Annotated in this window: 48 protein-coding genes and 1 riboswitch (2 of these 49 running past the window's edge); of the genes, 40 read left to right on the top strand and 8 right to left on the bottom strand. The window is 37.4% G+C overall.

The genetic code is table 11. The features are described from left to right. A protein-coding gene (locus K4422_RS05815; RefSeq protein WP_230709717.1) for an AAA family ATPase crosses the window boundary here: on the top strand, positions 1–629 show its final stretch. 2,425 nt of this gene lie to the left of the window's left edge; the window shows 629 of its 3,054 coding nt (coding positions 2,426–3,054); its start codon lies off the left edge, out of view; it ends in the stop codon at positions 627–629. A 48-nt stretch (positions 630–677) separates the two neighbouring features. Here K4422_RS05815 and glmL read toward each other — a convergent pair whose 3' ends face one another. Further along, complete coding sequence (gene glmL / locus K4422_RS05810) at positions 678–2,066, bottom strand: methylaspartate mutase accessory protein GlmL (RefSeq protein ID WP_230709716.1); 1,389 nt, start codon at positions 2,064–2,066, stop codon at positions 678–680. Between the two features lie 626 nt (positions 2,067–2,692). Between glmL and ftcD the strand changes: the two genes are divergently transcribed. From ftcD to K4422_RS05740, 14 genes are all read left to right on the top strand, one after another. After that, complete coding sequence (gene ftcD, locus K4422_RS05805; RefSeq protein ID WP_206903010.1) at positions 2,693–3,592, top strand: glutamate formimidoyltransferase; 900 nt, start codon at positions 2,693–2,695, stop codon at positions 3,590–3,592. A gap of 10 nt (positions 3,593–3,602) precedes the next feature. Further along, positions 3,603–4,229 carry a cyclodeaminase/cyclohydrolase family protein gene (locus tag K4422_RS05800; protein WP_230709714.1) on the top strand — a complete coding sequence of 209 codons (627 nt, stop codon included), beginning with the start codon at positions 3,603–3,605 and terminating at the stop codon, positions 4,227–4,229. Positions 4,230–4,266: 37 nt separating this feature from the next. Further along, positions 4,267–5,934, top strand: coding sequence for a formate--tetrahydrofolate ligase (locus K4422_RS05795; RefSeq protein WP_206903012.1), 1,668 nt, complete (start codon positions 4,267–4,269; stop codon positions 5,932–5,934). A gap of 121 nt (positions 5,935–6,055) precedes the next feature. Beyond that, a complete protein-coding gene (locus K4422_RS05790) occupies positions 6,056–7,423 on the top strand; it encodes an APC family permease (protein ID WP_230709712.1) in 1,368 nt (455 codons plus the stop codon). Between the two features lie 57 nt (positions 7,424–7,480). Then, entirely contained in the window at positions 7,481–9,064 is a 1,584-nt protein-coding gene (gene hutH, locus K4422_RS05785; protein WP_230709710.1) for a histidine ammonia-lyase, read from the top strand. Between the two features lie 80 nt (positions 9,065–9,144). Then, positions 9,145–10,020, top strand: coding sequence for a YitT family protein (locus K4422_RS05780; RefSeq protein WP_206903014.1), 876 nt, complete (start codon positions 9,145–9,147; stop codon positions 10,018–10,020). Positions 10,021–10,041: 21 nt separating this feature from the next. Beyond that, the gene (locus K4422_RS05775; RefSeq protein WP_230709708.1) at positions 10,042–10,638 is read left to right on the top strand and encodes a HutD family protein; all 597 of its coding nucleotides are present in this window, start codon (positions 10,042–10,044) and stop codon (positions 10,636–10,638) included. Then, positions 10,629–10,725, top strand: a riboswitch (THF riboswitch). Its footprint overlaps the gene before it by 10 nt. A gap of 47 nt (positions 10,726–10,772) precedes the next feature. Next, positions 10,773–11,294, top strand: coding sequence for a folate family ECF transporter S component (locus tag K4422_RS05770; protein WP_206903069.1), 522 nt, complete (start codon positions 10,773–10,775; stop codon positions 11,292–11,294). A 43-nt stretch (positions 11,295–11,337) separates the two neighbouring features. Next, positions 11,338–12,660, top strand: a complete 1,323-nt coding sequence (locus K4422_RS05765) for a bifunctional folylpolyglutamate synthase/dihydrofolate synthase (RefSeq protein WP_206903016.1) — start codon at positions 11,338–11,340, stop codon at positions 12,658–12,660. Between the two features lie 280 nt (positions 12,661–12,940). After that, entirely contained in the window at positions 12,941–13,723 is a 783-nt protein-coding gene (locus K4422_RS05760; protein ID WP_206903070.1) for a sulfite exporter TauE/SafE family protein, read from the top strand. A gap of 387 nt (positions 13,724–14,110) precedes the next feature. Further along, positions 14,111–15,550, top strand: a complete 1,440-nt coding sequence (locus K4422_RS05755) for a helix-turn-helix domain-containing protein (protein ID WP_230709706.1) — start codon at positions 14,111–14,113, stop codon at positions 15,548–15,550. Between the two features lie 34 nt (positions 15,551–15,584). Beyond that, on the top strand, positions 15,585–16,091 hold the full coding sequence (locus tag K4422_RS05750; protein ID WP_230709704.1) for a hypothetical protein: 507 nt from the start codon (positions 15,585–15,587) through the stop codon (positions 16,089–16,091). A gap of 16 nt (positions 16,092–16,107) precedes the next feature. Further along, positions 16,108–21,267, top strand: coding sequence for a Spy0128 family protein (locus tag K4422_RS05745; protein ID WP_230709702.1), 5,160 nt, complete (start codon positions 16,108–16,110; stop codon positions 21,265–21,267). 295 nt (positions 21,268–21,562) lie between these two features. Next, positions 21,563–21,943: a GNAT family N-acetyltransferase gene (locus K4422_RS05740; RefSeq protein WP_230709701.1), complete on the top strand. Its 381-nt coding sequence runs from the start codon at positions 21,563–21,565 to the stop codon at positions 21,941–21,943. Between the two features lie 203 nt (positions 21,944–22,146). On the opposite strand, the gene K4422_RS05735 is transcribed toward K4422_RS05740, so the two are convergent. Next, positions 22,147–23,187, bottom strand: a complete 1,041-nt coding sequence (locus K4422_RS05735) for a DHH family phosphoesterase (RefSeq protein WP_230709700.1) — start codon at positions 23,185–23,187, stop codon at positions 22,147–22,149. Between the two features lie 259 nt (positions 23,188–23,446). Between K4422_RS05735 and K4422_RS05730 the strand changes: the two genes are divergently transcribed. The 8 genes from K4422_RS05730 (at position 23,447) to K4422_RS05695 (ending at position 32,192) form a co-directional block, all read left to right on the top strand. Continuing rightward, a complete protein-coding gene (locus tag K4422_RS05730; RefSeq protein ID WP_230709925.1) occupies positions 23,447–24,979 on the top strand; it encodes an ABC transporter permease/substrate-binding protein in 1,533 nt (510 codons plus the stop codon). Beyond that, positions 24,976–25,914 (top strand): ABC transporter ATP-binding protein, encoded by a 939-nt coding sequence (locus K4422_RS05725; protein WP_206903023.1) that lies wholly within the window; start codon positions 24,976–24,978, stop codon positions 25,912–25,914. The genes K4422_RS05730 and K4422_RS05725 overlap by 4 nt, the downstream gene beginning before the upstream one ends. 90 nt (positions 25,915–26,004) lie before the next feature. Continuing rightward, on the top strand, positions 26,005–27,393 hold the full coding sequence (locus K4422_RS05720; RefSeq protein WP_230709699.1) for a dihydrolipoyl dehydrogenase family protein: 1,389 nt from the start codon (positions 26,005–26,007) through the stop codon (positions 27,391–27,393). A gap of 487 nt (positions 27,394–27,880) precedes the next feature. Next, positions 27,881–28,756: a DegV family protein gene (locus K4422_RS05715; RefSeq protein ID WP_206903025.1), complete on the top strand. Its 876-nt coding sequence runs from the start codon at positions 27,881–27,883 to the stop codon at positions 28,754–28,756. Between the two features lie 71 nt (positions 28,757–28,827). After that, positions 28,828–29,472, top strand: a complete 645-nt coding sequence (locus tag K4422_RS05710; protein ID WP_206903026.1) for a DUF998 domain-containing protein — start codon at positions 28,828–28,830, stop codon at positions 29,470–29,472. Positions 29,473–29,550: 78 nt separating this feature from the next. Then, the gene (gene ade / locus K4422_RS05705; RefSeq protein WP_230709698.1) at positions 29,551–31,290 is read left to right on the top strand and encodes an adenine deaminase; all 1,740 of its coding nucleotides are present in this window, start codon (positions 29,551–29,553) and stop codon (positions 31,288–31,290) included. A 187-nt stretch (positions 31,291–31,477) separates the two neighbouring features. Then, positions 31,478–31,687, top strand: a complete 210-nt coding sequence (locus tag K4422_RS05700) for a helix-turn-helix transcriptional regulator (protein WP_206903028.1) — start codon at positions 31,478–31,480, stop codon at positions 31,685–31,687. Further along, a complete protein-coding gene (locus K4422_RS05695) occupies positions 31,668–32,192 on the top strand; it encodes a DUF3278 domain-containing protein (RefSeq protein WP_230709697.1) in 525 nt (174 codons plus the stop codon). The genes K4422_RS05700 and K4422_RS05695 overlap by 20 nt, the downstream gene beginning before the upstream one ends. 697 nt (positions 32,193–32,889) lie before the next feature. Here K4422_RS05695 and K4422_RS05690 read toward each other — a convergent pair. Further along, positions 32,890–33,186: a bacteriocin immunity protein gene (locus K4422_RS05690; protein ID WP_206903030.1), complete on the bottom strand. Its 297-nt coding sequence runs from the start codon at positions 33,184–33,186 to the stop codon at positions 32,890–32,892. 332 nt (positions 33,187–33,518) lie between these two features. Between K4422_RS05690 and K4422_RS05685 the strand changes: the two genes are divergently transcribed. Beyond that, a complete protein-coding gene (locus K4422_RS05685) occupies positions 33,519–35,051 on the top strand; it encodes a zinc ABC transporter substrate-binding protein AdcA (protein WP_230709695.1) in 1,533 nt (510 codons plus the stop codon). 74 nt (positions 35,052–35,125) lie between these two features. Here K4422_RS05685 and K4422_RS05680 read toward each other — a convergent pair whose 3' ends face one another. After that, positions 35,126–36,748, bottom strand: a complete 1,623-nt coding sequence (locus K4422_RS05680) for an ABC-F family ATP-binding cassette domain-containing protein (protein ID WP_206903032.1) — start codon at positions 36,746–36,748, stop codon at positions 35,126–35,128. Positions 36,749–37,160: 412 nt separating this feature from the next. Here K4422_RS05680 and K4422_RS05675 point away from each other — a divergent pair, with 412 nt between their 5' ends. The 8 genes from K4422_RS05675 (at position 37,161) to K4422_RS05640 (ending at position 45,342) form a co-directional block, all read left to right on the top strand. After that, the gene (locus K4422_RS05675) at positions 37,161–39,656 is read left to right on the top strand and encodes a sigma 54-interacting transcriptional regulator (RefSeq protein ID WP_230709693.1); all 2,496 of its coding nucleotides are present in this window, start codon (positions 37,161–37,163) and stop codon (positions 39,654–39,656) included. 152 nt (positions 39,657–39,808) lie between these two features. Next, positions 39,809–40,585, top strand: coding sequence for a PTS mannose/fructose/sorbose/N-acetylgalactosamine transporter subunit IIC (locus K4422_RS05670; RefSeq protein WP_230709687.1), 777 nt, complete (start codon positions 39,809–39,811; stop codon positions 40,583–40,585). Then, positions 40,578–41,372, top strand: coding sequence for a PTS system mannose/fructose/sorbose family transporter subunit IID (locus K4422_RS05665; RefSeq protein WP_230709923.1), 795 nt, complete (start codon positions 40,578–40,580; stop codon positions 41,370–41,372). Before K4422_RS05670 ends, K4422_RS05665 begins: the two co-directional genes overlap by 8 nt. Before the next feature lie 18 nt (positions 41,373–41,390). Continuing rightward, positions 41,391–41,867: a PTS system mannose/fructose/N-acetylgalactosamine-transporter subunit IIB gene (locus K4422_RS05660; RefSeq protein WP_230709686.1), complete on the top strand. Its 477-nt coding sequence runs from the start codon at positions 41,391–41,393 to the stop codon at positions 41,865–41,867. 11 nt (positions 41,868–41,878) lie between these two features. Then, positions 41,879–42,295 (top strand): PTS sugar transporter subunit IIA, encoded by a 417-nt coding sequence (locus K4422_RS05655; protein ID WP_230709685.1) that lies wholly within the window; start codon positions 41,879–41,881, stop codon positions 42,293–42,295. 113 nt (positions 42,296–42,408) lie between these two features. Next, positions 42,409–43,740: a glycoside hydrolase family 32 protein gene (locus K4422_RS05650; protein ID WP_230709684.1), complete on the top strand. Its 1,332-nt coding sequence runs from the start codon at positions 42,409–42,411 to the stop codon at positions 43,738–43,740. Positions 43,741–43,914: 174 nt separating this feature from the next. Further along, positions 43,915–44,433 carry an HdeD family acid-resistance protein gene (locus K4422_RS05645; RefSeq protein ID WP_230709683.1) on the top strand — a complete coding sequence of 173 codons (519 nt, stop codon included), beginning with the start codon at positions 43,915–43,917 and terminating at the stop codon, positions 44,431–44,433. 87 nt (positions 44,434–44,520) lie between these two features. Beyond that, positions 44,521–45,342: a ZIP family metal transporter gene (locus tag K4422_RS05640; RefSeq protein ID WP_206903034.1), complete on the top strand. Its 822-nt coding sequence runs from the start codon at positions 44,521–44,523 to the stop codon at positions 45,340–45,342. 258 nt (positions 45,343–45,600) lie between these two features. On the opposite strand, the gene K4422_RS05635 is transcribed toward K4422_RS05640, so the two are convergent. Further along, positions 45,601–45,807: a hypothetical protein gene (locus K4422_RS05635; RefSeq protein ID WP_206903035.1), complete on the bottom strand. Its 207-nt coding sequence runs from the start codon at positions 45,805–45,807 to the stop codon at positions 45,601–45,603. A gap of 291 nt (positions 45,808–46,098) precedes the next feature. Between K4422_RS05635 and K4422_RS05630 the strand changes: the two genes are divergently transcribed. Continuing rightward, positions 46,099–46,530, top strand: a complete 432-nt coding sequence (locus tag K4422_RS05630; protein WP_206903036.1) for a GNAT family N-acetyltransferase — start codon at positions 46,099–46,101, stop codon at positions 46,528–46,530. A gap of 89 nt (positions 46,531–46,619) precedes the next feature. On the opposite strand, the gene K4422_RS05625 is transcribed toward K4422_RS05630, so the two are convergent. Beyond that, positions 46,620–47,366, bottom strand: coding sequence for a YibE/F family protein (locus K4422_RS05625; RefSeq protein WP_230709682.1), 747 nt, complete (start codon positions 47,364–47,366; stop codon positions 46,620–46,622). Beyond that, entirely contained in the window at positions 47,363–48,388 is a 1,026-nt protein-coding gene (locus K4422_RS05620) for a YibE/F family protein (protein WP_230709679.1), read from the bottom strand. The genes K4422_RS05625 and K4422_RS05620 overlap by 4 nt, the downstream gene beginning before the upstream one ends. Positions 48,389–48,691: 303 nt before the next feature. On the opposite strand from K4422_RS05620, the gene K4422_RS05615 reads away from it, so the two are divergent. The 5 genes from K4422_RS05615 (at position 48,692) to K4422_RS05595 (ending at position 53,690) form a co-directional block, all read left to right on the top strand. Further along, positions 48,692–49,171, top strand: a complete 480-nt coding sequence (locus K4422_RS05615; protein ID WP_230709678.1) for a PTS sugar transporter subunit IIA — start codon at positions 48,692–48,694, stop codon at positions 49,169–49,171. 84 nt (positions 49,172–49,255) lie between these two features. Further along, complete coding sequence (locus tag K4422_RS05610) at positions 49,256–50,089, top strand: PRD domain-containing protein (protein WP_206903040.1); 834 nt, start codon at positions 49,256–49,258, stop codon at positions 50,087–50,089. A gap of 217 nt (positions 50,090–50,306) precedes the next feature. Further along, entirely contained in the window at positions 50,307–51,911 is a 1,605-nt protein-coding gene (gene malX / locus K4422_RS05605; RefSeq protein WP_206903041.1) for a maltose/glucose-specific PTS transporter subunit IIBC, read from the top strand. Then, the gene (locus K4422_RS05600; protein WP_230709675.1) at positions 51,908–53,101 is read left to right on the top strand and encodes a MalY/PatB family protein; all 1,194 of its coding nucleotides are present in this window, start codon (positions 51,908–51,910) and stop codon (positions 53,099–53,101) included. The genes malX and K4422_RS05600 overlap by 4 nt, the downstream gene beginning before the upstream one ends. A gap of 181 nt (positions 53,102–53,282) precedes the next feature. Then, positions 53,283–53,690 carry a DUF4809 family protein gene (locus K4422_RS05595; protein WP_230709674.1) on the top strand — a complete coding sequence of 136 codons (408 nt, stop codon included), beginning with the start codon at positions 53,283–53,285 and terminating at the stop codon, positions 53,688–53,690. 270 nt (positions 53,691–53,960) lie between these two features. Here K4422_RS05595 and K4422_RS05590 read toward each other — a convergent pair whose 3' ends face one another. Further along, positions 53,961–54,110 carry a hypothetical protein gene (locus tag K4422_RS05590; protein WP_173102006.1) on the bottom strand — a complete coding sequence of 50 codons (150 nt, stop codon included), beginning with the start codon at positions 54,108–54,110 and terminating at the stop codon, positions 53,961–53,963. Between the two features lie 400 nt (positions 54,111–54,510). Between K4422_RS05590 and K4422_RS05585 the strand changes: the two genes are divergently transcribed. Next, complete coding sequence (locus K4422_RS05585; protein ID WP_230709671.1) at positions 54,511–55,710, top strand: MFS transporter; 1,200 nt, start codon at positions 54,511–54,513, stop codon at positions 55,708–55,710. 338 nt (positions 55,711–56,048) lie between these two features. After that, a protein-coding gene (locus K4422_RS05580) for an HAD-IC family P-type ATPase (RefSeq protein WP_230709667.1) crosses the window boundary here: on the top strand, positions 56,049–57,671 show its 5' portion. 921 nt of this gene lie beyond the right edge of the window; the window shows 1,623 of its 2,544 coding nt (coding positions 1–1,623); it begins with the start codon at positions 56,049–56,051; the stop codon falls past the right edge of the window.

The following is a 57,671-nucleotide window of genomic DNA, read 5'->3' as shown; positions in this document are numbered from 1 at the left end:
AATCGCTGTTTCAAGAGTCCATTACGATTTTTAATATAGCCAATCGCTTTGATGAAAAATACAACAGCAATATTGCTGCAGCCTACGATTATTTAGCAGAGATTCAGCGCTTACGGTCAAATTACCAGCAATCAATTAAACTACAACAAAAAGCCATCAATCTTTGCAAAGATAATAATCTTATGACAAGCTTAGCTATTTTTTATGTGGATATGGGAATCACCCTTTATGCAAAAAAAGACTACGACCAAGCGGAAATCTATTTTTTAAAAGCAAATGAATTATTTGAAGTTACCGCATCTCTTTGGAAACGTGTCCAGCTAAATGCTTATTTGTCACTGATTTATTTATTTAAGCAAGATTATGAAAAGGTAGCTTTTTATATAAAAAAAACCATTAGCTATCAAAATCAATTAGCCAATCCTCGCGATAGTGGGCTTGTTTATTTTAGCAAAGCACTGATTAAAGAAAAATGTTTGGCAAATCAGATTGAAAATTCGCAATTAGGTGATTTAGTAACCGAGGATCTATCCTATTATGTGGCTAAAGCTGTAGAAAATCTCAGTCAATATCGTGATCGGTATGAGTTACAAGTATTAAACGAAACTTTTCATTTGAAGATGAACTAAGTAAAAAGCCACGCAATATTGCGCGGCTTTTTACTTTATCAGGCAGGATCAAAGGCGGCGTAAACTTTTTTTTAAGATAGTCAGCGCCGCTTCCGGATATTTTTGACTTAAAAGCCCCATTGCCGATAAAAGATAATCTTGGTCAACATACCTTTTTGGATTGATCGGTAGCAATGCATCATCTACTGGCAAAAGCTCATTTTTTACGATTTCTTCAGGGTGTTGACTGTGAACGACAACACCACCAGTGGCAATAATGGTGTTGAAATGTTGAAGATTTTTTCCTTTTTGATAATACAGCGTCCGCGTTGGTGTTTGAACTGCTCTTTTCACACCCGCGTGCCGCTTTAAGGCAAATGTCATACTAGCCTCAGCAAGAAATTGATCAAAATCAATTTCTATTTTTGTTTTTGGAACAAAGGTTGGATGAGTACAGCGATAGTGGCAAGCCGATCTTAAAGCAGATATATTTTCAGGCAGTAAATCTTCTTTTATTTCAGAGCTGCTTAAAAGCTGTTCCAACAAACTTTCAGCTGAAGAGCGCATACCAAGATCACCTTCGACAGTTCTTTTTAAATATGGTTCAGCTAAGCCTTCAAAAAATACATCGTCAGATTGAAAGAGACCAGAACCGACTGAATGGACATCTGTTGTTGCACCACCAATATCTACGATTATTAAATCTCCTAGTCCTGAACAGGTTTTTGTTCCTTCCTTCAATAGTTTTGCAGCAGTTAAAACGGCTGTCGGTGTTGGAATAACAGGTTTATTACTATAAGGAGCAACCTGGTTCAGCCCTTTTGAATGAATAATTTTTTTCAAAAAAACCTTTTGTACAATTTTACGTACAGGGTCAGGATTTAACATATTTATTTGGGGCATAACGTTTTCAGTATAGAAGACATTTGCCCTGTTTTTGAAAGTAGCACTAAGTTGAGCAGTGGCAGCTTCATTTCCGGCTACGATAATTGCAATATCTGAAGGTAATTGTGCAAGTAAGCACGCATTATAACAGATGATTTCCAGATTACCCCCGTTGCATCCCCCAGTTAGCAAGATAACATCGGGCTTTAGCTGATAAATTTCAGTGATTTGATCTAAAGTCAGACGGTAACAATATGTTTTTAAAATCCGGCTACCTGCACCTAATGCGGCTCTTTTGGCTGCTTCGGTAGTTAGGCTTTCTGTTAAACCAATCGCCACCATTTTGAATCCTCCCCAAGCAGATGAACAAAAGTATTCTTCTACAGGTAGTTGATTTTTTTCCCCTATTTTATTAAGTAACTTTTCCTTCCCTTTTTTATAGCACAGATAAAGCCCTTCTTGGCTACTAGTAGGCAGTTTTAGTGTCGCTACAATTACTGCCTCAATCGGATTAACTAGGGTTAGTTTTGTGTAAGTACTCCCAAAGTCAATTAATAAAGCAAGTTTTTGCAAATTTAGCACCTCTTTTTTTGATAAATTCTGTTATAAATAGAAAAAATTTCAGGAGAATAATTAGTTTTTTTTAATCTTTATTTATAAAAAACGAAACACTTCGACTATTAAACGTCAAAAATGATTTCTCATTTAAATATTCAATTTTTATTTCCCATCATTTTTTTAAAGAGGATTTAACCCATTGGCATAATGTCCTCTTGGTTTATAAAGAACGATTTTTTAAAACGCAGAAATCATTAGCTATAATCCAAAATATTATCTTGTTTTCTATCTGTTTTGGTACAGGTTTTCTAACAAGGTAATTTTATTTTAAAAAATATAGTCAAAAAAAGGTCAAATGAAAAAAATGACAAATAAAATCAATAGATTGATTATCGATTTTTACTTAAAAAAACAGTTGTAGGTTTTATGAAAAAATTATAAAAAGCTGATTTTAAGGGCATTTGCAACCGTTTTGAAAGAGTGATAAGCTGATTTTGGCTGATGGAAGCGGTAACAAAGGAGCGCATGTTAAGAATATCTGCTAAGAAAAATAACATGTGTAAAAAAATGCATGAAAGAGTAAAGTAACAAAATAAAAACTGAACGAAACCAAGTTCAAATTTAAGAAGGAGTGTTTTACGATGGCAAAATTAATCGAGTGTATTCCAAATTTTAGTGAAGGGAGAAACCAAACTATAATTGAGGGCTTAGTTAAGATCGCTAAAAATGTAAAAGGGGTTACGTTATTGGATTATTCTTCTGACTCTTCTCATAACCGAAGCGTCTTTACTTTAGTTGGCGATGAAGACGGGATTCAAGAAGTTGCTTTTCAATTGGTAAAATATGCCAGTGAAAATATTGATATGACAAAACACCATGGCGAACATCCACGGATGGGAGCAACTGATGTTGTACCTTTTGTCCCAATTAAAGATGTCACCATGGCTGAATGTATTGCTATTTCAAAAAATGTTGCCAAACGAATTAATGATGAATTGCAAATTCCTATTTTCTTGTATGAAGATTCTGCGACAACTCCAGAACGAAAAAATTTGGCTAAGGTTCGTAAAGGACAATTTGAAAAGATGCCAGAAAAATTATTAGAAGAGCAATGGGCACCTGATTTTGGAGAACGTAAAATCCATCCTACTGCTGGAGTTACTGCCGTAGGGGCAAGAATGCCGCTGGTTGCCTTTAACGTTAACCTAGACACCGATAATATTGAAATTGCCAATAAGATTGCAAAAATTGTGCGCGGTTCTTCTGGTGGTTGGAAATATTGTAAAGGAATCGGAGTTATGCTGGAAGGACGCAATATTGCGCAAGTTTCTATGAATATGGTGAACTTTGAAGGAACACCGTTATACCGTGCTTTTGAAACGATTCGGTTTGAGGCCAAACGTTACGGCGTTTCGATTATCGGAAGTGAAGTTATTGGTTTGACACCAGCAAAAGCGTTGATCGACTGTGCGGAGTACTATTTGCAAATTGAAGAATTTGATTATGACAAACAAGTTTTAGAGAACCATTTGTTGAATTAGGAGGATTATTATGAAACTCGTTGATATGCAGTTAAAAGAATTTGTTAACGTCCTTGGTTCTGATGCACCAGCTCCCGGAGGTGGCTCTGCTTCTGCTTTAGCGGCTGCCCAAGGAATTGCACTAACAAAAATGGTGGCAGAACTGACGATTGGTAAGAAGAAATATGCTGATTTTGAAACTGAAATGAAAAATTTACAACAAAAAGCAGCTGATTTGCAAGCGGAATTACTCGTCGCTATTGATGAAGATACTGCGGCCTTCAATCAAGTTTCAGCCGTTTTTGAAATGCCAAAAAGTAGTGAAGAAGAAAAAAAAGAGCGTCGCAGAGCACTCCAAAAAGCCTTGCAAGGAGCCGCAGTTACACCGTTTAATCTGATGGAAAAAATTGTTACAGCCTTAGAACTTACACAAGGAGCTATTGGTAAATCCAATAGCAATGCTGCAAGTGATCTAGGCGTTGCTGCACTAAATTTGAAAGCAGCACTCCAAGGGGCTTGGTTAAATGTTTTGATTAATCTTTCAAGCATTGAAGATGATGCTTTTGTCTTAAAATACCGAAAAAATGGGGAAAAACTAGTAAAACAAGGAAATAAAATCGCTGATGACATTTATCAAAAAATTATTGAAATCATTTAACGGTTTAAATTTTGTTTGAAGAAAGGAAGTTTGCTACATGGTCTTATCAGATATCGAGATTGCAAATTCAGTCACAATGAAACCAATCGAAGAGATTGCAGAATCTATTGGAATTAACAAAGAAGATTTATCTTTGTATGGCAAATATAAAGCCAAAATTAATAATATTAAAGATTTAGACGGTAAAGATAACGGGAAATTGATTTTGGTCACGGCTATTACACCAACACCGGCTGGAGAAGGTAAAACTACGACGTCAGTTGGCTTAGTAGATGCCCTCACAGCAATTGGGAAAAAAGCTGTCATTGCGCTACGTGAGCCTTCATTAGGGCCTGTATTTGGCGTAAAAGGTGGTGCAGCTGGTGGTGGCTATGCACAAGTTGTCCCAATGGAGGATATTAACTTACATTTTACAGGAGATTTTCATGCTATTGGTGCGGCAAATAATTTATTAGCGGCGTTATTAGATAATCATATTCATCAAGGCAATGTCTTGCAGATTGATTCTCGTAAGATTACGTGGAAACGAGTTGTCGATATGAATGACAGGCAATTACGGCACATCGTTAATGGTCTGCAAGGACGTGTCAACGGTGTTCCACGGGAAGATGGTTATGATATTACAGTGGCTTCTGAAATTATGGCAATTTTATGCTTAGCCAATGATATAACTGATTTGAAAAATAAACTACGCAATATTATTGTTGCTTATAATTTTGAAGGTGAGCCGATTACAGCCGGAGATTTAAAAGCAGAGGGCGCATTGACCGCATTATTAAAAGATGCGATTCAACCGAATATTGTTCAAACTTTGGAACACGCACCAGCTTTCATCCATGGCGGCCCCTTTGCCAATATCGCTCATGGCTGTAATAGCGTATTGGCGACAAAATTAGCACTAAAATATGCTGATTACGCTGTAACAGAAGCGGGTTTTGGAGCTGATCTTGGAGCAGAAAAATTCATTGACATTAAATGTCGCTTGGCCAACTTAAAGCCAGATGCAGTCGTATTGGTAGCCACAATTCGTGCTTTGAAAATGCACGGCGGCGTTAAAAAAAGTGAATTGGGAACAGAAAATGTCGCGGCGGTTATTGCAGGTATCCCGAATTTGGCCAAGCATTTAGAAAATATTACAGAAGTTTATGGCATGCCAACAGTTGTAGCAATTAATAAATTTCCAACAGATACATTAGAAGAAGTCGCGGCGGTTGAAGAAGCATGTGAAAAATTAGGTGTTGCAGTCGTTTTATCTGATGTATGGGGCAAAGGGAGTGCTGGTGGTAAGGCGTTGGCTGAAAAAGTTGTTGCTTTGGCCGAAGAACCCAACAACTTTAGCTATGTTTATGATTTAGACGATTCAATTGAAGAAAAATTAAATAAAATTGTTCAGAAAGTTTATGGTGGTAAGAAGGTAGACTTGACACCAAGCGCAAAAAAAGAACTAAAAGAGTTAGAACGTCTTGGTTTTGGGAATTATCCCATTTGTATGGCAAAGACACAGTACTCATTTTCTGATGATGCAACGTTGTTGGGGGCGCCAACAGACTTTACAGTAACAATCCGAAATTTAAAAGTATCTGCCGGCGCGGGTTTCATCGTCGCGCTTACGGGTGCGGTTATGACAATGCCAGGGTTACCAAAATCTCCTGCGGCTGAACGAATTGATGTTGATGAAAAAGGGAATATTACCGGTCTATTTTAATGGATTAAAAAGATATAGGGAGATAAAAAATCTCCCTATATCAAATTATCTTTTAGAAAGTAGTTCAATTTCCAAAACATTGAAAGCGCTTTTAAAAAATACAAAATAAGAGGTGAATATTATGCAAAAAGATGTGGAAATCCCAGAGGTATCAGATGTCAAAGACATTGATTCAGCAGAACTGGCAGAAAACGAGAACGCCAAATTTAGTTTGGGAGGCGCAACCTTATACGGCATTAATGCTGTTATTGGTTCAGGAATTTTCCTATTACCCCGAACGATCTATCAAGATTTAGGCCCGGCTTCTTTAGTGGCCATGCTGTTAGATGCTGTTTTAGTTTTGATGTTAGCGGTTTGCTTTGCCGAAGTTGCTGGTTATTTTAATAAAAACGGCGGCGCCTTTCAGTATTCAAAAACCGCCTTTGGTGATTTTATCGGGTTTAACGTAGGAGTTTTAGGTTGGTTTGTTACAATTATCGCTTGGGCTGCCATGGCAGCGGGTTTTGCTAAGTTATTGATTCAAACTTTTCCTGCTTTAGAGGGGCAAAATACACTAATTAGTATTTGTTTGGTTATTTTCTTATCCGTTATTAACAGCATGGGTATTAAAACTTCAAAAATTTTTACAATTGTAATTACCATCGCAAAATTGATTCCGATTATTGCCTTTACACTAATTGCAATTTTCTTTATTAAAAGCGGTATTAATGGGGGCAACTTTACACCATTTTTACAACTAAACCCAGACTTAACGTTATCAAAAGCGATGGCTTCAACATCACTTACAGTCTTTTATGCTTTTATCGGGTTTGAAGCCTTACCAGTCGTTGCTGGTGAAATGCGAAATGCTAAAAAGAATGTACCCAAAGCTATTATTGGTTCCATTAGTATCGTGTCACTACTTTATTTCATGATTATCGCTGGCACCATTGCCATGCTTGGAACAGGTATTTTACAAAGTAATGCACCCGTTCAAGATGCCTTTGTTAAAATGATTGGTCCTGCGGGTAAGTGGATCATCTCTATCGGAGCTTTAATTTCCATAGCAGGATTAAATATGGGGGATTCGTTGATGATACCTCGTTATGGTGCTTCCATTGCAGATGAAGGTCTTTTACCAAAAGTTATTGCGAAAAAAAATAAAAAGAATGCGCCGATTATTGCCATTATCTTTTCTGGATTGTTAACAATTGCCTTTTTATTGAGTGGATCTTTTGAACAGCTAGCAGAATTATCAGTTGTTTTTCGATTCTTCCAATACATTCCCACTGCATTGGCAGTTATTTGGTTAAGAAAAAAAGATATGGAAAATGTCCCAGCCTTCAAGTTACCATTTGGCCCAGTCATACCAATTATTTCGATTATTGTTAGTATTTGGATGGTAGCAGCTGCAAATCCAATCAACTTGGTTGCCGGTGTTATCGGTGTAATTGTGGCAAGTATTTTATATGTCATTTTGAACAAAAATAAAATGAAACAAGCGAATTAAGTTTGTCTCTTATAAGCTGTATTGCGAATGAGAGAGATTAAAAAGTGAGGGAAAATTATGAAAACCTTAGTTAAAGATCAAAAACAAGATTTTGATAGATCAGCTGTAATTATTTTGGATGGAGCTAGTTTAACCTTAGAAGATGTTGTAGCAGTAGCCCGTCACCACGTGCGTTGTGAAATCGCAGAAAGTGCCAAAGAAGCGGTTATTGCATCCCGTAAAATCGTTGACAAAATAGTAGAAGAAAGACGAGTTGTCTATGGGGTCAATACAGGCTTTGGGTCATTATGTAATGTCAGCATCTCTAAAGAAGATACAGTGCAGCTACAAGAAAATTTGATTCGGACTCACTCTTCTGGTTATGGTGAACCATTTTCTGAAGATATTGTACGCGCCATCATGTTAATTCGGGTTAACTCCTTAATCAAAGGTTATTCTGGCATTCGCTTAAGTACAGTTGAAAGTCTGCTAGCTATGTTAAATGCCGGAGTACATCCGCATATCCCAGAAAAAGGTTCATTGGGAGCTTCTGGCGATTTGGCACCATTGGCTCATATGGTTTTACCATTATTAGGTCTGGGAAAAGCATACTACGAAGGAGTTTTATACCCTGGTAAAGAAGCAATGGAAAAAGCAGGTTTACAAATTATTCAACTAAGTGCTAAAGAAGGCCTAGCGTTTATTAACGGTACGACCGTGTTGAATGCAGTCGGTGCTTTAGCAACTTATGATGCTATTGAATTATTGAAACTCTCAGATATTGCCGGCGCACTTTCTTTAGAGGTTCATGATGGGATTTCTAGTCCATTTGAAGAAGATTTGCATACAATTCGTCCTCAAAGCGGACAACTAGCGACGGCCCGTAATATTCGCCGTTTGATTGAAGATAGTCAATATATCACAGAGGCAACGCCAGATCATGTGCAAGATCCATATACTTTGCGTTGCATGCCACAAATTCACGGTGCTAGTAAAGACTCGATTGCCTATGTGAAAGAAAAAGTAGAAATTGAAATTAATTCTGTGACCGACAATCCAATTATTACGCGTAGTGGTGAAGTAATTTCAGGTGGGAATTTCCATGGGGAGCCACTAGCACAACCATTTGATTTCTTAGGAATTGCAGCAGCTGAAATTGGAAATGTTTCAGAAAGACGGGTTGAGCGGCTAGTCAATCGACAGTTAAGTAAATTACCATCTTTTCTAGTAAAATATCCAGGTTTAAATTCTGGCTTTATGATTACACAATATGCATGTGCTTCATTAGTTTCTGAAAATAAAATATTGGCGCATCCGGCAAGTGTAGACTCAATTCCATCTTGTGAAAATCAAGAAGACTTTGTCAGCATGGGGACAACAGCTGCACGAACAGCATTAGAAATAGTGAAAAACTCACGTCGTGTGGTAGCGACTGAGATTATGGCAGCTTGCCAAGCGTTGGATATTAAAGGTTATCAGCATGGATTGGGCAAAGGAACCCAAGTAGCCTATGATGCTTTTAGACGTAATGTATCTTTTATCGAACATGATAAAGATATTGAAATGTATGATGAATTGAATAAAGCAACAACCGTTTTAGAGGCTGGAGATTTCTTAAAAGAAGTTGAAAAAAATGTTGTATTAGATTTGCAGTTTAATTAAATCAGTTTTTCTAAATTGATTTGCAATATTGCATTAGTGATAAGATCGTTCACCTCATAAAAAAGGATGTTAAGTAAGTCATGACACATTTCAAAAGAAAAGAAGTCTGGCAAGAAATGGTGACAAAATTAACAGTTATCCTTATTTATGCCTTCTTATATTCCTTGGCGCTAAATATTTTTTGGCAGCCAGGGAATATTTATGCAGGCGGGCTAACTGGGATTGCTCAAATTCTAGCAACTATATTTTCGAGCCGTCACATTGCTTTGCCTATTTCTATTATCTACTATTTATTGAATGTCCCCATGTTTATTCTTGCTTGGTTTAAAATCAATCGAAAATTTGTGTTGTATACGATTATTTGTGTAACGGTGGCTTCCTTTGCTATTCACATTGTTCCAAGCACGACATTGACAACAGATCCTATTATTTGTGCAATATTTGGTGGCGCGATTAATGGTTTTTCACTAGGGTTGGCTTTAAAATATGGGCTTTCAACGGGTGGTATGGATGCACTTATTATTACCATTCGGCAAATAACCGGTCGCAGCATTGGTGTTATTTCTATTATTATAAATGGCATTATCGTCTTAATTGCTGGCTACTTATTTGGCTGGCCGTATGCTTTTTATAGTGTACTATCAATTTTTGTAAGCGGGAAAGTGACAGATTTAGTTTATGTGAAGCATAAAAAAGTCCAAGTGACAATTATCACGCAAAAACCAAATGAAGTAATTCCAGCCTTGCAAAAGAAACTCAGCCGTGGGATTACCATCATCCCTCATGCATTAGGCGCCTATAATCAAGAAACACAAACAATTTTGATTTTAGTTATTACGACTTATGAAATGGAAATTTTGGATCAGATTATGAAAGAAGTAGATAACCGGGCATTTGTCAGTGTAGCCCAAGATATTAAAATTCTTAGTCAGTTTGAAGAATTGGACATTGTGTAAGCTGTTGGAGGTAGTCTCAAAGTGTTAGAAAAGAAGTTAAAAAAAGATTATTTTACGACGAAATGGGCAGGGGGCGTTACTACCGAAATTTTAATTGCGCCGGCAGCAAGTAGCTTGGCACAACGAGATTTTGATTATCGCATTTCAACAGCGACTGTTACGGACTCACCATCTAATTTTTCAAATTTTACCGGGTATGAGCGAATTATTCTGTCTTTAGACAAACCTATTTCGTTGCAGCAAAAAAATAACGTTATAGAACTTGCACCTTTTGCACCTTATCGCTTTGACGGAGATGTCGCGATGAAGAGTCTAGGTAAATGCCAAGATTTTAATGTGATTTTTAAGAAGAATAATCATGTTTGGGTAACGCTATTGCAAAATGGTGCAGCGCAGGATTTGATTATCGAGGGAGAAAATATTTTATCTGCTCTCCAAGATATTAAGGTGAGACTGATTGCTCGGAGCAAAAAGCAAGAAATTTTATTACAAAAAGGTGAAACACTTCTTATCAGGCAAGAACAGTTTGAGCAGATACAAATAATAGCGCAAAAAAAGTCTTTAATGGTAGAAAAGACGGCTATTTTGACGCAGATAAAAAAGAAAAAAACAGAGTAGGAGATAGAGCGTTAAGTGTCAAAAGGATGGGATGTTGCCTTTTGGACGAAGAAGCGTATTCACGATTCTATCTTCGCATTCGCTGCATGAATAAATTATGTAGCAGCTCTATTTAAGGAGATGCACGGAAAATGATAAAGAAGAAAATAGATGCACATTTTATTGCAACAATGGGGTTATTAATTGGTCTAATGGTAGTATTGTCGCAAATACTCGGTTTTGAAACACAACTGTTAAAAATTACCTTTGATTTTATTCCTGAAGTTGTCATGGCAAGTTTATTTGGTCCTTTTTGGACAGCTGTAGGTGCTTCAATTGCAGATATTATTGGTAATACGATACTAGGAAAGGCCCCTTTTTTTATTGGTTTTACCTTGAATTCTTTTATTGCGGGTTTAATATATGGTTACTTTTTTTATAAAAAGCCCATTACAGTTAAAAATGCTTTTTTATGTGTGTTGTGCAATACATTATTAATTAGCTTGTGCTTAACACCGATTTGGTTATCTATGATGTATGGTATACCTTTAACGGATGCTAAACTTTGGGGGATACGTTTGCTTAAAGCGGTTATTATGCTACCTGTCCAAACGGGATTAATTGTATTTTTTGGAAATGCACTTCCTTTTAAACGTTTCGCAAAAAGTATGGTATAAGCGCAATTTTAAGGTTGTTTATCAGATGTGGAGATGATTTTTAATGTTTGAAACTGGAGAAGAAGCGATAGAATGGATTCATTCTCGTAAAAAATTTGGTTCACGCCCAGGACTGATACGAATTAAGAAATTGCTGAATTTAAGTGGCAATCCTGAAAAAAATGTCATAGGAATTCACATTGCTGGAACAAATGGGAAAGGTTCTACGGTTACGTATTTACGCTGTCTATTAGAAACACAAGACATTAAAGTCGGGACTTTCACGTCACCGTATATTGAAAGCTTTTACGAAAGAATTTCAATTAATGGACAAGCAATATCAGCGGATGATTTTGTTAAGTTAGCCAATAAATTCCGACCGTATATAGAACAGATGGATGGCTGTCCTTCTTACCAGGGAATAACAGAATTTGAAATTTTGACGGCGATGGCTTTTGATTACTTCAAAGAGCGTGTGGATGTCGCAATTTTTGAAGTGGGCATTGGGGGTTTAATGGATAGTACAAATGTTTTTACGCCAATTTTGACGGCCATTACTACAATCGGCTTAGATCATACTGATATTTTAGGGGAGACAGAAGAAGCGATTGCCAAGCAAAAAGCGGGTATTATAAAACGAGGTGTCCCCATTGTAACGGGAAATATTGCTTCTGGTCCCCTGCAGGTAATCTACCAAACTTCTCTTAGACAAAAAGCTGATTTATTTAGACAAGGAAAGTCTTATCAAGTTCAGTATGTTTCAAGTGATAACTTACAAGGCGAGAACTTTCATTTTCAAAATGAAGATTACTATTTTACTAACTTGAGAGTTCCGTTATTGGGAAAATATCAGGTGGAAAATGCCGCTGTTGCAATTCAACTATTCTTGTTATATTGTCAGCAACAAGGAAGATTTGTAAATAAAAAAACGATTATAAAAGGGCTAGATCACGCGCTATGGCCGGGGCGGATGGAACGAATTAGTACAACGCCGAATATTATTATTGATGGGGCCCATAATCCCCACGCTGTAAAGCAATTTGTCAAAACGGTTAACGAAGAGTTCCAGTACGGAAAAAAATACATTTTGTTTTCGGCACTTACAACAAAAAATATTAAGGAGATGCTAAATGAGATTCAATCTATCTCACAGGCAGAGCTGGCATTGACGACCTTTGCGTATCCCAATGCATTAAAGATGGGCAGTAGTTTTAACCACGGAGATAAGCAGATAACTTATTATCCAGATTGGCAACGCGCAATACAAGAAATAATAACAAAAATGACTCCAGCAGATACTTTGTTTATTACAGGTTCTCTTTATTTTGTGGCACAAGTAAGAGATTTTTTTAAGAATAAACAGGTAGAACAAGCTGTTTATTCTTAACACGATATGTTTGGGAAAGCTTTAAGACAAAAGCAAACGTAAATTTTGTCTTAAAGCTTTTTTTTGGATAAAAAGGAACGCAAAGCAATAAGAAAGTTTTACAAGTTTACAGTGCAATAAAAAATATCTCTAGTTGGCTTTAGCATTTACATAGTCATTTTTCCCATTCTTTTGTACAATTTTAGTGAGGCGTTTTTAAAATTATATTATGTATTAAAAGTGTAGTTTCACACATTTTGTTTGACGCACGAGCTAGGTTTAAAGAAAGGATTTTTTTATGCTGATTGGGATTATTTATTTTGTGGTGATTGTTTTAGCCAATACGATTGGCGCGGTTTCTGGTATGGGCGGCGGCGTTTTGATCAAACCGATTTTAGATTTAATTGGGGCCCATTCGGTGGCAACAATTTCTTTTTATGCGACAGTGGCAATTTTTGTTATGAGCTTTGTTTCTACTTGGCGGCAGGTGAAAAAAGGAAGTGAGATAAATTTTCATCTAGCGGGTTATGTGGCAGCAGGTTCCATCGTGGGGGGGATTTTAGGCAACTTGGCTTTTGAGTTGTTACTCGCACTTTTTGCAGAGGAGTCTTCTGTTAAATTAATTCAAATTGCGCTGACGCTTGTCACGCTGATTTTTGCTTTATTGTACTCTTGTTTTGACTGGAAACATTACCGTTTAAAAGAAGGAAAATGGTATGTCATAGCTGGTTTAGTGCTGGGTTTTTTGGCTAGTTTATTAGGAATTGGCGGCGGCCCAATCAATGTGTCGTTACTGATGCTGCTATTTTCCATGCCAATCAAACAAGCAACCCTATACTCGATTACGACAATCTTCTTTTCCCAATTGGCAAAACTTGTCACGATTGCTTTTGCCACTGGTTTTGGGCGCTTTGATTTGAGTATGCTTTTTTATGTGATTCCTGCTGCTATTTTAGGGGGAGTTTTAGGGAGTCAATTAAGTAATATCCTTTCTGCCAAAAAAGTCACTCTCGTTTTTCAAAGCTTGATTGTAGTGGTACTCTTAATCAATTTATATAACGGCTGGCAGATTGTGGTGGAATAATCTTTTTAAGATTAAGTTATAACTGATAGGAAGAATTTGTTCGGCTACACAAAAAATATAACAATTATTTTTTATTTGAAAATAAAACTAATTTTCAAATTGTATTTTCATAATATTAATGTTGTGCTAATATTATAATATCGAAAAAGAGATTTATAAGTGATAAGTCTCTTTTTTTTTGAGAAAATTTGAAAATATAAGGACAAAAACATCATTTTACTAATTAAAATATATTTATCCAAACAATATAATTAAATAGTCTAGAATAAACTAATCATTTTCCCATTTTTAAACATGCCTAATTTAAATTATCAACAAAACAAACTACTAAAATAAAAACTTTGTTTAATAACTATACAAGATTGTTCTGTAGGAAAGGAGCGAGAAATGCAAGCAAATGATCTATTGATGGACGATGACCGATACAAATGGTATTTGCTCCAATATTTAGAATTAAATAAAAATGCCCATTGCACTATTGACCAGCTTGGAGATATTTTGGAGGTTTCTCGTTATAAGTTGGAAAAGTATTTACAAGAACTTTGTGATGAGTTACGGGAAAATAATTATCTTGCTTCAATTGAACTGCTTGAAACTGGTGAGATTGAGGTGAAACAACTAACACATTCAATTGTAAAAAAAATGCGACTTATTTTACTTGAGCGAAGTTTGATATATCAAATTTTTCATTGTTATGTGACAAAAGAAACCAGCTTAGATAAGCAAATTGAACTGTTGCATGTTAGTCGTTCTAGTACCTATCGATTGTACAAACGATTAAAAGAATTACTGCATGATGAAGGTTTTGAGTTAAAGAAAAATCAGTTGATTGGGAATGAATTTGCAATCCGCAGTTTTTTATTTGGATTATATTATGAGATTTTTAATGGGATAGCCAGTCCTTTTGAAAAAGAGATTCAAAAAGAAGCAAAGGAAATTTTTCATCATTTAGAACATTATTTAAACCTCTCATTACCTAAAACGAAAGAACACAAATTACTATTTTTTATAAGTATTTCTTTGATTCGTTTAAGGAAAGAACATTTGCTTGACCAAGAATATATTGTCTATGAGAAAAGCGCCGTAACAGACTATTTAGAAAAATGGTTGGGAAAACATTTTATGCTGACATCAGTAGGAAAACGACAAGAAATTGCTGCATTACTGCTATTTTGTCAAATGATGGAAATCGATTTGCAACAGGAACTGGTTTTTACCTCGCAAAATGAAAATGAAGAAGCTGAGAGAATCGTCGCTGAATTTTTAGAATTTCTTGCAGTCAATTCTCGTTTTGAGCTTTCTTATTTAAAAAAAAATAAGCAATTAGTTGATGGATTACTAAGAATTAATCGACATTGGCTAATTTATCATTTAAGAGAGTCAACATTTGTCACCAAAGTTCAACGTCGCTACTTTCAAGAAATCAATCCTAAGCTAGATGACTTGATTCAAGCCTTCATTGAAAAAATTGGACAACGTGGCCTTTTTCACTCGCATCAAGAGCGAAACAAATTGTACTATGATTATTTATTCTTTTTAATAACTCAAATTTCAGTGGAAGAATTGGAGGATCCAGTTTTTATTTGTATCGATTTTTCTCATGGTAGTAGTTATAACGCATATATTCAAATGATGTTACGTTCACTGCAAAGTATGAATATCTGTTATGAAAATAAGCTAAGTACAAAAACTCAGATTTATTTGTCCGATTTTTTGATTGACAACCTTCCCTGTTTACAAATGATTTGGAAACGACCGCCGACACCAGATGATTGGGCGGAATTTGGCCACCTATTGATAAAAGTTAAAGGAGATGCCTATGCATAGAAATCTGTTGGTTGCCCTTGCTCTTCCTTCTATAATGTTCTATCAATCCAGTAATCCGTTTTTATACAGTAACGATAAGTTAATTACGCAAGAAGAACAAGAAATGCTGACCTTTGATTTGAGCGAAACGGGGAATACATTGGTTATTTCCAATGATCGGCTAGAAGAATCCGCGATAGAAGAGACGTATCAGCAAGTTGAGCTAGGCCAAGTAACTAATCAAACGAGAGCAGATTCACTTATAGCTGATTGGATAGATGAAAAGGCAGATAAAAATGATCTATTAGATGGGGCATTTTTGGAAAGAGAAGGTGAAATTCCACGCACAGGCAGGCAAACACAATTATCGCTAAATAAAAAGAAAAATCACGATGCGTTAGAAATGATTGAACGAAGAATCAGTGAATTACCCTTCGTTGAACCACATACTAACAAAAATAATGCATCTGAACTGGCACGTATGTTAGCAAGTATGTCAGGAACGATTCTATATGGTACCAAACAACAGTCAAATAATTGGCAGGAATATATTACGTTTTAAAAGGAGATGAAAATAAATGAACCGGTTGAAAAAACTGTGGTCATTAACAGCAATTTTTGGAATGGTCATTGGAATGATACCACTTTCTGTTTTCGCAGAGACAACAGAAGTAACAAAAGTTGAGATTACACAAGCTAAAATAACAAATGCAATGGATGAATCCATTACCAAAGAAAATCGTTTAAATCAAGGGGAGGCTGTCAAGATTCAACTTGGTTGGTCCCTTAATAAACCGGCCTTGATTGAAAAAGGAACCTCGCAAATCATTGAATTGCCAAACAATTTAAACTATCCAGACCAATCTGGCCAGTTAGCTGATATGGGGAGTTTCCAATTACGAGGTAACCAGCTACGTCTCACTTTCAATCAAAACTACAAGTTATCTGTTGATGAGAAGACACCTGATTTTTCCAGTGTCAAGCTTTACGCGGGAATGTTGACATTAACTGCGACAACGATTGCACAAAATCTTGAAACTGAGAAAGTGTCTTTTGGTAAAAATATTAGTCAGACACTTTACTACAATAAACAAGTTGATCCTGCCGCAGATCCCTTAGTAGAAAAAGTGACGCCTCAAAAAAGGGGTATACAAAAAGAGTTAAATCATAATTTGAAAGAACGCGGCATTAACTTATTTAATAATATGAAAATCACTGATCTTGATGGCAATGAGTTTTCGGAATCAAATCCAGCAGTCAAAGATGCGAATATCAAAATTCACTTTGATTGGAGTTTAGACAACAGTGTAGATCTTCAAGCAGGTGATTTTTATGAGTATCAACTGCCTGATTATTTTTCAATTCATAATTCTGTAAACGGCGATTTGAAAAATGATGCGGGGAAAACTTTAGGTAAGTTTACCCTTGATCAATCTGGGAAGTTAGTGGTTACCTTCAACGAGGTTGGAGTGAATCTAAGTGATCGCGAAGGGACAATTGATTTACAAACAGAGTTAAAACTTGTCACTGAAAATGAAGAAGTTGAAATTGTCACTGACATCAAAGATGACGATGGTGAAGAAATTAACATCACTATTCCAGTTGTGAAAGGTGATATTAATAAAACGGGCATGATCAATGCCGACAATACGGTATCTTGGACCATCATCGTGAATGAAGATCGTAAAGAATTGAGAAATCCAACTGTGACAGAACATTTTCCAGAAGGAATGAAGCTTTTATACCACAGTTATTTCGTGATGAATGATGCAGGGGTATGGGAGAAGTCGCCAGATGGTTTTATTCAAGGTTGGGAAGTTTCGGAAAAAAGGCAATACGTCTATAAATTCTCAAAAGACATTGACATTATGAATAAACCAGTAAAAATTGTTGTTAATATGAAAGTTACCGATAAAGAAAAATTAGAGTTTTTAAACAAGGCGACAATTACTGGGGATAATTTTTTAGAAAATGCTGCAGAAGCTAGTGTTTCTTTTAACAATAAAGAAAATTACAAAATGTGTACAGATTATAATGTAAACACGGGTATCTTTAACTGGGAAGCAAAGACTACCTACTCGCAAGATGGTGGAATTTTTAAAGATTGGATGTATCAAAAGTATCAAGATCCTAGTACCGCCAATCACTACTTACTAAAAGATACAATTGAAGTTTATGATGAAAATAATGATTTGGTGACCAATTGGACTTATTCGGAAGAGCCGGATGATTCAAAAACAAAAGATGATAAAATTGTTCATTTTACACTGAAATTTGCTGATAAGGGTGTCTATAAAATCAAGTATACAACACAGTCATTTGTAGTACCTGTACCGATTCAGACTGAAATTTATAATACTGCAACGATTATTGATGGTGATGACTCAGAAGATGTTACCGGCGGAGAAAAGGTTGCTGTCGATGGTACGTTGGGCGTTGATAAGGGAATTAATACTAAGGATTTTGCAAATCATACGTTTGATTGGCAAGTACGCGTGAATAAAAACCGAATTCTAATGAAAAATGCGGTTATTGCAGATAAATTCACATCATTAAACGGTACGAATGTAAGCGCGATGCAGCTAATTGAAGATTCTTTAGAAATTACTGCAGAAAATGGAACAACGAAGAAATTAGTAAAAGGTACTGATTATACTTTAGAAAAATTAGCAGGAGATCCAGATTACAAAACAGGGTTTACCGTTAAGTTAATAAATAATTACGCCGCAACAACTGATTTAATCATTATGAAATATAAAACAAAATATTCGATTGATGAACAAAATAGTGAAACCAATGGTCCTGCCCGAATTAAATTTGATAATAGTGTTCTGGTCACCTACACAGGTGAAGATGGCCGTCCGCACACAGATGGTGATGAGTGTGCCGTATGGTTGCATAAAGATCTAAGTTATAATGGTTTGAAATTTGGGAAATACGTTCCAAAAGGCGGCGAAGTTGCAAGTGCGTATACTCATGAAAATCCTTTTTCAGAAACCATTGCCGAAAAAGACAGTGTTTATTGGACAGCATTGTTCAATACTTGGAAAAGAGAGCTGCCCAAAGATACGACAATTGAAGAAGCATTAGGTGAGGGCCAAACAGCTAGAGATATCGTGATCTATGATGTCAATATAAATCCAAGTGCGGTAATTGTCGCGAGTCTTGGAACAAAGTGGGTTGAAGGTACAGATTATAAAATCGAAGAAAAAGATGGCAAATCGGTAATTACGTTATTGAAAGAGAAGAATAGTCCTTTTGCAATTTTTGTCGCTGCGGATGCCGCTGAAGAAGTTTATAAATATAAAAACGTGGCAACTATGACTATTCCAGGTATGAAAGATCCGTTAAAGGTAGAAGGAATGGCTGAAAAAAGCGATAAGGATGCGTGGATTGATAAAAGCGGCGTGCAAGGAACAGGTGACGATTATCGTAAAATTAATTGGTCGGTTGTATTAAATAAAGATGCCCATAAGATTGTTGAACCCTATATTCAGGACACAATCAGCATGAACGACCAATCATTTATCTACGATGACGACAAAAATGTCGTAGTAAAAGTTTATAAAGCTAAATCCGATGGTAAAAACGGTTTTGTAAAAGATGGTGACGCACTCATCTTCGCTGAAGATGATAAACCTTATGTGTCAGTTGATGCAGTAAATGGAACACAAACATTGACGATTGCCTTAGGCGAATCAATTAGTTCACCATATATTGTTGAGTATCAAACATTGCTTGATCCTGGAATTAAAAATAAGGAAAAAATCAGCAATAGTGCGACTCTCTTTGGAAAAGATATTAGTATTCAAAATACTAGTAAGGAAGTGGTAGTAAAATCGACAGATGGAGAAGGTACCTCAAGTGGTAAAAACGGATCCCTAACGATTGAAAAACTAGATAAAGATAATAATTTGATTACTAGTGACTCTGCTTTCTTTGATCTTTATCGCAAAGATAATGACGGAAATTTGGCACTCTTGTTCTCTGATATTGAGGTTAAAGGGGATAAGATTATTGAAGATGGTATAGAAGTTAATCAAATTTCAAATCTACGTTATGGAACTTATGTTATCGTGGAAAACACCGCACCAAATGGTTACGTGAAAAATGATCAGAAATCTGAATTTGTTATCTCGAAAGATCAAGTACATTATACGTTTAGTTTAGTTAATCAACGCCAAATTTTACCAGGTAGTGTACAACTAGAAGCGAAGAAAGAATTAAGCGGACGCCCATTAAAAGCAGAAGAATTCAGCTTTACCCTAAAGGGTGATGGAAACGTAAATGAAACCAAGAAAAATGACGAAGATGGTAAGATTTTATTTGATGAAATCAAATATGCCAAAGCAGGTACGTACGAATATACAATCACAGAAGCAACACCAAGCACACCAGAACTAGGGGTTACGTACGATAGTACGCAATACAAAGTTACCGTAACGGTAACAGAAAAAGCTGGGAAGCTAGAAGCAGACGTAGTATATGAAAACGTCAAAGCAGAAGAAGTCCCTGTCTTCAAAAATACGTACAAAGCCATACCAGGTAGTGTACAACTAGAAGCGAAGAAAGAATTAAGCGGTCGCCCATTAAAAGCAGAAGAATTCAGCTTTACCCTAAAAGGTGATGGGAACGTAAATGAAACCAAGAAAAATGATGAAGACGGTAAGATTTTATTTGATGAAATCAAATATGACAAAGCAGGTACGTACGAATATACAATCACAGAAGCAACACCAAGCACACCAGAACTAGGGATTACGTACGATAGTACGCAATACAAAGTTACCGTAACGGTAACAGAAAAAGCTGGGAAGCTAGAAGCAGACGTAGTATATGAAAACGTAAAAGCAGAAGAAGTCCCCGTCTTCAAAAATACGTACAAAGCCATACCAGGCAGTGTACAACTAGAAGCGAAGAAAGAATTAAGCGGACGCCCATTAAAAGCAGAAGAATTTAGCTTTACCCTAAAGGGTGATGGGAACGTAAATGAAACCAAGAAAAATGATGAAGACGGTAAGATTTTATTTGATGAAATCAAATATGACAAAGCAGGTACGTACGAATATACGATCACAGAAGCAATTCCAGAAGTAAAAGATCCAAACATTACCTATGATGACACTGAATTTAAAGTAACTGTTAATGTGGAAGAGAAAGCTGGAAAACTAGTGGTGAATGCTAATTATTCAGTAAATGGTCAAAGCGTTGACAATCTATCTTTCAAAAACTCGTATACACCACCAAAAACAGTTAATAAAGGTGAGATTTTATTGAAGAAGGTCGATAGTAAAACTGGGAAAACTTTAGCAAATGCCGAGTTCAAATTATTGACTGTTGATGATAATCCAGTTGTAGGTTATGAAAAAATTGTCACTCGTGAAGATGGAACAATCTTTATCAAAGGTCTTGGAGACGGTAGCTATAAGCTAATCGAGACGAAAGCACCAGCAGGATACCAGATTGATGAAACGCCAATCAGATTTTCAGTAAAAAATAGTCAACCTAGTCAAAAAGAAATCAGCAAAGAAAATACAAGAATTCCATTGTCGAAGACACATGGCACAAATGAAAATAATGAAATTTCGACGAATTTAAATACTACTAGAAACACAACTACTACCAAGCGTATGCCGGCAACTGGCAGTACAAGTAGTTGGAGCTTGATTTTAATAGGCATATTTTTCTTAGTTTCTTTTGGCTGTATTTTATTGGGAAAATTAAGAAAGCATAGTTAAATATGTACCGATCCCCAGAAGTTAAACTAGCAAACTAACCTTTGGCGGTCGGTATTTTATGACGAAATATAGTTTTGAATTAAAGTCTAAAATCATTCATGAGCCTTTAGAAAGCAATGGAGATCACTGTTATCTGGTTGAGCTTCTTGGAACCTCAAAATTTTCGAAAGCGATCTTTATGTATTGGCAAAAAGTGTGGCTTCCTTGTAGTGGTACTCTTAATCAATTTATATAACGGCTGGCAGATTGTGGTGGAATAAAAAATGGCAGGATAATACGTTTAAAGGAGCATTTAATGATAATAAAAAAATACACACAAGCAGATGAAAAAGCCCTCTTTGCACTAATTGAACAAGAAGGTGTCGAATGGGCAGAATATTATGATACTAAAAAAGAACAGTATCAAAAAGCACTAGCACATTCCATCACCTACGTATTATATGAAGAAGAGTTATGCGGGTATTGTCGCTGTCGTAATGATGATGGGTTTGGCATTTATATTTATGATTTACTGGTGGACAAAAATTATCGCGGGAAAAGCTATGGGCGCGCTTTGATGCAGCAGATCAAGCGGGATTATCCACAAATGGCAGTCTATGTCATGAGTGATGTCAATTCCTATTATGAAAAGCAAGGATACGCGGAAGTAGGCACTATTTTTGCAGTAGAACTTTAGCGTTTTAATTTATAAGTGCAAAAAATAGCTGTAACAAAAATATTTCCCGATAATTTGCGAAAAAAATTTAGTTAGTAAAGCTAACCTAACCTTAAAAGCACCACAACGTCTAAAAAAAGACGCTCCTTTCTGATAGCGACCGCAAAAAGTCTAACTTTTTCGAGCGCTATAGTTTGAAAGGGCGTCTTTTTTGACGGATTAAATTAACGTCTTACATCCAAAAATAAGTTCAATGGAGCGGCAGGATTTTCACTATCGGAAATAAAATATTGAATTTCGGCAAAGGCACCGCCGGAAGCACGCTTGTGGCCGCCGCCGTTAAAATAACGTGCAGCAAGGACAGATAAGTCGATATCGTCGTTATTGGTACGTAAAGAGACACCTTTACCGTTTAGGACCAAACTAAAATCAACTTCTTTTTTTGTTTCCGGATGTTCTAGCCGAGCCAACGCATTGCCTAAAACAGAAGTGTATTGTTCCCCAAAAGTATAGGCAAAAGTTTTGCCGTCTAGGACGCCAAATTGCGCTTTTAGCGATTTGCTGCGGACATAATCAGCTTCTTTTTCCTTTAGAGCTGCGATGATTTCGCTGTAATCAAAAAGCAAGTTAAGACCTGCGGACATCACACTGCCCATTAGTTCAATGCGTTTGTCCCAACTGTAAAAGTAAAAAAGATTGTTGAATTCAGCAGCAGATTCTTTGTAGGCAGCATTGGGATTTAACTGCCAATCCCAGCAGTCATAGCAGCGAATAATATCAGCAACATTTGCCAAACGCTGCCATACTTCATCTTGAAATAGTTCGGTGGGCATTTTGCCAACTAAGACTTTAAATAACACACTAGTCGCAGAATGTTTTAAATTTGTCGCCTCGTCTGCCACGATAATAGAAGCATTTTTAGGATAGTTTTCATTAACGTGGACAGAAGTGATGTGGTGATCGAAAATATGCCAGCTAATTTTATTTTCAGCGCAATAGGCCGCTAATTGCGCGATCACATCGTCAGAAGGACAAATATCGGTAATGTAAAGCTCTGTTACGGGGTCTTCATTTGTTTGGATAAAGTTTAACACGTGTTTATCAATCGTCCCGTCAGCACCAGGTTCAGAGTAACCCACGGGCAAATAATTTTCTGCCACGTAACCTTTTTGTTCTTGTAAAATGGCTTGTAATAATAAAGCGGACCCCACGCCGTCTAAGTCGGTATGGGAAAATTGTTTGATTAAAGTTGGTTTGTTTTCCATGATAGTTGCCTACTCTCTTTCTTGATTCCTGCAACGTAATACTACACCATCGGGATAAGTTTTGATAGTAAGAGGAGCGTAAAAGTGATTCCAAAGATATAGGAATGTACAAAAATTATAGTTCAGTAGGTTAAAGATAATTAGCTGTTTTGTCATGCGTATCTTTCGAGTTATTTTCCCCCCTAAGCTACAATGAAAGTATGAAAAAAGCTGTTGGCTAAAAATTTTTTTATTTTTAGTGGCAGGAAGGTGGGAAAATATGGAAGCGTTACGGCAAACGTTGATAGAGCGAAAAGGCGAATTGGTTTCAGCGCTAGTTGAGCATATTAGCATTTCGCTAGTCGCCTTATTATTTGCGATGGTAATTGCGATACCGCTAGCGATTTGGTTGGTTAAATATAAGAAGTTAGCAGAAATTATGTTACAAATTACCGGAGTCTTACAAACAATTCCTTCGTTGGCTCTCTTAGGTTTATTGATTCCTTTAGTGGGAATCGGGACAGTGCCGGCGATTATTGCACTGGTGATTTATGCCCTCTTGCCGATTTTTCAAAGTACCTACATCGGTTTAAGTGAAATTGATCCTTCATTAGAAGAGGCAGCGGACGCTTTTGGGATGAGTCGGTTTCGCAAGTTGCGCAAAGTGGAGCTGCCGATTGCTTTACCGGTGATTATTTCTGGAATTCGTACGGCGTTAGTTTTAATTATCGGAACGGCAACACTGGCGGCGCTAATTGGCGCCGGTGGTCTGGGGACTTTTATTTTATTGGGAATTGACCGCAATGATACGAGTTTAATTATTATTGGCGCTGTGAGTTCTGCTTTATTGGCCATTATTTTTAGTACGGCTATTCGGCTGTTACAAAAAGTGCGGCCGCGGGTGATTATTACAAGCTTAGCGGCGCTATTTTTGGTAATCGGCGGTATTGGCTTGTCCCAATCAGCGCTCTTTCAACCTGAAAAAGTGACGATTGCCGGAAAATTAGGGGCAGAGCCGGAAATTTTGATTAATATGTACAAAGAATTAATTGAAGAAAATAGTGACGTGCAGGTGGAATTAAAGCCTAATTTTGGTAAAACGACCTTCTTATTCAGCGCTTTAAAAAATGATCAAATCGACATTTACCCTGAATTCACCGGAACAGTTTTGGAATCGTTGGTTCAAGTACCAAAAAAAGATACCGGCAAGCATTCGGCGGAAAAAACCTATACCTTAGCCAAAAATTTATTGGCTAAACAAGCGAAGCTAGAATTTTTAGCGCCAATGGCTTATGAAAATACTTACGCTTTGGCTGTGAAAAAGTCTTTTGCAAAAGAACATGATTTAAAAACAATTAGCGATTTGAAAAAAATCGAAAATCAGGTTCACGCTGGATTTACGTTAGAATTTAACGATCGTAATGATGGCAATAAAGGCTTGAAAGATGTGTATCAATTGCAGTTAAAGGTTAGTCAGATGGAGCCGGCTTTGCGGTATACGGCCATTAATAACGGCGATGTGAATGTCATCGACGCCTATTCAACCGATAGTGAAATTAAGCAATATGATTTAATGACCCTACAAGATGACGCGCATCTTTTCCCATCTTATCAAGGTGCGCCTTTAATGCGACAAGATTTTGCTCAAAAGCATCCTGAAATTGTGAAAAGTTTGAATCGCCTAAAAGGAAAAATTACCGAAGCTGAGATGGTGGCCATGAATTACGCTGTAAATGTTGAAGGGCAAAAACCAGCAAAAGTCGCCAAGGATTATTTAGTGCAAAATGGACTTTTAGGGGGCGAGGGAAAATGAGCGATTTAGTTGTTTTTGACCATGTGGGGAAAAAATTTGATGACAGTACAGCATTAGAAGATGTTACTTTTCAGATTAAAACCGGTGAAATTTTTGTCTTAGTGGGTTCTTCTGGCAGTGGCAAAACGACTTCTTTAAAAATGATCAATGCCTTACATGTGCCTACTAGCGGGGATATTTATTTTAAAGATAAAAAAATTAAAGACTACGATACACAAAAATTACGCTGGCAAATCGGCTATGTGTTGCAGCAGATTGCGCTTTTTCCCACGATGACGGTTTTAGAAAATATTGAAGTTATTCCTGAAATGTTAGGTTGGAGTAAAGAAAAGCGTAAAGAACGAGCCTTTGAATTACTAAAAGCCGTGGAATTGGACCCAGAAGTTTACGCCAAGCGTATGCCGGGGGAATTATCTGGAGGCGAGCAGCAACGAGTGGGGATACTGCGCGCGTTAGCTGCTAAACCAGATGTTATATTGATGGATGAACCATTTAGCGCCCTTGATCCGATTTCAAGAGAGCAATTGCAAAATCTCGTTTTAACACTGCACAAAGATTTGCAAAACACGATTGTTTTTGTCACCCACGATATGAAAGAAGCCATAAAACTAGGCGATCGCATTGCAGTGATGAAGGAAGGAAAGCTGATTCAATGTGATACCCCGGCAGAAATTGCGGCTAATCCGGCCAATGAATTTGTCGCCGAATTCTTTAAAGGGATAAAAGCAGTGGGTCAACCACTACAGACAAAATTAGAAGTTGTCGTAAAAGAGGGCTTTTATACAAAAGATGAAAAAGCTACTTATCCGATTGTGGCACTGGGGGAAACTGTGCAGGCAAGTTTACCGCTGTTAGCAAAAAATAATGTACGGGTGGCAGAGGATAAAATAATTACCCCCGCGGATATCCTCAATTTTTTAGCGGCTAATCCTTAAAGGATTAACCTGACAAAAAGCACAATAAGATGCCTAAGTAGGCGTTAGCAGGTTTGGGACAATCATTAAAAATTAGTGGAGGGTGACAAGATGGAACATTATGATGTAGCAATTATCGGAGCCGGGCCGGCGTGTTTATCGCTAGCCTATGATTTAAAGGCAGCAGGAAAAACGGTGGCAGTAACAGAGGAAAATCTTTTTGGCGGAACGTGTCCGAATGCAGGCTGTGATCCAAAGAAAATTTTATTTGCAATCGAAGAAGCCCGTAGTCGCGTTGTCCAATTTGTTGGCAAGGGCTTTTCTGAACAAGCTGTACCTAAAGTTGTTTGGGAAGATTTGATGGCCTATAAAAAAACATACACAGATCCTGTTTCTAAAGAAAGAATTGCGGGCTTTGACGCCAGTGGCATCAAGCATTTTCACGGACGAGCAACGCTAGTATCTCAAAGTGAAATCGCCGTAACTGAGCAAAAAGAGCATACAATCGAGACAGACACGCAAGCACTTGTTTCTAAGACGCAGCATTTTACTGCTGAACAAATCGTTTTGGCTACTGGACAACGGGCATATCTGTTGCATATTCCCGGTAAAGAGCACTTTTTAACCAGCACTGATTTTCTAGCCTTGCCTCATTTACCAGCGGAAATGATTTTTCTTGGGGCTGGTTATATCAGCTTTGAATTAGCGGCAATTGCCAATGCCTGTGGCGCTAAAGTGACAATCTTGCATCACAACGCCACACCACTGCGGGGCTTTGACCAAGACTTAGCCAAACAGCTCGTGACAGCGTTAGAAAAAAGCGGAATTCAGTTTATTTTTAATGAAAACATTCAACGTGTAGAAAAAAATGATGCCAAAATTTTGACAGTCACCACCGACAAAGCCACGTATCAAACCAGTGCTGTCATTTGCGCCACCGGCAGAATAGCCAACGTGGAAAACTTAGGCCTAGAAGAGTTGGGCATTGAAGCGAGCCGTCGCGGCATTGTAGTGGATGGACAACTAAAAACGAGCCAGCCCAATATTTTTGCGATGGGAGACTGCATTGCCAAAAAAGAACCGAAAATGACCCCGGTAGCAGGTTTTGAAGGGCGCTATTTAAGCCAATTGTTGTTAGGAAAAACAAGTGAGGATATTGCCTATCCACAAGTACCAACAGCTGTCTTTACCCTGCCGACATTAGCACAAGTTGGTGTAACCAGTGAAGAGGCTGAAAATAAACCTGATTTGTACAAAACGGAATGGTTTGACATGAGTAAGTGGTACAATTATTTTCGTACCAATGATCCGGTTGCCTTGGCTAAAATTATTTACGCAAAAGACAGCGGTGAAATTGTCGGTGCGGCTACATTAAATCAAAAAGCCGACGAATGGATCAATATGATGACACTCGTCATCAATCTCGGTATCAAAAAAGAACAATTACAAAATATCATCATGGCATATCCATCTGTTGGTAGTGATTTGCAGTATTATTAAGTAGAAGTAGAAATAGAAGGTGTGACAAAAGTCTTGTCACACCTTCTTTTGAATATACGAAATTTTTCTAGCAATAAGTAAATCATACCCCAAATATGGAAGACTATTTGCGCATTATTCAAGTAATTGCTGTGGGAGACAGCAATTATTTTGACAGAGGGGATATTACCTACTTGGTTCTTAAAGCTAAATCTTTTTTCCCTTCATTTTTAATCAAGGGTGTGTCTTAGACAATAAAAATCACGATTTTAATAAATAGAGAAGTTGCATTTTTTACGCCTTTTATTCATGAAGATCACACTACTTTGTGAAATTCAATCGTGCATAATAAAAAAATTCGTTATTTTAAAAGATGCTTTCTTTTAAAATTTTCAAAGGTAGTGGCAATATGGTAAAATAACAAAGTAGTTAGTTTAAAAACTTTTTTAAACTTTTTTGTCACAAAATATTTGTGAAGTTTTAAAGAGAACATTTAGGGGGTTAAGCCATGTTTCAAATCGTAACGGATTCTTGTTGTGATATTCCGTTTCAATTTTTGGATGAAGCTGGTATTGCATTTTTGCCGATGTTGGTAGAAATTAATGGCAAAGAGTATGAAGATGACTTAGGGAAGACATTTGATGTTGATTTTTTCTATCAAGCCTTGAAAGATAAACAAATGCCAACGACTTCGCAAATTAATGTGGGGCGTTATTTAGAGTTCTTTGAACCCTATGCAAAATCCGACACTCCTGTTATTTATTTGTCTTTTTCATCGGGGATGAGCGGCTCATATTACAGCGCCCTTCAAGCGGTGGATGTTTTAAAAGAAGATTATCCGGATGCCCAAATTGCCGTAGTGGATACCTTGGCGGCGAGCTTAGGGCAAGGTTTATTGGTGTTAGGTGCAAAAAAACAACAAGATGCTGGTAAAACTTTTGCTGAAGTCATCGCGTGGGTGGAAGAGCATAAAATGTTGCTGCAATCTTGGGTAACTGTGGATGATTTAAAGCATTTGGAACGCGGGGGCCGGATTTCAAAATCAGAAGCGGCTTTAGGCGGTTTATTAAAGGTGAAACCAATTATTCATGTGGATGAAAATGGAAAATTACAAAACGTTGATAAAGTGCGCGGCCGGAATAAATCGTTGCAAAAAATTGTAACTGAAACACTGAATAATCTGACTTCACGGGAAAATCAAATTGTTTATATCGCGTATTCGGGGGATGTTGCTGCGGCTGAAACAGTGCTTGCAACCATTGTCGAAGACGTAAGCATTGAAGATATCGCATGTCTGCCGCTGGGGCCGACAATTTCAGCCCATACCGGTTTGGGCTGTGTGGCAATTTTTACCTTTGGAAAAAATCGGAACGAAAAAGTATAACGAATAAAACTTTAGTCTGACAAAACAGGCTAGAGTTTTTTTGTAATTTTGTCTAAAAAGGAGCACAGTACATGAAATTTTATCGCAACTATGGCTGGATCTTACTGCTTTTATTTGTCCTCTGTGATGGCGGAATGCCCTATCTCTTAGGTGGGATGTGGTCACAATTTAGTCAAGCGCACCAAGTTGTTAGTGATTTGGGCAGCGTGACGAGTCCAGTTAAAAATTATTTTGAACACGGTTCAATTTTAACGGGCAGTTTATTGTTAGTTTCATTACCGGCGATTAAATTATATTTTGCTGCCCCGATCTTCCAAGCCATGCGGCGCGAAATTTTCTGGTTGCTGCTTAGTATTGCCGCCTTTGCAATTGGTGATTGTATTTTTACTGGCGTTTTTTCCATCGATCATACAACGAGCGGTCTTACTTTAGCGACAATGATTCATGGTCTTGGCTCAGGAGCGGGAATTTTGGGCATGCTGGCAGCACCGTTATTGTTAGCGCGAATTTTTAAGCCAATCAATGCCACCTTTGCCAAAATTTGTGGCCTGATTTTTTTAGGTGCACTGCTAAGTGCAGGGGCCAATGGCTTATCCCAGCTTTTTGCCTTTAGTTATAAAGGAATTATCCAACGGGTTTCACTGGTGTTTTTATATTTACCCCTGGTAGCTTTAGCCCTTAAAATGCAGCAAAGATGGCCAAAATCACGTAACTAATTTCGCTGGTAACGTGTTATACTTTAAAACAATATTTAAAAAAATTGTTGTCACCAAGACCGATAAAGGAGCGAATTTATGAACAAAGAGGCACTAAAACGACTGATTGACACTGCTGCAGGAAGAAGACCGGCTGATTTAGTATTGAAAAATGCTCAAATAATTGATGTGTATCAAGCAGAAATTATGACAGGAGACATTGCACTTGTTGATGGCTTGATTGCAGGAATTGGCGCTGATTATGAAGGAATTAAGACAGTTGATTTAGCCGGCAAATTTGTAGCGCCAGGTTTTATTGATGCCCACATTCACGTAGAATCAGCTTATGTCACACCAGAGGAATTCGGGCGTTTATTGGTACCCCACGGCACAACCACAGTGCTAGCAGATCCCCATGAAATCGTCAATGTGCTGGGTTTAGCAGGATTGGATTACATGGTGGCTGCCGCCAAAAAAACGGCTTTGGATATTCGTTACAACATGCCTTCTTGTGTGCCGGCAACCAATATGGAAAATTCCGGTGCCGTCATTACAGCCGCAGATATGCTGGCTTCCTTTGAAGAAAAAACAGTAACCGGTTTAGCCGAGTTTATGAATTTTCCAGGAGTAATTGCGGCTGATACTGCTGTTTTAGATAAATTATTAGCAGCTAAAAAATACGGTCTGCAAGTGGACGGACACGCGCCAATGGTAACTGGTAAAGCACTAAACGCTTATATCGCAGCTGGGATAAAAAACGATCACGAATGTTCAACAGTGGCTGAACTAAAAGACCGCATTGCTCGTGGCATGTATGTTTTACTACGGGAAGGGACTGTCACGCAGAATTTACGTACCCTTTTAAAAGGAGTGACGGATACGAATTACCAGCGTTGTGTTTTAGTTGCCGATGATTTACAGGCCAAAGATATTTTGGCAAAAGGACATTTGGACAATAGCATTCGCATTTGTATAGAAGAAGGGATCACGCCAATTCGTGCCATTCAAATGGCGACAATTAATGCTGCACAATGCTGTCAATTATCCGATCGCGGTGCCATTGCGCCAGGTTTGCGGGGAGATTTGGTCATCTTTTCAGATTTACAGGCGCCAGTTATTGAAGCGACCTATATAAAAGGAGAACGCGTTGCTGAAAATAACACCTATCTTCCAGAAGTAAAACGGGTTGCAACTAAAACGGTTCAGTCTAGTGTTCATATTGCGAAATTTAAAAAAGAACAATTACAACTGCGCTTAACCAGTGATCGTGCGCGGGCGATTGAAGTGATTCCCCAAGAGGCGCTGACAAATGAAGCAATTGTAACCGTGAAACGAGCTGACAATGGCGAATTTGTGTATCAGCCAACAGAAGATGTGGTGAAACTGGCTGTGATTGAACGGCACAAAAATACTGGCAATGTTTTTGTCGGCTTGTTGAAAGATTACGGGTTGAAAAAAGGGGCAATTGGCATTTCAATCGCCCATGATTCCCACAATTTAATTGTCGCTGGCACAAATGACACAGATATGGAAGTGGCAGTTAAAGCCCTAAAGATTCAAGAAGGTGGCGTTGTCTTAGTCGAAGCTGGCAAAGTAATCGGAAGTATGGCATTGCCAATTGCAGGTTTAATGAGTGAGCTGACTGGCGAGGAAGTTGCCCGCCAAGAAGAAGCAATCAACCAATTGGCTCATGAAAAATTAGGAATCTCGCCAAAAGTTGACCCGATTATGACCTTAAGCTTTATGTCACTGGCTGTCATTCCTAACTTAAAGATCACCGACATTGGTTTAGTAGATGTAACCAAATTTGAAATCGTCCCTATTTCAGTTACAGAATAATTGTTTGACCTAGTTTTAAACCATGATGAAGAAGATTTGCACAGTATAATTGTTCACTGTGCAAATCTTTTTTTGTAAAAAATTCGGGCATTTTAAATTAAAATGTCAAATATACTTGACGTTATAAAAGATAAGTTTATAATTATTGCTAGTAAGTCATATATATATGACACGAAAGAGGAACGCCGTGAATCAAGTAAAAATATACCGTAAAAATATGCAGCTTTCACAATTGGACTTAGCCAATCAAGTCGGAGTGGCACGCCAAACAATCAATATGATTGAAAATGATAAATATAATCCTACGCTTGATTTATGTTTGAGGATTGCCTGGGCATTAGAATCAGATTTAAATACACTGTTTTGGAGGGATAATGATGAAAATAACGCGGGATAATGTAGTAAAGCACTTTTTTGGCATCGAAGGTACGCTGGATGAATATAAACGCAATGAAGCAAATCGCATTGGAAATAATGCGTTCATTGGATTGTATAGTTATCTTTTATTTTCTTCGCTGATTGCACTAATGTTTGGTCTAAATCATCCGGAAAATGCGCTGTATGCACTGCTTGCTTGTAATATTTTAACTGTTGTTTATGGTGTCGGCCTCTATATTATGAAGGCTAGTAAAAGTGCTTTGCTGACGGAAAACGAAGTAACCAGCGCCAATGTTGCGAGCGTTCGTAAATACAATTGCAAAAAAGGAATCCAATCTGCAATTTATTTTGGGATTACGATTCATCTTTTACAAGCCGTTTTTTCATGGGTAGCTGGAGATGGTTTTCTGGCGTATATAATTTCACCGTTTGAGCTAATTATTTCCTGTGGTGCGGGCATTTTATTTGGCATAACGACAATTTTTATGATGAATGCCAAAATTAGTGATATTGGCAAAGGGTAGAAAATAAAATGATCAAACAAAAAATGAAAAGTTATGTAAAGTCGTCTGCTTTTATTGTAGATAGTTGTGTTTTATCACATTATTAATTACCGTCAGGCCTTGGGGTAGTGGCAATCACCAGTTCTTGCGGGCTCTGGTATCCGTGGGGATACCAGCACTACTTGTCGCTCTTTCTTTTAAACGAAAAAAATAAAAACAGCTCTTTTTCAGTGGGTTAGTGGCAATCACGTAACCTTACTGAAAAGAGCTGTTTTTTTGTCATGTAGTTCATTACATTTTTTGATCTGTCTTAAAGTTGGTGAGTTATACGAGTGCATCAAGCTTTTTTAGGTGTCTAGCTTTCTGCACTAGCTTTATCGGCATTAAGCCGAAATTTCAAGAAATTTGAAGAACAATTTATTGAAATTCCGTCATAATGCTCAAAAGCTAAACGAGTGCATCAAGCTTTTCTAATTGTCTAGCTTCATGTGCCAACACTTTGGGAAAAATTCAAAAACTTAATTCTGATGAAGAGCATCAGAACATAAGTTTCCGATATTTTTCCAATGTGCTAACCGGCACCTTCAGCTTTCTTTCATGTCCAGCTTTCTACACAAACTCTCGGCGACAATAAGTCAAAATCTTGAGAAATTTGAGGAACAATTTATCAAGCTTTCGTCTTATTGCTGGAGAGCTGACCGAGTGCATAAAGCTTTTCTTAGTACCCGTAGCGAATTTCTGCTAGGCTGAGTAGTTTTTTGATCTGGTCGGAGGCTTCTTGGGAAAGTATAATTTTATTTTTAGTTATACAATTAGATACCGAAACTGCCATGCGGCTTAAGATATAGGGGACGGCTGTCACACCTTCGTTAATTTCTTGTGCGTAATCAAAAAGCAGCTGGCGCAATGGCGCAGTGTTTGTGTCGGCGGGGATCAAACCTAAAATTGTCGAAATGTCATTTAAGGCGACTTCTGCACGTTCGCTACCGCCGCTAAACCATTTTATTTCTTTCATTTTCTTTTCACTCCCTTTTTCACAGGGTACTCCTCAATCAAAACAAATGCAAGGCTATTCTAAATTTTTAAAATATTTAGCGGTGATAGATTTTTCATCTGTTTTTTTGTTATCAAATATATTTTCGTATCGTTTGAAATCAGACTATAAAAGTCATTTAGATGAATGTATAATCATTTGAATAAAATTTCATGTTATTTTTTTATTGACAGCAGAAAAAAGTGTTGCTATTGTTATTGGAGTAAATCGTAATTATTTCGTTTTGATAAAGGTAAATCGTAATGGCAGCAAAAAGTTATCAGAGAGGTTAGAGAATAGAAAGGATTTGAAGCATGAAGAAATTGGGAATTGGTTTAGTAAGTATGGTTGTACTAGGAATGCTGGCTGCTTGTGGGACAAATGCCAAAAGTGCAGAAGAGACAGTTGAAACTAAAAAAGATAAATTGGAAATCGTTACAACTTTTTATCCAATCTATGATTTTACGAAAAATATTGTAGGCGATGAGGCCAACGTCAAATTGATGATTCCGGCGGGTTCTGAACCACATGACTATGAACCGTCCGCCAAAGATATGGCGGCAATTCATGATGCAGATGTATTCGTCTATCACAATGAAAATATGGAAACTTGGGTACCTAAAGCGAAAAAAAGTTTTGCCAAAGATAAGCCCAATGTGATAGAAGGTACCAAAAACATGATTCTTTTGCCTGGTGGTGAAGAAGAACACGATCACGATCATGCAAAAGAAGGACACCATCATGAATTAGATCCTCATACTTGGGTTTCACCTCATCGGGCAATGAAGGAAGTAACGAGTATTAAAGAGCAACTGGCTAAACTTTATCCGCAAAAAGCCAAAGTTTTTGAAACGAATGCGGAAAAATATTTAGCAAAATTAACCCAGTTGGATCAAGAATACAGCGACAGTTTAAAAGACGCAAAACAAAAAAGTTTTGTCACACAACATGCGGCGTTTGGCTATTTAGCTTTAGATTATGGGTTGATACAAGTGCCAATTGCCGGGCTTTCCCCAGAAGAAGAACCTTCTGCGAGTCGCTTGGGTGAGTTGAAGGAGTATGTGAAAGCTAACGACATTCGCTACATTTATTTTGAAGAAAATGCCAGCGATAAAATTGCCAAAACACTGGCAAACGAAGCAAATGTTAAGCTAGCAGTGCTAAATCCATTGGAAAGCTTGACCAAAGAGAAAATCGCTACTGGTGAAGATTACATTTCCGTGATGAAAGAGAATTTGCAAGCGTTGGAAAAAACGACGAATATTGCCGGCAAAGACGTGAAACCAGAAGAATCTCACAAGGCGGAAGTGAAAACTGTTGCCAATGGTTATTTTGCCGACAGCGCAGTCAAGGAGCGTAAATTAAGTGACTACACCGGTAAGTGGCAGTCCGTTTATCCATTGCTACAAGCAGGCGGGCTAGATCAAGTCTTTGATTACAAAGCAAAATTAAATCAAGATATGACTGCCGCGGAATACAAAAAATATTACGACACCGGCTACAAAACCGATGTAGAAAAAATTGACATTACCGATAATACGATCGATTTTGTGGTAGACGGAAAACATCACAAGTATGAATATGTGGCCAAAGGATATAAGATTTTAAATTATGAAAAAGGTAATCGGGGCGTGCGCTTTTTATTTGAAGCAAAAGGCGATGCTGGTCGTTTTAAATATGTGCAATTTAGCGATCACAATATTGCACCTGAAAAAGCAGTCCATTATCATATTTTCTTTGGTGGAAAAAGCCAAGCCAGTTTATTTGAAGAAATGCACAACTGGCCGACGTATTACCCAGATAATCTCACTTCCCATGCCATTGCCCAGGAGATGATGGCCCATTAAAAAAAAGCTGTGAAACCTATTTAGGTTTCGCAGCTTTTTTTGACTGTAAGACAAGGATAAAGGCTAAGGGCGATTTAAGCAAAAATCTCCGCCATCCGAGTTTTGACATCCGGATTTTCTAAGAATTCATCGTAAGTTGTCTCAGAACGATCCACAACACCTTTATCAGAAATCGCAATGATGCGGTTTGCTAATGTTTGGATAAACTGGTGGTCATGAGAGGCAAATAATAATGAACCCGTAAAGGCCATTAAGCCATCATTTAATGCGGTGATTGATTCCAAGTCTAAGTGGTTGGTTGGATCATCTAAAACCAAAACGTTAGATTTAGAAAGCATCAATTTAGAAAGCATGCAACGTACTTTTTCCCCACCGGATAAAACATTGACAGGTTTTAAAACTTCATCACCAGAAAATAACATCCGGCCTAAGAAACTCCGTAAGAAAGTATTGTCGTCTTCTTCTTTTGAAGCGTATTGACGCAACCAGTCTAAAATTGTTAAGTTGCTGGCAAATTCACTGCTGCTGTCTTTTGGCAAATACGATTGTGTTGTAGTTACGCCCCAACGAACGCTACCTGTATCCGGTGTGATTTCACCCATGATAACTTTGAATAACGTTGTTGTGACAATGTCATTATTAGCAACAAAAGCAACTTTGTCATCTTTGTTTAGCGTGAAGCTGATATTATCCAAGATTTTTTTGCCATCGATTGTGACGCTGACATTATCAACTTGCAATAGGTCGTTACCGATTTCTCGTTCTGGCTTGAAACCGACAAATGGGTAGCGGCGGCTTGAGGGTTTAATATCATCCAAAGTAATTTTATCCAACATTTTTTTCCGTGAAGTCGCTTGTTTTGATTTTGAAGCGTTAGCAGAAAAACGGGCGATAAAGTCTTGCAATTCTTTGATTTGTTCTTCTTTTTTCGCATTTTGTTGCGCTTGTAATTTCGTTGCCAATTGACTTGACTCCAACCAAAAATCGTAGTTTCCGACGTAAAGTTGAATTTTACCAAAGTCTAGGTCGGCCATGTGGGTGCAGACTTTGTTTAAGAAGTGGCGGTCATGGGAAACGACAATGACCGTATTTTCAAAGTTGATCAAAAATTCTTCTAGCCAATTGATCGACTGAATATCAAGTCCGTTGGTTGGTTCGTCTAGTAAAAGTACGTCAGGTTTACCAAATAGTGCTTGTGCTAGTAAAACTTTAACTTTTTGACCGGCTGTTAATTCTTTCATTTGCAAGTGATGCAAATCTTCAGCGATGTTTAACCCTTGTAGTAAAACAGCTGCTTCTGGTTCGGCTTCCCAACCGTTTAATTCAGCAAATTCTCCTTCTAATTCAGCCGCTTTGATACCATCTTCATCGCTAAAATCTTCTTTCATGTAAATGGCATCTTTTTCTTTCATTACATCATATAAGCGTTTATGCCCCATAATAACTGTTTCAATCACTGTATATTCTTCAAAGTCAAAGTGATTTTGGCGTAAAACAGCCATCCGTTCGTCTGGACCAAGGGAGACATTCCCGGTGGATGGTTGCAACTCACCAGATAAAACTTTTAAGAAAGTTGATTTGCCGGCACCATTTGCACCAATTAAGCCGTAGCAGTTCCCCGGCGTAAATTTAATATTCACATCATCAAAAAGTTTGCGGTCTGAAAAATGCAAACTTACGTCACTAACTGTAATCATAAAATAATCCTCCTAATCGATTCTACTCCCCAAAAATTGAGCGAGCAAAAAAAGATGCGGCCGCATAACTTTAAATTTTGGCTTCAGGTAAAGAATTACCTAAAAATTTAAAGGGGTCGCTGATGTTTTTAATTTTCCTACTATATATGTCAGATATATATGCAATCTTATAGCATTATATAGGCGCTGATGGGAAGTTGCAACCATATCTGGACATTTCCTGTTAAATTCAAAGTTTTTATTAGGAAATAGAGCTTTTTTACAGTTAATGTTGTTGATGCGGTTAGCAAAGATGAAAATGTAAAGAAAGTAGACGATAAGCTATTGAATTCAGAAAGCACTTTCCTTTTTGTGTTTCCCTCGTTACAATGTGGTTAGTTTATTAATAGTTATTAAAATTTGAGGTAAATATATGAAAAAAGCGTTGGAAGTATTTCGAGAAGTAAGAAAAGAGTTTTCTTCAAAAGAAAAGTTTACTGCTGTAGAAGTCGCCGATAAATTGAATATTTCGAGAAGTTTGGCTTCAAACTATTTAAATCAATTAGTCCGCTCTGAAATTATGGAAAAAGATAATCGACGCCCCGTACATTTTTTTTATCTTGAAGAAAGAGATGTTTTTTCTGAATTGATTGGTAAAGATGGCAGTATGGAAAAGATTATTCAACAATGCAAAGCGTCTGTTAATTATCCTCCCAACGGACTTCCGATTATCTTGAAAGGAAATAGTGGTGTTGGGAAAAGTATGTTGGCTAAGTTAATTTATCGCTATGCGATTAGCACGCAAGTCATAAAACAAGATGCACCATTTGTAACTTTGAACTGTGCGGACTACGCCAATAATCCAGAACTTCTATCTTCAACTCTTTTTGGATATGTCAAAGGTGCTTTTACTGGTGCTGATAATGACAAAACGGGATTTTTAGACCTTGCGGATGGGGGATACTTATTCTTAGATGAAGTGCATAATTTATCCCGAGAAAATCAGGAAAAACTATTTTTATTGATGGATCAAAAAAGGTTTAGAAGATTAGGGGAAGAAGAAAAATGGTGCAGTGCTGATATTCGATTGATTTTAGCTACGACTGAAAATATTGAAAGTAGTTTGCTAGCTACTTTTCGTCGTCGCATTCCTTTAGAAATTACATTACCAGATTATGATCAACGCAGTCGGAAAGAACGGATTCAATTGGTTTATAATTTCTTTCAACAAGAGTCTTTTCAAGTGAAAAAAGATATTTGGGTTGCACCACAATTCTTTCAAAATTTATTGAACTTGAATTTGGAAGGAAATGTTGGTGCAGTTCAAAATGAAATAAAAATAGCTTGCGCGAGTTCTTTTAATCTCTATAAGGATCAAGCACAAATTTTAATTCCAAATAATGCCGATAAGACCGCTGATAATCTGATTAAGATTCCTTACATGACGGCTACAATTCGGGAGTCATTGTCAAATGAAGGAATTAGACGCAAAATAATGGCAGAATTTATTGAAAATAAGACACTCTCACAAGTACAAATGACAATGGAATTATTGTTGAAAAGATTAAAACAGCTTCATTTTGAAAAAAACTTTCTATTTACTGACTTTGATTTATTGTTTTCCTCTTTAAAGAATAATGTAGTCTCTCCGAATAAATTCGGTATCAATTTTGAAGAAAGCCAACTTTTGGAATTGGCCTTATTAATCGAATTAGCCAAAGAAAGTACCTATAAATTAGACTACGACAATTATGATAACTTATCCCGTTATTTAAATGTAGGCAATTATCTTTTAAATGCGGCTGATTCTCAAGATAGTACAACATTAGCGCTGGACTTAGTATTAGCTTATTTGTTACAAACGATGCCATTAAAAAGTAAACGGCATGCTTTAATTGTCATGCATGGTAAAAATTTAGCCTCTAGTCTTGCGGCTGAAGTAAATAATTTAGTAGGAGACTATGTCTTCGATGCTTTTGATATGCCGATTCAAGTGGAAACAAAAGAAATCGTGGCTAGGGTAAATGATTATGTTATTGATCGAGATACCCGCGATGGTCTTTTGTTATTGGTAGATATGGGGTCATTGGAAAAAATGTATGAGGAAATCAAAGATAATGTAGCAGGGGATTTGTTGATTGTAAATAATGTCTCCACGGCTTTAGGCCTGCATATCGGATTTGCTCTTTTACAAAATCAACCGATGGAATACTATACGTCTATTGATTATTCAAATTTTAATGTGAGACCACAATATTTTGAAGGACTCTCCCAAATTGAGAATATCGTAATCTCATGTATGTCCGGTGAAGGGATTGCTCAGAAAATTAAGGACATTTTTGCTGCGCAAAAGAGTCGTCTTCCAGTAGAATTAATTACGCTAGATTTTGAGAAACTTTTGGTTTTGGAAGAGCAAAGACCCAACACCTCATTTCGCAACACTTGTGCAATTATTAGTACTTCTCCAGTTTCGGTTCCAGGGGTTCGTTGCTTGAATTTAGAAGGGATTGTAAATGGGACGGATAATTTTGAAAGTTTAAAAGTCGTCTATTCTGAAGAGCAGCTAACAACCATCACCAATGAGATTATCAAATTATTTACAATTGAAGGTGCTAGTGCAAGGTTGCGATTTTTAAATCCAGATATGATTATCAATGAGATTGATACGATTATCCGAGAATTTGAAGAGCGTTATCAAATAGAATTTAAAAATTTTATTCGTGTTAATTTGTTCTTACATTTATCTTCTATGATTGAAAGATTATTAACAGGAGATTTTACTACTGATGACGGAAAATTTACGCCAGGAGTGGAATTAGAGAAGTTTATTCAAATAGGTGAAGAGCTTTTTGCCCCGATTAAAGAAAAGTACAACATTGAGATTCCTACAAGAGAATATGAGTATATCTACCGAATTGTTTCACTTTAAATTAGTAGTGTTAAAAAAATCAGCTAGTGTTTAATGGATATAAACACTAGCTGATTTTTTTATAAGTGGCGTTATATCAATGTTAAAAAGGATTTTATAAGTTGGCACGATTTTTGCTTTATATAAGTTAACAAGATTAAGGAGGAAGAAAAATGGACGTACAGTTATGGCAAATTATTTTAATCGTGGTATATGGGTTTTTCATTAACTACGATAAAAACGGCACGATGTTGGGAACTTCGCAACCCGTTACGGCAGGTCTTATTATTGGTTTGATTTTAGGGGATGTAAAAACTGGGTTATATATTGGTGGAACATTGCAATTAATGACGTTAGGAATTTCAAGCTTTGGCGGTGCTTCTGTTCCGGATTATCAGACGGCGGCGTTGGTTGGGAGTTATATCGCAATCACTACGGGACAAAACGCTTCTATCGGAATTACATTAGCTATTCCTGTCGCTATGTTAATGGTTCAACTAGATGTTTTAAAATGGACGACGAATATTTTCTTTCAAAATAAAGCGGAGAAATTTGCGACTGCTGGAGATTTTAAGAAGGTTGAATTAATGCATTTGTGTGGTGTAGCGAATACGATGCTGACATCTGGAATTCCGGTTTTACTAACAGTTATTGTAGGGCCAACAGTAGTAGGAAAAGTAATTGAGTATATTCCTGAATGGCTAACAGGGGGCCTAACTGTTGCTGGTGGCTTGTTACCTGCATTAGGTATTGGTTTATTGTTGCGTTACTTACCAGTAAAAGCTTACTTTGGCTATCTAATCATAGGGTTTGTCGGTGCAGTGTATTTGAATATGCCAATTCTTGGAGTAGCACTTTTAGGTGCTGCAATTGCTTTAATCTTATTTAAGAAAAATAGTGCAGAAGGTGCAAATGTACAAACAGCAGGAGGAATGGATGAAGATGAATAAAGAAGTTAGTCAAAAAACAAAAAATCGTGTCTTGTTCCGTTGGATGTTAAACGGCGGCGCTTCATTGAACTATGAAAAAATGATGGGGTTAGCATACTGTTATTCTATGATGCCATTTTTAAGAGAAAACTATAAAGATGATCCAGAAGGTTTGAAACAAGCTGTCAAAACTCACTTACAATTTTTTAATACTAGCCCTTATGTTGCACCATATGTAATGGGTGTAAATATGGGAATTGAAGAAGTTGAAAAAAAGAGTGCACTCGATACGATTGCAGCTTTAAAAACAGGATTAATGGGACCGCTAGCGGGTTTAGGCGATAGTGTTTTTGTTGTAATTCCTTGGACAATTTTTGGTGCTATTGCGGCTAATATGGCTTTAGAAGGTAGCGTTGTTGGTATCGCCATTTGGGTAATTGTAACGTGGTTGTTAAAAGCTTTAGGTATTCCTTTATTTAAAGCAGGCTTAAAATCGGGTACAAGTTTACTATCTTCAATTGAAACTAAATTAAAAGCTATTACAGAAAGTGTTGCAATCCTTGGTTTGATGGTTGTGGGAGCATTAATTCCAACTGTTATTAAAGCGAATATGGCGTTTACTTTTAAGCAAGGGGATTTAAAAATGACCGGGGATGATATCTTAAATCAAATCATGCCAGGGCTAATTCCAGCTATTTTAGTATTTGCAGTATATTATTTATTAGGAAAAAAAGTTAAGCCGATTTATATCATTCTTTTGATTATGGCTTTATCTGTTTTATGTTATGTAACAGGAATTTTAAAATAAATAAATGAGGTGTTAAAGATGGAAGGAATTATTCATATTCGAATAGATGACCGTTTAATTCATGGTCAAGTTGCGACACAATGGACCAACGAGTTAGGTGCAACTCGAATTATGGTTATTAATGACGAAATTGCTAAAAATGATGTGCAAAAAACAGTTTTGCGAATGGCAGCACCACCTAATGTTGCGACATCAATTATTTCTAAAGAAACAGCGGCGACAAATATTAAAAGTAATAAATATCGTGGACAGAAAGTTTTAATTGTAGTCAAGAGTCCCGTAGATCTCGTAGATTTAATTAATTTAGGATTACCAATTAAAAAAGTTAATGTTGGAAATATGTCAGTACGAGAAGGGACACGACACGTCCGCCCAACTGTAAGTATAAATCCACAAGAAGAACAAGCATTTCGCCAATTAATTGATCAAGACGTTGAAATCACTACAATTATGGTTCCTGGTGACAATACGATTTACTTGAAAGATGTCATATAAGGGGGATTGGTATGTATAAAATAGTTGTTGCAAGTCATGGTCCGCTTGCTGGTGCGATGAAAGAATCACTAAAATTCTTTTTTTCAAATGATATCGATGTTACAACAATTAGTATTGATGAACGTGGATTGGTTGCTTTTCAAGCTGAAATGGATCATGTGTTTCAACAAATTGGAACACATGATGTACTAATTTTTACAGATTTACTATATGGAACCCCATTTAATGAAGCTGCTAAAAGAGCAGCCACGTTAGAGCAGGATTTTGAAATTATCGCTGGCGTTAGCATGCCGCTTTTAGTCGAGGCAGTTAACTATCAACGGCAAATTAAAAAAATAACTGAAATTACACCATATTTATTGGAAATAGGAAAACCGAGCTCTTTCAAAGAAAAAATGATGGAAAATGTAAACACAGAAAATGAATAAAGAATAAAAGGCATAGGCTCTAATCTTTTCAATAGAATCGAGTAAGTATCTGTACTTGATTTTATTGAAAGAAAAGGAGTCTATTTCTGAATTCAAAGATAGGAAGAATTGCAATGTTTATAAAAGATGAAGTTAAGTATCGTTATAATTACCATATCTCTCCTAAGCAAGGCTGGTTAAATGATCCGAATGGCCTTTGTTGGTTTAAAGGCAAATACCATGTCTTTTTTCAGAGTAATCCTTTTGCCAATCAACCTGGGAAAAGTTACTGGGGCCATGTTTCTTCTGAAAATCTATTAGATTGGCAAGAAGAAGATTTTGCTTTAAGGCCTGATCAAGATTATGACTGTGATGGGTGCTATTCTGGTAGTGCCATAGAACTTAATGATAAGTTATTTTTGATGTATACTGGACATCAAAATTTATCCGATAGTTATAAAGAATCTCAATGTCTTGCTTTTTCTGAAGACGGCATAAATTTTCAAAAAGTAAGTAATAATCCTGTAATTGAAAATCCACCTGAAGACAATACAAATCGGTTTCGAGATCCAAAAATTTGGAAAAATGAAAAGAACATCTATGCTGTTATCGGCGGAGAATCCAAGGAAAACCGCGGTCAAGTCAATCTTTATCGTATGGGTGAGACCTTCGACAATTGGCAATATCAAAGAAAATTAGCTATTGCGCAAAAAAAAGACGGCATAATGTGGGAATGTCCTGATTATTTTGAAATAGAAGGTGATACGTTCTTGATTGTGTCACCTAAAGGGATGCAAGATGCAGGAATTAATGGGTTTGCTTCAGTTTATCTTCAAGGAGATTTTGGCTTTAACCAGACGTTAGAGGGCTATGAATTGAACTTGATTGATTTGGGCCAAGATTTCTATGCACCGCAAACTTTTTGGGACCCGATTGAAAAAAGAAGAATTATGTTTGCTTGGTTTGGGATGCCAGGACTTCAGGAACAAGAATTAAAAAAACAAGTTGGGGCATTAACACTCCCGCGTGTTGTAAAAAATAAGAATGGAAAACTATTATTTGCACCACTGCCAGAGTTGCAACAATTGCGGACCGACGAAAAAGCTTTACTGCCTTTTGATACTATTGAAGATTACTCCGAGATTAGGATGACACCTTTAAATAGACATTCGAATTTTTTGTTGAGAATAACTTCTAAAATAGAAGGGAGTAGCTATCAAATTAGCTATCAAGATCAAAAGATTGAAATTTCATTTTTTGACTCTTTGAGAAATGTCAGACAGTCCCAAAAAATAGATAAAGTATCTGAATTACGCTTATTTTTGGATTCGGGTTTAACTGAGCTTTTTATCAATGATGGACAACATACTTTCACAAATAAGTGTGAATTAATAGGGACCCTTGTAATCGAAATATCTGGACAATTACAAGTAAAGGCATACACTTTAAGAAAAGGAATCCAATAAAGCGCTATACTTCAAATCTATTCTTTTACTCAAAATCAATTCCCTGCAAAAAAAGCTTAACTTTTGACCGTTTTCAATCACAAGCGTAACATTATTAATGTAGATAAGCGATATGGTGCCGCAATTTTTGGCGTGGCGCTACATCTGGACATTAAAAAAGGAAGGTGAATTGTAATGGAAAAAAGAAGTTTTGACTGGGGTTCTTTGATCTTAGGTATTTTATTTATTATTGTGTCATTAATGTCTTTTCGTGATCCTGTTGGCAATCTCGTTGCAATTGTCATTGTCTTTGGTGTACTGGCAATTTTGAAAGGGATTTTTGAAATATTCTTGCGGAACCGGTTTAAAGATTTAACTGGTTATAAAGCAAAAATGCCCATTTTGGTTGGGGCATTAGATATTTTAATCGGAATTTTCTTGTTGTGGAATATGCAAGCCAGCATTTTGGCATTGCCGTTTGTATTTGCGATTTGGTTTATCGTGGATTCGATTTTTGGTTTATTTGGTTTAGAAGCTGCCAGAAAACTGAACAACGGCTATTTCTGGTTTTCGCTAATTGTTAATATTTTGGGAGTCATCGTTGGTTTCATGTTATTATTTAATCCGGTTTCTTCTGCTTTAACGTTAAGTTTTCTAGTTGGTTTTTACTTTATGATGTGGGGTATCACGCATATTTTGGTGGCATTTCGCTAAGAGTAAGCAGTTTAGATGAATAGTAAAATAGTCGCTCTCCTGTTCTTTTTATGCTACAGTTAAATAAAAAGAACGGGAGGTTTTTTTGTGCTGAATTGGATTTTACAACTGCAACCCTGGCAACAAGCCTTAACGGGAACGGCCTTTACTTATTTTATGACAGCACTTGGGGCGGCGTTGGTTTTTTTCTTTAAGGAAATCAAAAAGGATGTTTTAAATTTGATGCTCGGATTTGCCTCTGGGGTAATGATTGCGGCCAGTTTTTGGTCATTACTTGATCCGGCAATTGCACGAGCAGAAGAAAACGGCTCGCAATTTCCTTGGTTAGTTGTAGCGATTGGTTTTGGGGCAGGGGGCTTATTTTTATACATAGCCGACAAGACGATTCCCCATATGCACTTTGGGCCAGATCATGAGCAAGAAGGATTGCCAACACATTTAAAACGGACTATTTTATTGGTCTTTTCAATTACGCTTCACAATATTCCAGAAGGATTAGCTGTAGGTGTGGCATTTGGCGCAGCGGCCAGTGCTGATAATCCAACAGCTGCAGTCTTAGCTGCCATATCCGTTGCTTTGGGAATTGGGATCCAAAACTTTCCAGAAGGCGCAGCAGTGTCAATTCCGTTACGGCAAGAAGGACTTAGTCGGACAAAAGCATTTATTTACGGACAAGCATCAGGAATCGTCGAACCAATTGCCGGGGTCATTGGCGCAATTTTAGTTTCAAGAATGACCGCCATTTTACCTTATGCTTTAGCTTTTGCAGCTGGTGCAATGATTTATGTCGTGGTAGAAGAACTCATCCCAGAAGCACAACAAGAAAGCTCCAGCCATCGCCATTTTGCGGTGTTTGGTACCATGTTAGGCTTTATGATCATGATGATTTTAGATGTAGCACTAGGCTAAAAATTTAATTCTTAAAAAAAGAGCGCCTCAAAACTAGGTTAAAGCCTAATTTTGAGGTGCTCTTTTTTTAAAGGGAGTAATATTTTTTTTCTTGTGAAAAAATATTGCTTTGATTTATTAGTACAAGCTGACTTTTCGAACTAGCTTCACAAACTAGCTCTCCAAGAAATAAGTCGAAATTTTCAAAAATTTGAGGAACAATTTCTGAAAATCTCATTCTTATTTTTTGAGAGCTAAGCGTAGTTTGTTCCGCTTTTCTTAGTAATAGCGGCGGTTGTTGCGTTTTGTAGAAGTGCCGGTTAAAAAGCGGACGATCACAATTGCAATTAATAAAGGAATCCCAAAACGAAAGACCAATGCAATTAATGAACCTGCAATCCCCAACACTAAATTCAAAATGATCCCTGCGACAAAAAGGAAACCAATAAACATCAAAATGCGCATTAACATTGAATTATTTTCCATAATAACTCCTCCATTTATTTAAAAGCTTGCGTCAGCTGCCAAAAGTGATTCTAAAACCAACTTTTCCTGTTCGTAAGTAGCTAGCGGCTCTCTTTTTTTCTATGGATTTATCATAGCAAGGATAACGGTTGTTTTAATCGGCCAAAAGTCCGATATTTTCCTCAGACTATGTGCGGAAAATCTTAGTGCTGCGTTTACTTTAGTAAAAAGGAGTTAAATTTTTGCTTCGGCGTTTTTTTTGTTATGCTAAAGCTAAGCGAAAAAAATTACAAAAAGAAAGTAGGTTTTTTCATGGAACTAAAGCTTGGCAATGAAAACTTTCAACGGGCAGCAAGTTGTTTTATCCGCATGGAAGTCTTTGTTTTGGAACGAAATATTCCGTTAGCAGAAGAGTTTGACAATCTCGATACGCCGGAACGTGTTTATGCGGTTGTCTACGATGAAAATTTGCCAGTCGCAACTGGTCGAATTGTTATTGAAGATGAAAAAACGATTCGTCCTACGCGAATCGCTACTTTAAAAGCGTATCGCAAACAAAATTTAGGAGCCAAGATCATGAAAGCAATCGAAGCTTATGGGGTGAAAAATGGCTATATTCATTCTTTGGTGCATGCCGAACAGACGGCGGTAGGTTTTTATCAAAAATTAGGCTACAAGATTTGTTCGGATATTTATTATGAGGATGGTGTACCTTGTCAATCATTGGAAAAAGCTTTGGTTTAAGTTTGATTTCAATTTTCGACAAGCTGGTTAAAAAGTGGGGAAAGCGGTGCTATCGGCTTTTCCCACTTTTTTATTTGATGCTGCTGCGGTTAGCGGGTAAAAAATTTTGCGCCAAAATAAGCAGTGAAAGGTAGTGTGGCCACTGTCATAATTCCAGCTAAAATACTAATCACAAGCTCTGCTACAAAAGCTTTGGCGTTAATGAGTGTTTCAAAAGAATAGTGCAAATCACTAAACCAAAAAATTAAAGCGAGGTTATTGGCGACAAAAGCAAAGAAGAGGGTATGAATACTGGAACCTAAAATTTCTTTAACAACTTTCATGCTTGATTGAAAAAGTGCCGTGGCAGATAAAAGCTGCCCTTGATAGCGTAACTCGTAAAGTGAGCTTGCCACCGCCATGCTCGCATCGATCACAGCACCAGCCATACTCATAATAATTAAAACTGTCGTGAGAGCTTGATATGAAATGGGGACAGCGAAGTTCATCGTCGCCAGTTCGTCGATTTCTTCAGGCGTGAAACCAGCAATCGCAATGCTTTTTGTTAAGAGTGGAATCAGTAAAATCATCAACGTAAATGTTATGACCGAGCAGAAAAAAGCGAGTTTGGTCTTTGGATTAAAACCATTCGTATAAAATAAAATAATTCCCGTCAATGCTAGCAAAACGACAAGAAAAATCGGCAGAACAGCAAAGTTGCGACTGATTAAATAAATAGCCACTAAAAATAGACATAATGTCATAAAAATGCCGGTAATTAAGTAAAAAGCGGGTTTTCCTAAAATCAAAAAACTTAAGAGACAAAGAATAAAAAAGAGAAAAAGTAAAACATTCACGCTTTGCGCCTCCTTTCAAAAATAACACATAAAAGACTTGCGGGAATGGAAAGCAAGATGGTAAAGGCACCACAAAAAGCGCGCAATAATTCCAGGGATAAATGAAGCTGTAACGTTGTGACAAATGGCCAGCCATTTTTTAAATAAAAGACCAGCATGGGAATTGAACCGCTCAAATATGCAAATAATAAAACATTAATCATCGAAGATGTGACATCTTGGGCAATGCGCTGTCCAGAGCGTAACAATTCTTTTTGGGTGATGGTGGGTTGTTGATAGATAAGTTCTTTTAATGACGACACCAATGTCACCACCATATCAACAGCTGCGCCAATTCCACCAACAAGTAAGCTTCCATAAAAAACACCTAAATAAGGACGCGTTAAAAATTGCATCTCCTCAAAGCGGATGCCGTTGTTCTCAAAAGCCTTTAAAGCTAGAAAACAAATCAAAAAGCCCCCCAAGACAATGCCGCAAGTTGTGATGATTAAATCACTGCGAAAAGCCTTGATGCCGTAATTGGCCAAAAAGGTAATGATGATGGAGCAGACACCGTAAATAAACATCAAGCCTAATGTTGGTATCTGTAAAAACGAGGTATCTAATTTTAGTAAGGCAAAAAGCAATGCCAAGTTCAGTAACAGCCCTAAGAGTGCCCTCATGCCGGCGACTTCTCCTAAAATCAAAACAAAGCCCAAAAAAATCAATAAAAGACAGACAACGATCCCGTCTTGTTTTTCTGTAATTATTTCTTCTTTGTTGTGATTAAGTAAAAGCTGTTGCCCTTGTTTGAAATCAATTGTAAGGGCAGAAACGGCATTGGTATCCACTTTAATTGTGATATTTTCCTGGTGATGATTGACTAAACGGCCAGAGATCGTAAGCTGATTATCTTGTTTTTGAACGTCCTTCACTTTTAAAATAGGCGCTTGATAAAAAAGTCCACTATAGTGTTGCACGGCAATGCCAAGAGTAATCGCGCCAATGATCAGCAAAAGCAGTGCAATAAATTTCTTCTTCACAAAAATTTACTCCCTTCTTTTAAGGAATACTAAAAATATACACCTTGCAATTAGTGGTTACAAATGTCGCAATTGTCATTTGAATGAAGATACATGTTATTTTTCATGGGGTGAGTAGAAAATAGAGGTAAAGGACGAAAAAAACAGGAGCACGTATTCTTATCTGCGTTATTTTTATTATTTCAACCCAATAAATCATGTTCTAGCAATCAAAATTAAAAAACACGGACCATTTTTATCTTGCATAATCTGAAACCGCATACTATACTTGTTACAAACTTTTTAGGAAAGTAGGAAATTGAAATGTTCTTCAATAAAAAGAAAAAAAGTGAAACAATTTATAATCCAATTAATGGTACTTTAAAAGAATTAGCACAGGTTAGTGATCCAGTATTCTCAGAAAAAATGATGGGGGACGGTTTTGCGGTAACGCCAAAATCAGGGGTATTATATTCACCAGTAAATGGGACAGTATCAAGTGTTTTTCCGACAAAACACGCTCTTGGGATCACTACTAAAAATGGTTTAGACGTCTTAATTCACATTGGCATTGACACAGTAGAGTTAAATGGCGCTCCGTTTGAAATTTTCGTAAAAGAAGGCCAAAGCGTTGCACCAGAAACAAAATTAGCGACGATTAATTTGCCTCTTTTAGCTGAAAAAGAAAAAGAAAATGATGTGATGGTGATTTTTACTAACATGGATGCCATCAAGTCAATTGAATTAAAAATAACAGGAGATTCAAATTTTGCAACTGAAATTGGAACGGTGGTAACGAAATAACTGTACCAGTACAGTTATCAAAAAGGTGTTGACACCGTTTTCAAATTCTGTTAAATTGAGCATGCAGAACAGAAAGGGACCGTCATGAAAGTTATTAAAGTACTGAACAATAGTGCGGCAATCGTCTTAGATGACGATCATGAAGCAATTGTGATTGGCAATGGCCTTTCTTTCGGCAAAAAAAGTGGTGATGAAGTTGATCCGTTAAAAGTTGAGCGGAAATTTGTTGCCAATACGAACCAAATCGACGAGAAATTCCAAAAACTATTTGAAAAGATCAGTTATGAAGAGTCAAGTCTGGCTTTTGAGATTATTGAATATTTCAAAGAACAATTGGATTATCCGCTAAATGATCTAATTTATCTTTCGTTAGCAGATCACATCAGCTTCGCTATTGAACGTGCCAAGACAGGTGTATATCTGCCTAACGCGGTACTTCATGAAGTACAGATGTTTTATCCAGCGGAATATCGGTTAGGGGCGTGGGCAGTTTTGCTTTTGAATGAAAGGGCCCAAGTTAATTTACAAGCAGATGAAGCGGGTTTTATTGCGCTGCATATCATTAACGCTCGCTGGCAGGCAGACAAGACGCACTCCGAGCAAGATTTTAACAAAATAATTCGTGATTTGATCGCAATTCTAAATGAAACCTATCAACAAGATTTTAAGCATGACAGTATTAATTATCATCGCTTGGTGACGCATCTGAAATATTTCTTATTACGGGAATTTGGAATGCAGCAGCAGGCAAAAGTAGATGATTTCGGTTATTTTGATCAAGTCATTAATGATTTTCCCCAGGCTTATGCCGGGGCTGAAAAAATCGCCAAATATTTGGAGACGTTTTTTAACCACAAAGTACCAAAAGAAGAAAAGGTCTTTTTGACCATTCATATTAATCGCATTCTTCAAAACTAGAGTGTTACTATTCGGTAGGCAAGATCTAGTCAGAAGGGTTTCTAAAACGCAGTGACGACTGCTGTCTTTAGGCTACCTTCTGACTAGGTCTTTTTATATTTCACTTTTTAAAGCGGTTACTTTTATTGTTGCATGCCAATTTTGAGTAAGTAAAAAAGTGGAAAAGCTGTTTTAAAAAATTTGAAAAAGTGAGCAATCAAAATTAGGAGGAAAGAAAATGAGCAACGCAGCGACAGTATCACGATCACTTAGGACGAAAGTTTTAAGCTTTTTACAAGAGTTGGGGAAAACCTTCATGTTCCCCGTTTCAACACTAGCTTTTATGGGGATTTTAGTCGGGTTAGGCAGTTCGGTAACTTCAGAGGCAATGATTGAAAAATTACCTTTTTTAGGCAATGATATTATTCAATTTATTTTTAGTTTTATGAATACAGTTGGTGGCTTTGGTTTTACTTATTTGCCAGTTATGTTTGCCATGGCAATTCCCTTTGGAATGTGCAAACGCAATAAAGGTGTAGGCGCCATTTCAGCTTTTGCCGGTTATGTGGCCATGAATTTATCCATTAACTTTTTGTTGAATTATCGTGGTGAATTAGCAGATGCTGCTAGTATGAAAATTGCCGGCCAAAACATGGTCTTAGGTATTCAAAGTATTGAAATGGGCGTTTTAGGTGGGATTATTGTTGGTCTAATCGTCTATCTATTGCAAGAAAAATTCCAAGATATTCGCTTACCAGATGCCTTTTCTTTCTTTGGCGGTATTCGCTTTATTCCAATTGTTAGCGTTTTAGTTTTGGGCTTGGTTGGCTTAGTGGTACCTTTTACTTGGCCAGTATTGCAATCGGGCATTGAAGCATTGGGCAATGGGATTCAAGGTGCGGGTATTTTCGGTCCGTTCTTATATGGGTTAGGCGTATTATTATTAAAACCTTTTGGGATGCATCATATTTTACTTGCATTGGTTCGTTTCACAGAAGCTGGCGGGACTCAAGTTGTTGACGGCAAGCCAATTTCAGGGGCATTGAATATTTTTTATGCCCAATTAAACGCAGGAGAAGCAATATCTCACCAAGCGACTGCTTTTCTTTCACAAGGTTTCATGCCAACCTTTATGTTTGGTTTACCTGCCATTTGTTTAGCGATTTATTTAACTGCCTATAAGAAAAATCGTCCGGGCATTAAGGGCATTTTAATTTCAGCAGTTTTAGTGGCGGTTGTTACCGGAATTTCAGAACCGACTGAATTCTTGTTCTTATTCTTAGCACCAGGATTGTATTTATTCCACTCCGTTATGTCTGGGGCAGCGTTGATGGTAATGAGTCTAATCGGTGTAAATATCGGCAACACCGACGGCGGGATTTTAGATTGGTTGATTTTTGGGATCATGCAAGGCAATGAAACAAAATGGTACTTGTTGATTCCAGTAGGGATCATCTGGTTTGCTGTTTACTTCTTTGTTTTCCGTTGGTACATTTTGAAACACAATTTAGAAACACCTGGACGGGAAAAAGAAGAGGAAGTTACGTTGGCAGATGGTGTCACAGCAAAACCCAAAACATTTACAAAAGGCAATGGGATTTACGATCCAGGTATTATTTTGGACGCTCTAGGTGGCAGTGCCAATGTTACCAGCTTGGATAATTGTGTTACGCGTTTACGCCTGCAATTAAAAGATAAGAGCTTGATGGATAAAGCAACCTTGAAAAAAGCGGGCGCTTTGGCAATCGTAGAATTAGATGATCACAATGTCCAAGTGGTTATTGGTGCCCAAGTACAGACGGTGAAAAACGGGATTGAAGAAATTATGGTGAGCCCAGCATGATGAAAGTTGACTATCAATTTGACCAAATGGCAGATCGCACCATTGACCATGCGAGAAAATGGGATCAAAAAATTATTCAAAGTAAATATCCTGGTACGCCAAAAGACTGTATTCCGATGTGGATTGCGGATATGGATTTTCCGGCAGCGCCAGAAATTAACGCAGCCTTTATGAAAATTGCACAAAATGGTGCATACGGCTACACCTATGCTTACGATGAATTTTATGAGGCGGTCATTAATTGGCATAAACGCCGCCACAATAATCAAGTTAAAAAAGAATGGATTACCTTATCTTATGGGACTGTTTCGACCATTCATTATTTGTATCAAGCTTTTTGCCAGCCCAATGAGGCGGTGATCATGAACACACCTGTTTACGATCCATTTCGTTATGCCGCAGAGCATAACGGGATTAATGTGGTGGCCAATACGCTTGAAATCGTCAATGGGCAATATGAAATTGATTACACTTTATTAGAAGAACAATTACGCACCAAACGACCACGGGTTTTCTTATTTTGTTCCCCGCATAACCCCTCTGGTCGCGTGTGGCACATAGAAGAAATTGAAAAAGTGGCCAAATTATGTCGCCAATACGGCACAATTTTTGTCAGTGATGAAGTGCATTCAGAAATTATTTTAACTGGAAAATTTGTTTCGGCTTTGCAGCTGCCAAAAGAATACCACGATAATCTGATCGTGTTGACATCTCCTAACAAAGGTTTTAACTTAGGCGGTTTGAAAACTTCTTATTCCATTATTCCAAATGAAAAATTACGGCAGGTATTTCGTCATCGTTTGGAAATGAATTCCATTACTTCGCCGAATTTATTCGGGGTTGTAGGAATCATTACCGCCTACAATGAATGTGAAGATTGGCTGGAAGCTATGACGGACTACATTCGCGAAAACTACCGCTACACCAAAGCTTTTATTGCCGAAAATTTGCCGGGCTGGGAATTAATGGAAATGAGTGCTTCATACTTGCCGTGGATTGATATTTCCAAAACCGGCAAAACTGCCTTAGAGATTGTCGAACCATTGGCAAAAAGCGGGGGTGTCATTATTGAACCGGGAACCAATTATGCCAGTGACGGTGAAAATTTTGTCCGCTTAAATATCGGCACACCAAGAGGAATTTTAGCAGAAGCGCTAGAGCGTATGAAAGTTTTTGTTGCGCAAAACTAAGCCACATATCTAATCAAGATCCGTCTTTTAGTCGTAAAATTAGTTTAAAAACTGATTTTACGACTAAAAGCGGATTGTTTTTTTAGCGTGTAAGCAAACGAAAAAATCTGCTATTCAAAAAAAATAAAGGGCGGTATAATAAAACAAAATTATCTGTATCAGTAAAAAAGGAGTAATGCACATGAAAGCAGTAATCACCAGCGAAGAGTTTTATACCCAAGGGGGCTGCAATGCTTGTCAGCCTTTTACCATGGCGACGTATGATTTAACTTTTGAAGATGGCACGATCACCTCGTTAGAAGAATTGGACATGGCTTCTTTAATTATGGCGTTGGCGCAAAAAAACCAGTGGCGGCAAAGCTATGTAGAGGATGATTTTGACGATATCCTAATTTATCAAAAAGGCGATAGGAAAATTGCGGTCAAAGAAACACCGCGGAAGATCACCTTTCAAACTCAGAAAGAAAAGAAAACTTTCGATAAGAAAAACTGTGATCTAACGGCTTTATTTGCTCAAGTCAACGAGATCTCTACCGGGCTTTTCAATTTGGAAAAAACAGAATTTGAAGTGAAGCCTTTAGAAAAATAAAAATAGCGACAAGACAAAAATAGGCTCTGGGTTAGTAGTTGGGATTATCTTTATGTCTCAGCTGATAACCTCGAGCCTTTTTAGACTTAAAAAGATAAAAATTCACACGTAGCCTGCTTGTTTGAAAGGTAGCCTGCTTTATTAGCGAGTCGGCTTTTTTGCAAAGAAAACTTAGCAAATTTAAAATTTTAGACAACAAAAAAGCACCTGCACATAAATTTGCAGCTGCTTTTTAAGAATAACTGGAATCTTCCATGGGATTTGAACTCCTTATGCAGATTTTTGTAATTCTTGAACCGCTTGTTCAATCGTTACACCGGTAGCAAAGTGGTTACTGTTGCGTTGGTCAAAAACGATAAACAAGTTCAACTTGGTGTCTAAAGTTACCCGATAAGGTACTTGTGTGTTATAGAATGTCATATTCATTCTCCTTTCTTTTGTTTGCTTACGAAAGGCAACTAAGTTGATAACGAAATTCCACTGTTATCATACTGCCATTTCAGAAAATTTTCAAACTTAACGCTTGCATCCTTAAAGACGCTGTTGAAAATGTGTGCATGCTTTTACTTTGCGGTAAATCAAAACGTTGCAAATTTTTAGCGAAGCTAGCGAATCTTTTGTTGCGTTTTTTATTAGTCACAATATTATGGCTGATGCCATGAGGATAATTTTACAAGCGCTGGCAGATAAGAGCTGGCAGGATTTTTTTACAAAAGCTAAGAAAGTCTTTTGCATTGCTGAAAGCTGTGCTACAGTCAAAGTAAGCGATTTTAAAAAAATAAAGTTCACGTGTCGTGGGAACTTTTGTCTAGGAGATCAAATGAAAAATTATCAACAAACGATTTACGCCTGTTTTTTGGCTTACATCGTGCAAGCGGTCGTCAATAATTTTGCCCCATTATTATTTTTAACTTTTCAAACACAGTTTCATATTCCCTTAACCCAAATTACGCTTTTGGTAACCTTTAATTTCTTATTGCAATTAATCATAGATTTTGCGGCAATCTTTTTTGTGGATAAAATTGGCTATCGCATTTCCATCGTGGCAGCACATCTTTTTGCTGGTGCGGGGTTAGTGGGATTGGCACTTTTTCCAATAATTTTTGCCACACCTTTTATCGCTCTGTTGGCTGCGGTGAGTTTGTATGCGATTGGGGGCGGCTTATTAGAAGTACTAGTGAGTCCAATTGTCGAAGCCTGTCCAACAGATCATAAAGAGAAAACCATGAGTTTACTGCATTCCTTTTATTGCTGGGGTGTTGTTGGCGTCGTGGGACTTTCCACGATTTTCATTGCCTTTTTAGGGATTGAAAACTGGCCTTATTTGGCTGTGATATGGGCAATTTTGCCTTTTTGTAATGCGTTGTTTTTTACCAAAGTACCGCTTCGTCCTTTAGTAGCAGAAGGCGCGGGGCTCAGTATTAAAGCATTATTCAAGTTGAAAAGCTTCTGGTTATTTCTTGGTTTGATGGTTTGTGCTGGTGCAAGTGAGCAGTCGGTTAGTCAATGGGCCTCAACTTTTGCTGAAAAAGGGTTGCACGTTTCAAAAGTGGTGGGAGATTTAGCTGGCCCTTTATTATTTGCTTTTATGATGGGACTATCCCGCATTTTTTATGGGAAATATGGTCATAAATTAGCGTTGCAGCGTTTTATGACGATCAGTGGTATTTTATGTGTGGCATCGTATTTGTTAATCGGTCTTTCCACCAGTGCGCCTTTTGGCTTTTTGGGTTGTGCGTTAAGTGGTTTGGCAGTGGGTATTATGTGGCCGGGCACGTTTAGTTTGACGGCCAGAACGATTCCAAATGGCGGCACAGCTTTATTTGCCTATTTAGCTTTGGCGGGAGATTTGGGCTGTTCCATCGGACCAACGGTAGTGGGCTTTGTTTCTGCTGCGGCGGACAATCAGCTGCGGTTTGGTATTTTAGGGGGCATTATTTTTCCTGTTGGTTTAGTGGTTGGCGTCTATTTATTAAGGCAAATGTACCGACGGCGAAAGGTGATTGTCCTGCAAGATTAACCTGAAAAGTTGGAGCAAAGTAGCAAGTATACTAAACTGTTTTTTTAAGATCTGTGACCAACAAGGCGCAGGTCTTTTTTGTTTGGGATCATTTTTTTAAGCTAACTTTCAGCAAAGGCTGCGACACATTTTTTTCAGTTGCCACTGAAATTATCGGCGGTTTAAAAATTTTTTTCTCCCTATAATAAGGGTATCAACAAATAAAGCAGCAAAAAAAAGTGAGTTTTACTTGGCACAACTACGATGAACTTGCCTAAAAAGAAAGGGCATCATAAAAGTCAGTCGGCTAGAACTTGCCATTAGCAAGTGCTTAAAATATTTATTAGGAGGATATGCCAATGAAATGGTATCAATTAACGACCCAACAAGTTTTACAAAAATTCAACAGTACCCCTGCTGGTTTAACAAAAAATCGCCAACAGCAGCTAGCAAAATATGGTGAAAACAAAATTGCAGAAAGTAAGCAGGTAAAACCTTGGCAAAAGGTTTTAAAACATTTTACGGATTTATTGATGCTCGTCTTGCTCTTTGCGGCAATTTTAAAATTTGTGACCGGCGACTATGTTGAAGGCAGCATTATTTTACTTGTCGTAGTGGTAAATGGTTTTGTCGGCTACTGGCAAGAGCGCAAAGCCGAAGAATCTTTGGATGGCTTAAAGCAGATGATGAGTCAAGAGGCAGTAGTTTTGATTGACGGACAAAAAGAAACGATCGCAACAACTTCCATTGTGCCCGGAGATATCGTCTATTTAAAAGCAGGGGATGTGGTACCTGCGGACTTACGCTTAGTGGAAGTCCACGAGCTCGTAGTAGAAGAAGCGATTTTAACCGGTGAATCTGAAGCAGTAGAAAAAAATGAAGACGCAATTTCCCAAGAAGTAATGGCGGGTGATCAAAAGAACATGGTCTTTTCTGGGACGTTGGTGCAAGCAGGATCGGCATTGGCAGTTGCGGTTGCAACCGGCAATGACACAGAAATTGGTAAAATTAATCAGGCGTTGCAGTCTGTTACAGGTACCACGACACCGCTCGTTCGAAAAATGCATCAGCTAAATAAGCAAATTTTCCGCGGCATCATGGTGTTGATTTTATTTCTAGTATTCTTTACGACATTTCTATACGGTATGGAAATGAACGTATTGTTTTCTGCTATGATTGCTTTAATTGTTGCCATGATTCCAGAAGGGTTACCGGCAGTTTTGACGATGATTTTATCTTTAGGGGTAAAAGAGATGGCCGAAGAAAATGCGATCATCAAAAGCATGCCTTCAGTCGAAACATTAGGATCTATGACGGTGATTTGTTCAGATAAAACCGGAACGTTAACCAAAAATGAAATGACTGTAGTCAAAACCAGCAGCAATGATGAATCTTTACTCATGGAGATTATGAATAACTGTCAAGATTTGAAATTACAAGACGATCAAGCGGTCGCACAATTAAAAGGGAATCCTACTGAATTAGCTTTGTTGCAGTATGTGGCGGCTGAAAATTTGACTTTGAAAAAGCAAATTGGCAAATTACCCTTTAGCTCTAGCTACAAATATATGGCAACATTACATCCGTTTTCGGCAACAGAAAATATCGTCTTTGTAAAAGGCGCACCAGAAGTTTTACTGGCTAAAGCACAGTTATCGCAAGCAGATGTAACCGCGTGGCAAAAAAAGGCATCCAAACTGGCAAAAAAAGGGCAACGGGTCTTGGCCTTTGCGGCTAAAAAAATAGATGCCCAAATAGAATTAACCCACGAGGTTTTAACGAAGCTTGATTTTGTTGGCATTGCTGGGATCATCGATCCGCCAAAAGAAAGTGCCATTCGCGCTGTAAAAGAAACCCAAGCAGCAAAAATTACAGTGAAAATGATTACCGGTGATCACAAAGATACCGCCCAAGCGATAGGAAAAGAAATTGGGCTAAAACATACGGATCAAGTTTTAGAAGGAATTGAGATTGATCAATTA

The organism is Enterococcus sp. SMC-9, from assembly GCF_021011285.1.
GTDB classification, from domain to species: Bacteria; Bacillota; Bacilli; order Lactobacillales; family Enterococcaceae; genus Enterococcus_C; species Enterococcus_C montenegrensis.
The sequence above is the reverse complement of the archived record's forward strand: the minus strand, read 5'-3'. Positions and strand labels throughout refer to the sequence as shown.

What these genes read in the sequence shown, in the direction of transcription:
- ftcD (WP_206903010.1), top strand. Translation starts at nt 2,693, where the DNA reads ATGGCAAAATTAATCGAGTGTATTCCAAATTTTAGTGAAGGGAGAAAC.
- K4422_RS05800 (WP_230709714.1), top strand. Translation starts at nt 3,603, where the DNA reads ATGAAACTCGTTGATATGCAGTTAAAAGAATTTGTTAACGTCCTTGGT.
- K4422_RS05795 (WP_206903012.1), top strand. Translation starts at nt 4,267, where the DNA reads ATGGTCTTATCAGATATCGAGATTGCAAATTCAGTCACAATGAAACCA.
- K4422_RS05790 (WP_230709712.1), top strand. Translation starts at nt 6,056, where the DNA reads ATGCAAAAAGATGTGGAAATCCCAGAGGTATCAGATGTCAAAGACATT.
- hutH (WP_230709710.1), top strand. Translation starts at nt 7,481, where the DNA reads ATGAAAACCTTAGTTAAAGATCAAAAACAAGATTTTGATAGATCAGCT.
- K4422_RS05780 (WP_206903014.1), top strand. Translation starts at nt 9,145, where the DNA reads ATGACACATTTCAAAAGAAAAGAAGTCTGGCAAGAAATGGTGACAAAA.
- K4422_RS05765 (WP_206903016.1), top strand. Translation starts at nt 11,338, where the DNA reads ATGTTTGAAACTGGAGAAGAAGCGATAGAATGGATTCATTCTCGTAAA.
- K4422_RS05755 (WP_230709706.1), top strand. Translation starts at nt 14,111, where the DNA reads ATGCAAGCAAATGATCTATTGATGGACGATGACCGATACAAATGGTAT.
- K4422_RS05750 (WP_230709704.1), top strand. Translation starts at nt 15,585, where the DNA reads ATGTTCTATCAATCCAGTAATCCGTTTTTATACAGTAACGATAAGTTA.
- K4422_RS05745 (WP_230709702.1), top strand. Translation starts at nt 16,108, where the DNA reads ATGAACCGGTTGAAAAAACTGTGGTCATTAACAGCAATTTTTGGAATG.
- K4422_RS05740 (WP_230709701.1), top strand. Translation starts at nt 21,563, where the DNA reads ATGATAATAAAAAAATACACACAAGCAGATGAAAAAGCCCTCTTTGCA.
- K4422_RS05735 (WP_230709700.1), bottom strand. Translation starts at nt 23,187, where the DNA reads ATGGAAAACAAACCAACTTTAATCAAACAATTTTCCCATACCGACTTA.
- K4422_RS05730 (WP_230709925.1), top strand. Translation starts at nt 23,447, where the DNA reads ATGGAAGCGTTACGGCAAACGTTGATAGAGCGAAAAGGCGAATTGGTT.
- K4422_RS05725 (WP_206903023.1), top strand. Translation starts at nt 24,976, where the DNA reads ATGAGCGATTTAGTTGTTTTTGACCATGTGGGGAAAAAATTTGATGAC.
- K4422_RS05720 (WP_230709699.1), top strand. Translation starts at nt 26,005, where the DNA reads ATGGAACATTATGATGTAGCAATTATCGGAGCCGGGCCGGCGTGTTTA.
- K4422_RS05715 (WP_206903025.1), top strand. Translation starts at nt 27,881, where the DNA reads ATGTTTCAAATCGTAACGGATTCTTGTTGTGATATTCCGTTTCAATTT.
- K4422_RS05710 (WP_206903026.1), top strand. Translation starts at nt 28,828, where the DNA reads ATGAAATTTTATCGCAACTATGGCTGGATCTTACTGCTTTTATTTGTC.
- ade (WP_230709698.1), top strand. Translation starts at nt 29,551, where the DNA reads ATGAACAAAGAGGCACTAAAACGACTGATTGACACTGCTGCAGGAAGA.
- K4422_RS05695 (WP_230709697.1), top strand. Translation starts at nt 31,668, where the DNA reads ATGAAAATAACGCGGGATAATGTAGTAAAGCACTTTTTTGGCATCGAA.
- K4422_RS05690 (WP_206903030.1), bottom strand. Translation starts at nt 33,186, where the DNA reads ATGAAAGAAATAAAATGGTTTAGCGGCGGTAGCGAACGTGCAGAAGTC.
- K4422_RS05685 (WP_230709695.1), top strand. Translation starts at nt 33,519, where the DNA reads ATGAAGAAATTGGGAATTGGTTTAGTAAGTATGGTTGTACTAGGAATG.
- K4422_RS05680 (WP_206903032.1), bottom strand. Translation starts at nt 36,748, where the DNA reads ATGATTACAGTTAGTGACGTAAGTTTGCATTTTTCAGACCGCAAACTT.
- K4422_RS05675 (WP_230709693.1), top strand. Translation starts at nt 37,161, where the DNA reads ATGAAAAAAGCGTTGGAAGTATTTCGAGAAGTAAGAAAAGAGTTTTCT.
- K4422_RS05670 (WP_230709687.1), top strand. Translation starts at nt 39,809, where the DNA reads ATGGACGTACAGTTATGGCAAATTATTTTAATCGTGGTATATGGGTTT.
- K4422_RS05665 (WP_230709923.1), top strand. Translation starts at nt 40,578, where the DNA reads ATGAATAAAGAAGTTAGTCAAAAAACAAAAAATCGTGTCTTGTTCCGT.
- K4422_RS05660 (WP_230709686.1), top strand. Translation starts at nt 41,391, where the DNA reads ATGGAAGGAATTATTCATATTCGAATAGATGACCGTTTAATTCATGGT.
- K4422_RS05655 (WP_230709685.1), top strand. Translation starts at nt 41,879, where the DNA reads ATGTATAAAATAGTTGTTGCAAGTCATGGTCCGCTTGCTGGTGCGATG.
- K4422_RS05650 (WP_230709684.1), top strand. Translation starts at nt 42,409, where the DNA reads ATGTTTATAAAAGATGAAGTTAAGTATCGTTATAATTACCATATCTCT.
- K4422_RS05645 (WP_230709683.1), top strand. Translation starts at nt 43,915, where the DNA reads ATGGAAAAAAGAAGTTTTGACTGGGGTTCTTTGATCTTAGGTATTTTA.
- K4422_RS05635 (WP_206903035.1), bottom strand. Translation starts at nt 45,807, where the DNA reads ATGGAAAATAATTCAATGTTAATGCGCATTTTGATGTTTATTGGTTTC.
- K4422_RS05630 (WP_206903036.1), top strand. Translation starts at nt 46,099, where the DNA reads ATGGAACTAAAGCTTGGCAATGAAAACTTTCAACGGGCAGCAAGTTGT.
- K4422_RS05615 (WP_230709678.1), top strand. Translation starts at nt 48,692, where the DNA reads ATGTTCTTCAATAAAAAGAAAAAAAGTGAAACAATTTATAATCCAATT.
- K4422_RS05610 (WP_206903040.1), top strand. Translation starts at nt 49,256, where the DNA reads ATGAAAGTTATTAAAGTACTGAACAATAGTGCGGCAATCGTCTTAGAT.
- malX (WP_206903041.1), top strand. Translation starts at nt 50,307, where the DNA reads ATGAGCAACGCAGCGACAGTATCACGATCACTTAGGACGAAAGTTTTA.
- K4422_RS05600 (WP_230709675.1), top strand. Translation starts at nt 51,908, where the DNA reads ATGATGAAAGTTGACTATCAATTTGACCAAATGGCAGATCGCACCATT.
- K4422_RS05595 (WP_230709674.1), top strand. Translation starts at nt 53,283, where the DNA reads ATGAAAGCAGTAATCACCAGCGAAGAGTTTTATACCCAAGGGGGCTGC.
- K4422_RS05590 (WP_173102006.1), bottom strand. Translation starts at nt 54,110, where the DNA reads ATGACATTCTATAACACACAAGTACCTTATCGGGTAACTTTAGACACC.
- K4422_RS05585 (WP_230709671.1), top strand. Translation starts at nt 54,511, where the DNA reads ATGAAAAATTATCAACAAACGATTTACGCCTGTTTTTTGGCTTACATC.